Source organism: Salinarimonas soli (assembly GCF_008386575.1).
In the GTDB taxonomy this organism is placed as follows: domain Bacteria; phylum Pseudomonadota; class Alphaproteobacteria; order Rhizobiales; family Beijerinckiaceae; genus Salinarimonas_A; species Salinarimonas_A soli.
On sequence record NZ_VUOA01000047.1, the window covers coordinates 1 to 53,725 of the forward strand.

Below are 53,725 nucleotides of genomic sequence, written 5' to 3' on the forward strand. Positions count from 1 at the left end.
CGCGGTCCGCGATCCGAGTCTCCCCAGGCAGGAAAGCTTGCTCGAGCCGGTCGGGCCAAACCGAGCTTGAATGCATCGTCCTGCCCCTCTGCTCCGTCCGAGGCTCATACGGGCGGCGGGTTGCGATCCAGGAAGCTTCGTCGCTGATGCCAGTACGGGTAGATCGGCGTCACGGCGCTCGCCGCGTCCAAGCGCGCAACCTGCTCTGACGTGAGGATGACATCCGTCGCGGCAAGGTTGTCGCGGAGCTGATCGGCGTTGCGCGCCCCGATCACTACGCTCGACACCGTCGGACGGGTCAAAAGCCATGCGAGAGCGAGGCGAGGGACGGAGAAGCCGGTCTCCTCTGAAATCTTCTCCAGCACGTCGGTGACGGCAAAAAGCCTATCCTCGGGCACGTCCCAGGTCGCATCCGTGGCCGCGCGGCTGTCCATGGGTGCGGGCTTGCGGCGCCCGATCTTGCCGCTGAGCTTTGCCCCGGACAGCGGGCTCCACACCAGCGTGCCCACGTTCTGGTCGATGCCGAGCGGCATGAGCTCCCATTCGAACTCACGTGCGACGAGCGAATAGTAGACCTGGTGCGTCACTGGCCGGGGAAGTCCGTGGCGGTCAGCCAGGGCCAGCATTTTCATGAGGTGCCAGCCCGAGTAGTTCGACACGCCGAAGTACCGGATCTTTCCGGCCCGAATGAGAGCATCCAGCGCATGGAGCATTTCGTCGACGGGGGTAAGCGCGTCGAAGGCATGCAGCTGGTAGAGGTCGACGTAGTCCGTACCGAGCCGCTTGAGGCTCGCCTCGCAAGACCGGATGATCTTCTCCCGCGACGTACCTCTGTCGTTCGGGCCCGGGCCCATCGGCATACCCGTCTTGGTGGCGATCAGAACCTGCTCGCGGCGCCCCTTGATGGCTTGTCCCAGGATCTCTTCCGACATGCCCGCGGAGTAGCCATCGGCCGTGTCGAACATCGTGCAGCCCGCCTCAAGGCAGATCGAGACCAGCGCCTGGGCTTCACCAACGTCGCTGGCGCCCCACTTGCGGAGGAACTCGCTGCCTCCGCCGAATGTGGCGGTCCCGAACGTGAGCACCGGCACCTTTAGGCCAGATCCGCCGAGCGTGCGGTATTCCATCGTCGCCTCCAAACCCTCAAAGCGCCCTGCGCCGCCCCGTTCGCCGGGCAAAGCGCGTTCTGGGTGACACGGACGGCCTCCAACGGCGCAGCATCCCGTCCGACCCGGCCGATGTCCGAGGACTTGTGCGTCAACTGCCCGCGACGCTCAAGCCCTCGACCCCATGGTGCCGGATCAAGTCGGCGATGAACCCCGATCCCCGCGCCGCTGCAACGTATTGCTCGAGGTAGGGTAATATCTCGGCCTTGGCTCGCGGCACTCCGATCGCCTGCTGCACCGCCATGAAGCGCCCTTCCAGTATGCGTGTATTGGGATGAGCATCCTGGTCGGACACAAGGCGGGATCGAAGGCCCGCGAGCGCATCGGCTCGCCCCTCCACAAGGGCTGACAGGGCGTCGTCGAAACTTGCGGTGCCCACGAGCGACGCCGAGCGGATGTTACGCTCAAGCCAGAGCCCGTAGGCCGTCCGATCGGTCACGGCGATCCGAACGCCTGGTGCGTCCACATCCTCGATCGCGTGCAAGCCCGAGCCCTTCGGGACGAGGTACGTCGCCTCGATTTCCGCATAGGCGGGGGTGAAGGCGATCGTCTCGGCACGCTGCGGTTCGGCCCCAACCAGGGCCACGTCCCACTCGTCGTGAGCCGCTGCGTCGGCCAAGGGACCCGGAGATGGGTACGTCACGTAGCGCAGCTCCAGCCCCAAGGTATCAGCGAGCGCACGCGCCAGATCGGGCGACACACCCGCGGGACTGCCGTCCGGATTGCGGCTCGACACGAGGAGGAAGTTTGAAAGATTGATGCCGGCCCTGAGAACCCCTGAGGGAGATAGTCGCCGAACGATCTCCTGCGGAACCGGTCCGATCTCTGGTCTGGCCCTCATCGTCGTGTCCCTTCAGAAATGGACGAGGCAGCGGGGCACCTCAGAGCCTGACGCGCAAGGGCTTGCTCATGTCCCCCTCATGCTGAGGTGCCCTGCGCAGCCCGGCCTCGAAGCACGCACCACGATGCTACAACTCTCCGGAGATCCCTGGAGCGCCCTTCGAGGCCCCCCTCCGGCGGGCACCTAAGGCTGGAGGGTAGGCCGTACCTATGAGCCAGCCTTTCAGATAGGCCGGTCGTCGGTGCCGGCGTCTAAGGGGACACTGTCTGCGAGGAGGCGGCGATCTGACGGATGATCTCTGCCCAGACCGGCGGAGACCGCTTCCTCTGCCGCAGGCTCAACCCGCAGACATGGTGAGAGGCGGCGTTGCGTCGACAGGAAGCGGGGAGACATAGGGTGTTCCGGCAGTTTGTCGCTCCAGGTCCGCCCGTGCAGCCTCGCGCAGGCCCATGTCCACGGCTGCCCGCGCGCCGAGCGCGGCCATGGCTTTGGCGACATGGACGAGCGTCTTGTGAGCCGCCGGCGCCTTGCCTTGGGCCACCACTTGCCAGGTGTGGAGCTGCGTCCCGACAGCCATGGTCGGCGCGTGCACCTGAACCGTGGGCACCACCCAGCTCACGTCGCCGAGGTCCGTCGAGCCGAGCGACGGCCGCCGCGCCGCATCCAGCGGGACGACGAAGTCAGCCAACGCGAGATCGCGCGGCGGCTGTCCGATCGCGCGGAAAACCGCCGCATTGTCGGCGGGCGATAAGGTCTTCTGGATCTCTCGCGCGAAAGCACGATCTGCATCGTCGAAGGGAGGCGGACCGAGCTCCTCCAGGACGCTCTGCAGCGTCTCCTCGAGGGGCCGATTGCCGAGAAGGTTGGAGACCGCGCTGATCGTGCGCATCTCGACCTGCGTCTCGGTCATGAGGGCAGCGCCTTGGGCGACCTTGCGAACTCGCTCCACGAGTTCGAGCATGCCCATGAGGTCACGATCCCTGATCAGGTAGCGCACGCGGGCATGGGCCTGGACGACGTTGGGAGCGATCCCGCCCGCATCCAGCAGGGCGTAGTGCACCCGCGCATCGCTGGGCATGTGCTCGCGCATGTAGTTCACGCCCACGTTCATGAGCTCGACCGCGTCCAGCGCGCTGCGACCAAGGTGCGGGGCGGCAGCCGCGTGGGCCGCGCGCCCCGTGAAGGTGAAGTCGATGCGCATGTTGGCAAGAGAGATCGGGGGCACGACCTCCCAGAATCCCGACGGATGCCAGGAGATCGCCACGTCGACGCCTCTGAAGGCGCCCTCGCGCACCATGAAGGCCTTCGCGGCCCCGCCCTCCTCGGCGGGACAGCCGTAATAGCGCACGCGACCGGGCAGGCCTTGCTGCGAGAGCCAGTTCTTGAGGGCGGTCGCGGCGAGAAGGGAAGCGGAGCCGAGAAGGTTGTGGCCGCAGCCATGACCGTGTCCCCCAACCGCGACCGGACTGGGCTGCGCCACGCCGGCCTCCTGGCTCAAGCCCGGCAGCGCGTCGTACTCGCCCAGGAAGGCGATCACGGGCCCGTCTTCGCCTGCCTCCCCCATCACCGCCGTGGGGATGCCCGCGAAGCCTTCGGTCACCCTGAAACCTTGATGGCGCAACTCCGCTGCATGCTCCGCAGCCGACCGCGTCTCTGCGTAGCAGAGTTCCGGCATCGCCCAGATGCGATCGCTGAGGTCCACCAAGCGCCCGCTCGCGAGGTCGACCTCGCGCCAGATCGCGTTGCGATTGTCCATGGGGTGACCCTCCGGCGAGCCGTCCTGCCCGCGAGCTCTACATACAGCCCGCGTCCCCTGGCACAAACGCCCTCGCTGCGGTGGGACCCAGTCGATGAACGCAGGTCAGGTATCGCGGGACGCCTCGCGCTCGACGTCGGCGGCTGAAAGCCCCAGGTCTCCCAACGTCCTCTCGTCGAGACGGAGCAGGGCCCGGCGCTGCCTCCGTCGCCCGCTTCGCTCCTCGAACGCGATGAGCGCCTCGAGAGCCCTGCGACGAAAGCGAGAGAGCGCAAACACCAGATTTTCTGATGCGACGGCGGGTCGTGTGGTCAGCTGCATGGGTCCGCTCCGTAGGGCTCAGCGCCATCTGCACGGGAGCACCTTGCGCCTCATCAAGCTTCGGCTCAAACCAGAACTCCTTGGGGTCAGACGTAGAAAAATTATGGCACAGTCACGTCGCCGTCTGCCTCCGCTCAACGCCGTTCGCGCCTTCGAGGCGGCCGCGCGCCATCTCAGCTTCCAGAAGGCCGCCGACGAGCTCGCGGTTACGCCGAGCGCGGTGGCCCAACAGGTGAAGGGGCTTGAGGAGCACCTCGGGCAAGCCATGTTCCGGCGCCTGCCGAGCAAGGGTGTGGTCCTGACGGACGCCGGCCAGCTTTACGCGGCGGCCCTGCGTCCGCTTTTCGACGAACTGGCAATCGCGACGGCCGAGGCTGCCAGGCCGGCCTCGTCATCAACGCTTACCGTCAGTACTGTCCCGTCCTTCGCGTCGCGGTGGCTGATCCCGCGCCTGGCTGGATTCCGGCGCCGGCGCCCGGACCTCGAGGTACGTGTTCTCGCCTCGATGGGCCTGACCGACTTCGCGCGGGAGGGGGTCGACGTCGCGGTCAGGTTGGGACGTGGCGGCTATCCGGGAATGCGAACGGACCTGCTCATGGCGGAGAGTTTCTTCCCCGTCTGCAGCCCGTCGCTCCTGTCTGACGCCGGGGCGCCGCTGAGGAGCCCTGTTGACCTTCGCTTCTGTACGCTTCTTCATGAGGAACGCGATCCGGGCATCCCGGAATATGTGGACTGGCGGCGGTGGCTGACGGAGGTCGGCGCGGATAACGTCGTCGATGCGACGCGCGGCCCACGGTTCTCACATATGTTCCTCGCGCTGCAGGCGGCCATCTCGGGTCAAGGCGTCGCGCTCGCCACGAGCGCTCTCATCGGGGATGATTTAGTTGCCGGCCGCCTGATCAGGCCCTTCCGGCAGGAGGTGGAGGGTATCTATCGTTATTGGGTCGTATCGCCGGAGAGCGGCTCAAGCACCCGGAACGTCGCTGGCTTCCGCGAATGGCTCCTCGAAGAGGCTGTGGCTTGAGCGCTTTGAGGGTAAATCCCGTCGATATCGGGATGCCTCGGACGCGCCCTGACATCGGCGTCCTTTTGAAAGACGTACACGCCCGTCGGACCATCCGCTTCGCGCCCCATCTCGGACGTCCGAGACGTGTCAGCGGATCCTCAAAAGCGGACGCTGAGCACTCGTCACGAAGAAAGCCGGCGATCCACTCTCATTTCGAGCAGGCCGACCGCGGCGGCGACCGCGTCAGAGAGGCCGCAATGCGCCCATCGAGCGTTGCAGCGGATACGCCCGGTGTGGTGTCGACGCAGGTCACGCGCCGGGCGTCCCAGGCGCTTGTCTGAATGCAGACCTACCAGACCAACGGCGCAGGCCCATGCCGAAGAGCGTGAACACTCGCCCGGGACCGGCGGCGCTAGGGGTCCTTGCTGGGATCGACCCTGAGCCCAGCCATGATCGACCAATCCTTGTGACCCAAGCCAGCCTCGACCGCCTCGGCCATGCAGCGGCGGACGGCATCGAGCATCGGGAGGTCTCGGCCAATCCCCTCGGCCGCCTCCGAGGCTAGGCGCAGGTCCTTCAGGCCGAGCACGGCCTTGAAGCCTGCCTCGTAGTCGCGCGCTGCGATCTTGCCGGAATAGACCTGGTACGAGCGGCTGCCGAACAGGGTCCCGAGGATCAGATCGAAGAAGGGCTCGCGCCCAAGGCCATAGCCCTCGGCGAGGACGACGGCCTCCGCCATCGCCTCGATGGCCATGGTGATCATCATATTGCAGGCGATCTTTGCGGCGTTCGCCGTGGGCGGCTCGGCACCCAGATCCCAGACGCGGCTCCCGACCACCTCAAGGAGCGGCCGGACTGCGCTCACGTTCGGCGGATCACCGGCGGCGAGGACGTTAAGCTCGCCCCTGGCCGCAACGTCGGGCCGCCCGAGCACCGGAGCAGACACGTAGCCGAGCCCCGCTTCCGCATGCGCCCGCACGAGCTCGCGGGCGAACGCGACGGAAATGGTCGAGGACACGATGTGGACGAGCCCAGGTCTCGCCTGCCGCAGGGTACCGGGGTCAAGCAGCACGGAGCGGATCGCCGCGTCATCCGACAGCATCGTAAAGGCTGCATCGCCCTGAAGGGCGTCCGACAGCGTCACAGCTTGCTTCACGCCGTCGATGGGCGTGGCTGAGCGGTTCCAGGCGACCACCCGATGGCCGGCCGCCGCGAGGTTCTGGGCCATTGCACGTCCCATCGCGCCAAGGCCGATGATGCCAACATCCATCGTCGTTCTCCTCAGGTCATAATGACGTCGCGGACGCGAGCGCGGTGCGGAGCCGTGTCAGGCCATCGGCCCGTCGCTCGAAGACCGGGCCGCAAGGTTGGCGAGCCAGTCCAGAACTGGCGCGAGCGCCTCATCCGAGTTCCTCTCGTAGATGAGCCCGTGCCCATTGCCTCGGACGCCGTGCTCTTCGAGCCGCAGCAGCTCGTCTGAAGCACCGGCGGCGTTGAGGAAGGCGACCGTGGGCGGGCTTGCGGCCGCGAAGGCAGACGCCTCCGCCGTCACAACCAGGATCGGCACACCCACAAGCCCCGGGAGCCGCAGCGCTCCCGGGGCAGCGTGGCGGACCTCGTCGGGATCATTCACCGGCGGATCGAAACCCATTCGGGCGGCCGTCGCTCCCCAGCGCATGGGGCCGATGTTGGGGATGTCGGCGAAGGGCGCTCCCATCGGCTCGACCGCTATGATTCCTTTGACGAGGTGCGGACGCCGATCCGCCACCAGCCAGCCGTCCGGGCCTGATGCCGAATGGGTGACGAGCACCGCCGGGCCGATCCGGTCCAGCAGGGTCGCGGTCCGGTCCGCATCCATGGTCTGCGACGCTTCGAGGTCGGCTGGCAGCGGGCCATAACCGGCGATGAACTCGTCCATGGCATCGTCGAGGTCCGGATCAAACGGCCACTGCGTGTGCCGCGGATCGGTGCCGGGCACGTAGATCGCGCGACCGCCCTCGTAGGAGAACGGCGGTCCCATGCGGCCGACTACGTCGGTGTGGAAGGGTGAGCGTCCGTGACCCGGACGGTCGACCACCAGGACAGCGTAGCCGGCCTCGACGAGGCGCTGCGCCCAGCCCGGGCGTCCGTCCGGCGTGTCGAACCATTCCGTTCCCTGGAAGCCGCCGCCATGCATCAGCACGACCGGCCACGGCTGGGTAATCTCCTCGGGAGCCTCCCATTCCACAAACATTGGCCCGCGTTGGTAGGTTTCCCCGTTCAGCGACACGCGATCGCCGGGAATCCAGAAGTGACCTCGCCGGACCGTGCGGGCAGGAACCGTCGTCCAGGGTGCTGGGGACTTGCTCATGCTCTCACCCCGGGAAAGGAGGTCGTGACGGTCCGGGAGGGGGTGACCGCGGGGAAGAAGGCGGCGAGGCTCTCCAGCACATAGCGATGCCAGGCACTCATCACGAGTGGCGGATGGTGGCCGACGTAGTAGTGTCGGTCGAACCTGGTCTGAGACGTTCCCTGATAGGTCACGAGGACGCTCGTGGACGAGCGAGGGGTGGTCATGACGGTCTCCCGACGTGCCGTGCAGGCCGGCAAGCGGCCGTGGATCCAAAGTGCTGCAGGCCTGAGAGCGCACCGGCCGCTTGCCCGCGACCATTTTGTTAGTGATCACTATATAAAGGTTGGTGCTGTAAGCGCAAGGAGTTTTCGATGACCGGCGGATCATCGACCGGCCCCGGCCGGCCCCGCAAGTTCGACCCAGAGACCGCCCTGGCCCTTGGCCAGCGGCTGTTCCATGCTCGCGGGTACGAGGCGGTCGGCCTGGCAGCTTTGACGGACGCGCTAGGGATCAAGCCGCCGAGCTTCTACAAGGCATTCGGGAGCAAGGCTCAGTTCTTCGCGCAGATCCTGGACCGCTACTCGGCATCGGTCCTCGCCCTCGATGAGATCCTGCTGCCCAGCCGAGCGCCGGGCGAGGCGCTCTTGGAACTGATCGTGGGCGCGGCTCGAGCCTATTCCCACGACCCCGAGCGGCGGGGCTGCCTTGTCCTGGAAGCAGTCCGCGGTTGCGACGACGAGGAGAGCGTGACCCTGGCGCGTCGCTCGGCAGAGAGCCGGCGGGATCAGGTCCGCGCCTACGTAGCGCGCTCGCACCCGGAAGTCGCCGATATCGTAACGGACTATGTCGCGAGTACGATGTCGGGCCTGTCGGCGTGCGCGCGCGAGGGCATGAGCGAGGACCGTCTGACCGCGGTCGCCCGAGCCGCCGGTCCCGGCCTGCAGCAGCTTCTCGGCAAGCTCGGGGCATGAGGGAGGGTGGCGCGTAACCCAATCTCATTCCGCCTGCTCCGATCGCTCGGGATCCGGCCCCATAGAGGTGACCGCGCCCGAGCTGCCGGAGGCGTTGTTCCGGACCAAGAAGCCGGGCACGCTCGTCATAATCCAGGCCACGCTCCCAAGACTTCGCGAGCGCCGCGCCGGCGTCATCGTCACCGTCACCGTCACCGTCACATCATCCGTCACGCTGAAGCCGCTGCCTCTGGTCGGCGTCTACCGGGCCAGCAAAGCGGCGGTGAACGCCCTCACCGAGTCCCTCGCCGTCGAGGCCGAGCCGTTCGGCGTGCGGGCGCATCTCGTCCCGCCGGGGCGCTCGCCCGAGACGCGCTTCGGCGACACCGTGCGCTCGCACCTGCGCGGCCTCAACGTTCCCGATTACGCGCCGCTGATCCAAGGCTTCGCCGCAGCCGCCCGGAACGACGCCGGTCCGGTGACCCACGCCCACGACGTGGCCGAGGCCGTCTGGCGGGCGGTTACGGACCCGTCCGCACCGTTCCGCATCCCCGCCGGCGCAGACGCCGACGCCGACGCCTGGATGGCGTAGGCGCGTTGAGACTGCTCGATTACGGGGCCCGGTCCAAGCCAGGCCCCCTCGGACGGCCAGAGGCGTTTTCCCGTCACGTCAGAGCGAAACTGGACAACGCATCCGTCACAGCAGCCGCATCATAGACCCGGCGCCGTCCGCTCCTGCACTTCTTGGCACCAAAGCGGCCATTCCGCTTCCGGCCAGAACCGGACGTGAGCCAAAGTACGCCTTGCGCCTATCGCCGGGTCCTCACTGCGTCGGCTCATCCACCGACTTGATGTTGAGGAGATCGCTGCCGGCATAGACCCCTTCGACGAGCTGGCGCTCGAAGCGCTCCGCGTCGCGTCGACGAAACTCGGCGATCAAGTCTCCGGCGGCGCGCTCTGTCGTGCCGAGCGCCGCGAGCGCCCGCTCGCCGAGCTTCACCGCCGACTCGAACGTTTCGCGGATGTGGTAGTCGACGTCCCGCCCCGCTAGGGCGAGGCTGTGATTGCGGTCGAGCGAACGCACCATCAGCTTGGCCATCGGGAACTGCTCGCGGCAGAAATCGACGATCTTCAGGGTCGCTTCCGCGTCGTCGACGCAGACACAAACCAACTCCGCCTTTCCCGCGCCGGCGGCCCTCAGGATGTCGAGCCTCGTGCCGTCGCCGTAGTGGATCTTGAAGCCGTAGCGTTCCGCCAGATCGATCGCCTCGACCCGGTGATCGATCATGGTGATCTCGACGCCACGGGCGAGCAGGATCTGCGAGATGACCTGCCCGAACCGACCGAAGCCGATGATGAGGGCATTGCCGTTGACCGTCGAGAAATCCGCATCCGGGGTCTCGCCGGCACCGCGGGCCGCGAGACGCTGGCCGAGCCCGAAGACGAGGGGCGTGAGCGCCAACGAGAACGTGACGCTCGCGGTCAAGATCGCCGCTGTGTCCGCCGGTAGGATGCGGCCTGAGACGGCGGCCGCGAAAAGCACGAAGGCGAACTCGCCGCCTTGCGACAGAACAGTGCCGATCCTGAGGGCGTCCTGCCAGTCAGATCCCGTCGCTCGCGCCAGTCCGGCGATGAGCGCGGTTTTCACGGTCATCAGCGCCACGACCGCGCCCCCGATGACGGCTGCGTTCGATGCGACCAGGCCCAGATCGATGTCCATGCCGACGGCGATGAAGAAGAGCCCCAAGAGAAGGCCGCGGAAGGGCTCGATGTTGGCCTCGAGCTCATGCCGGAACCGGGACTCCGCGAGCAGGACGCCGGCGAGGAACGCGCCCATCGCCATCGACAGCCCGGCAAGCTGCATGAGGGCGGCCGCGCCGAGGACCACCAGCAACGCAGCGGCGGTCATGATCTCGCCCGCGCCCGATCGCGCCAGCAGCTTGAACATAGGGTTCAGGGCATATCGGCCCACCAGGACCACGCACGCTGTCGCGGCCACCATGGCGAGACCCGCGCGCCACCCGGACGTGCCGCCCGTCTCGGCCGCGACCGGCGAGAGCACCGTGACGAGGGCGAGCAGCGGGACGATCGCCAGGTCCTGCAGGAGCAGGATGGAAAACGCGCGCTGCCCGTAGGGCGATGCCAGCTCGTTGCGGTCTTCCATCAATGGCGCCGCGAAGGCGGTCGAGGACAGGGCCAGGCCGGCACCCGCGATCAAAGCCGCCTGCCAGGTCAGGCCCGCGAGCACCGCGAGCCCGGCAAGGACGCCCCCGCACAGGAGCACCTGGCTCAGCCCAAGGCCAACGATGTCGCGCCGCATGGCCCAGAGCCGGCTCGGCTTGAGCTCCAGGCCGATGATGAACAGGAGCAGGACGACGCCCAGCTCGGCGAGCGTCAGGACGGCACCTGGATCGCCGATCAGGCCGAGTCCGGATGGCCCGACGGCGACACCGGCCGCCAGGTACCCGATCACGGCGCCCAACTTGAACAGGCGGAAGAGCGGGACGGCGAGAACGGCCGAACCCAGGAAGACCAGCGGCGTCGCCAAGCTGAGGCCGTGATGCGCGGCTTCCGGTTCCGTCATGGGCTCTCTCCTGCGTCCGCCGTCACCACGCTCCGCTCCGTCACGGAACATCTGTGGGCCTCGGCGGCGACGCTGCCGCCGAGGCCCTCCCCCAAGGCATGTGACGGCGCCTAGGCGGCGGCTGCCGCCTTCTCCGGGTTGAACCCGTCGAAGCTCTCGAAGACATTCATGAAGCCGGGAACGGTCGCCTTGCGCGCCCAATCGCGCTGCAGCTCGCAGTACAGCTGGACGCGGCTGGTCATCTGGCCGCCGGCCTGCTCGACCCGTCGCAGACCCGCCTCGTGCGCCGCGACCGACGTGCCGCCGACGGCATCCAGGGGAACATAGACCTCGTAACCCTCCCGAAGCGCGTCGAGCGCCGGGAAGGTGAGGCACACCTCCGTCCACAGCGCGGTCATGATGAGCTTGCGTCGCCCGAGCGCCTTGACCGCCTCCTTGAATTCGACGTCCTCCCAGGCGTTCACGGTCGTCCGGTCGTAGGTCGGGAGGTGGCCGATGACGTCCTGCAGCTGCTGGATCGGCGGCTTGTTGAGGCCGGTCGAGACGTTCACCGTCGAATGGATGATCGGGACCCCATAGTTGGCCGCGGCCTTCGCGACGCCCGTGATGTTGAAGACGAGCTCGTCAGGGCGCATCGACCGGATCGAGGAGACCTGAACCGGCTGGTAGTCGATGATGATGAGGGCCGAATTCTCGGGCGTGATGAGATGGTCGGTCTGGGGATTGCGGATCGGCTCGCTTGCCATCGGTAGGTATCCTTCTTGGTTGAAAGGTGCATCAGCTCAGGCTGAGCAACGTCAGGCGGAGGCGGTCCTGCTGGGCCTCGGAGATCGTGCGCTGCGCACGTGCCTGGTGAGGCCTCCGATCGCCGGGCGGGTCGCCCGATCTCCCCCACGTCTAGTCGGGGCAAGTGGACTTTAGGGCGCGCTCTGGGGTGTCGCGTCGCCGAGACTGCCGCGTTGGTACCGGTCTTGCTGTGTTTGCGATCGGGGTCGTCCAGGCGGGGACAGGTTCCGAGCTGCGGCTCTGGAGGCGCTGCCGTCGCCGTCGCGCACGGGCGCGGAACATACGATATATCGCCGCGGCGGTTGTCGCGAGGAGACGTCGGCGCGCTGGGCGGATCGGTCCTGCGAGACCGAAGCTGTGGCGAGCTTCAAGGGTCTCTAAGTCTTCTGAAGCCGTGCCGGAGGCTGGCCGAGGTGGATTACAGGCGCGCCTCGGTGCCCGCATCGAACAGGCTCGCCTTGCCCATCGCGGGCGCCAGCGTCACGCGGCTGCCGCGTGGATGGGACGTCTCGACCGGAACGCGGACGGACACCTTGCGTCCCTCCACGTCCGTCCAGAGGAGCTTGTCGGCCCCCATCGGTTCGCAGAGTTCGACGACGGCGGAGAGGCCCTCCACGCCCGCGGGCGCGACGGCGATGTGCTCGGGCCGAAGGCCGAGGATCGCCGCGCCGAGCGTGCCGGGCGCCCGGCCCTCGTAGCCGTCGAGCGCAAGCGACTGGCCCCCGACATGGAACCGTCCGCCCGCGATACGGCCGTCCAGCATCGACATGGACGGCGAGCCGACGAAGCCCGCGACGAACAGGTTGGCGGGCCGGTCGTACAGCTCCAGGGGGGTGGCGAGCTGCTGGATCACACCGTCGCGCATCACCGCGATCCGGTCGGCCAGCGTCATCGCCTCGATCTGGTCGTGCGTGACATAGATCATCGTGTTCCCGAGCCCCGCGTGCAGGCGCTTCAGCTCCACCCGCAGCTCGGCGCGCAGCTTGGCGTCGAGATTGGACAGAGGCTCGTCGAAGAGGAACACGTCAGCGTCGCGTACGAGCGCACGGCCGATCGCAACGCGCTGCCGCTGCCCGCCTGACAGCGCGCCGGGCTTGCGGTCGAGCAGCGGCTCGATCTGCAGGATCCGCGCGACGCGGACGACGCGCGCGGCGATCTGGTCCTCCGGCATCCGCTGGTTCTTGAGCCCGAAGGAGAGATTCCCGTGCACCGTCATGTGCGGATAGAGTGCGTAAGACTGGAAGACCATGCCGATGCCGCGGTCCTTCGGCTCCTCCCAGGTGACGTTGCGGCCCCCGATCCAGATCTGGCCGTCCGTGATCTCGATGAGGCCCGCGATGCAGTTGAGCAACGTGGACTTGCCGCAGCCCGAGGGCCCGAGCAGCACCAGGAATTCTCCATTGCGCACCTCGATGTCGAGGCCCTTGAGGACCTCCACGGTGCCGAAGCTGTGCGTCAGGTCCCGCACCGAAACGAAGGCTGCGTCGAGATGCGCCGCGCCACTGTCGAGGGCCATCGTGTTCTCCCTCAAACCTTCACCGCACCGGCAGTGATGCCGCGCATGAAAAGCTTGCCGGACGCGAAGTAGACCGCAAGCGGCAACAACCCCGTCAGCAGCGTCGCTGCCATGTTGACGTTGTACTCCTTCACGCCCTGGACCGAGTTGACGATGTTGTTGAGCTGAACGGTCATGGGGTAGGTCTCGGGCCGCGCGAACACGACACCGAAGAAGAAGTCGTTCCAGATGCCCGTGACCTGGATGATCGCCGCCACCGCGAAGATCGGCAGGGACACCGGCAGGATGATCTTCAGGTAGATGCCCCAGAAGCCCGCTCCGTCGACGCGCGCCGCCTTGAACAGGTCCTCGGGGAGCGACGCGAAATAGTTGCGGAACAAGAGCGTCAGGATCGGCATCCCGAAGATCGTGTGGACCAGGACCAGCCCCCAGATCGAGCCGTAGAGCCCCAAGCTCCGCAACAGGATCACCACCGGGTAGAGCAACACCTGGTAGGGGATGAAGGCGCCGACGATCAGGATGACGAAGAACGTCTCGGAGCCCCTGAACCTCCAGCTCGACAGCGCGTATCCGTTCACGCTGGCGACCGCGATGGAGAGGACCAGCGACGGGATCAGGATCCGCACGGAATTCCAGAAGCCTCGGCTCAACCCGTCGCAATTGATGCCGGTGCAGGCCTCGGCCCAGGCCTTCACCCAGGGCTGGAACGTCACCTCGACCGGAGGGGCGAAGATGTTGCCCATGCGGATCTCGGGCAGGCCCTTGAGCGAGGTCATCACCATCACCCAGAGGGGCAGCAGGTAATAGACCGACACCAGCATCAGCGTGCCGTAGACGAACACGTTGCCACGCGAGAGGACCCGCCTGGGGCGCGGCCCGCGCGGGCCGGACATCGGCGCCGTGCCGGCCGATGTGCTCTCGGTTACGGGCCTAGCCACGCTTGCGTCGTCCGAACGCGAGATAAGTCCAGGGGACGACGATGACGACCACCGGCACCAGCATCATCGTCGCGGCGGCGAAGCCCTGGCCCAGGTTCTGCCCCCCGAACATCGCATCCATCACGTACTTCGCGGGCACCTCGGAACTGATGCCGGGACCGCCCGACGTCATCGCGACGACGAGGTCGTAGAGCTTGACGATGCCGCTGGTGATGAGCACGAGCGCGGTGGCGAAGACCGGGCGCATCATCGGGACGATGATCGAGAGGTAGGTCTTCACCACGCCGACCCCGTCCACGCGCGCGGCGTTCCAGATGTTGTCGTCGATGCCGCGCAGCCCGGCGAGCATGATGCACATGATCAATCCCGTGCCCTGCCACAGGCCGGCGACACCTAAGCCGTACATCACGAGGCTCGGATCGTTGAGCGGGTCGAAGGCACCCCAGCCGAGGCCGCGCATGACGCCTGGGATCCCCAGCTCGGGGTTCAGCAGCCACTGCCAGATCAGGCCCGTCACGATGAAGCTGAGCGCGACGGGATACAGGAGGATGGTGCGGAACGTGTTCTCGAACCGGATCTTGCGGTCAAGCAGCGCCGCCAGGACGAAGCCAAGGACGAGCGTGCCGACCAGCGAGCAGATGCCGTACAGGGCGAGGTTCTCGATCGACACCAGCCATTTGCGCGATGCCCAGAGCCGTTCGTACTGGTCCAGCCCGACCCATCGCAATCGCGGCAGAAGGCGGGAATCGGTAAAGGAATGGAGCAATGTCCAGATCGGGCCGCCCAGGAACAGGACGAGCGCGACGGCGATCATCGGCGCCATCGCGAGCTTCGCCTGCAGGTTCCGAAGCAGGCGGACAGGGCGCGGCACGGCCCTCCGGGACCCGTGCCTGCCCGCGCGGGCGACGTCTTCGGCGATGGCCACAGGTCTGCTCCCCTCCGGGCGGCGCCCGCTCGGCGTGCAATCTTTCGGATCAGCGAGCGTCGGCGATGATCCGGGCGTAGCGCTCCTGCACGTCCCCCGCGGTCATCGAGGGCGTGTTCCAGAACTCGGTCAGCAGATCGTTGAGCTGCGTATTCGTGTCCGCCGAGATGAGCTGCACCGTGCTGGGAAGCGTCCGGCCCTTGGCCAGCAGGTCGAGACCCTGTCGCGTGCACTCGTTGACCGTGGTCAGATCGACATCGCCACGGACGGGCAGGGATCGCTTGGCGGAGTTGAACGACACCTGGACCTCGGGGCTGAGCATCAGCGCCGCCATCTCCTTTTGAGCGGCCTCGACGGCGGGGTTGCCCTGTTTGGGAAAGAAGAACGCGTCGCCGCCGGTCTGCAGGTAGGGGCGAAGGCCAAGGCCCGGAAGGCATCCGTAATCCACGCCGGCCGTCTTGCCCGCCAGCGCGAACTCGGCTTGTGCCCAATCACCCATGAACTGGGCGGCGGCTCTGCCCGTCATGACCGCTCTCGTCGCCTGATTCCAGTCCTGAACGCCGGTCCCGTCCGACAGGGTGCGCGCTTCGGCATAGGCCTGGAACGCCCGGCCGTAATCCTCGCCGCGGACCACGTCGGCGTTCCTGTCGCGCATCACCGACAGCCACGCCTCCGGCCCGGCGATCGCGATGGCGATGCCACTATTGAACAGGCCTGCTTGCTGCCAGGCTTGGCCGCCCATCGCGAGCGGGGTGATGCCAGCCTTCCGCAGGGCGGGAACGCTGTTCAGGAAACCGGTCCAGTCGGCCGGCATCGCCAGGCCCGCGGCCTCGTAGGCGGGACCTGAGAGCCACATCCAGTTCCAGGAATGGATGTTGACCGGCGCGCAATAGACGCGGCCGTCGACGGTGCAGGCCTCCAGAAGCGACGGGGGATTGACGATCTCGGCCCAACGCTGCGCCTTGGCGACGTCGGTAAGATCGAGAAGCAGGCCCGCCTCGATCAGCTCCAGCGCCTGGCGGCCGGGGTTGAACTGGAAAGCCGTGGGCGGACTGCCGCCGATGATCCGGCTGATGATGACCGGACGGGCAATGTCGACGCCGCCGGCGATCGCGCTGTCGACCCAGCTATGCGCGGTCCGCCCGTTGATCCCGTCGGCCAGCTTCCTGACGGCGGCGGCCTCGCCGCCGGAGGTCCACCAATGCATGACCTCGAGCTTCACACCGTCCTGAGCATGGGCCGCGCCCATCGTCATCGCGCCGCACAGCAGCGCCCTCAAGATGGTTTTCATCCGCCTGTCCTCCTCGACCGTCGACCCTGCCATGAACCGCGATCGCCGGCGGCGCGCTCTAAGTGTCGGCGCACGGATCGGCGGGCCTCGGATCGCGAACGGTCCGTCAATAGTCGGAGGGGGCTGATCTGCCAACACGTGAGCGGTAAGAGGCGAGCGCCGGGTTCCGTGAACTTCCGAACGCCAAGGCGATCCCGTCGGCAAAGGTCCGGCCGCCCCGTGATCAAGCCGCGGAAGGAAGCCCGGTCGCCGTCCGCTGCCGATGGCCGATGAGTCGGCGCAAGAACGGCATCGCCGCCGCATGGTCTGCGACGCAGTTCTGTCGAAGCTCCCTGGAGTCGTCGGTGAGCTTCGAACGGCGTGCGATCACTCGATCAGCTTCGTTCTCGTCCCCACGCCGACGTGAAGCGCTCGACGTCTCCCATCGCGGCGGCGCGGGGAGACATCGCGCAACTTTCGAGGACACATGTGAGGACCGTTCGATGCCGTGGCCAACCGATCAGGGTCCGCACCTTACGACGACGGCTGGTGCGCCCGTTTCCGATAACCAGAACAGCCTGACCGCAGGTGAACGAGGCCCGATCCTCCTGCAGGACTGGCAGCTGATCGAGAAGCTCGCCCACCTCAACCGGGAGCGGATTCCCGAACGCGTGGTCCATGCGAAGGGCTGGGGTGCCTATGGCACTCTCCGGATCACGCGCGACATCACGCATCTCACCTGCGCCAGGGTGCTGCGCGCCGGAGCCCAGACACTTGGCCGCACGATTCGACCACCGGACCGGCAGCGACGATTATCGAACGGCAGATCGACCCTTCCGAGCAGGTCCATCCGGATTATGGCGCCGGCGTGTGCGCGGAGCTGGATGCCCTGGATCCCCTTCTCTGATCGAGGTTCGGGGGGGAGAGCGAAACCGATGAGCGATCGATCCGGATTGTTCCGACGAGATCGGTTTGGAGGCAACCAAAACCCTCGTCGTGCCTCGCTCAAGCGGCCCCGATCCAATTGCGACAATTCATCTTCCGCCCCGCCGGCGAAGCCAGGGTTTGCCCCGCAGAGACGGTCGCCAGCGCTTTCAGGTGTCGTCGCCAGGCAAACGAGCGAACGGGTCACGCCTTGCCCGGCGATAGTCGGAGGGGCTCATGCGGAGCTGCTTGAGAAACACCCTGGCGAGCACCTGGTTGGACGAATATCCCACCTCGAAGGCGATATCCGTCACCGGAAGATCGGTCTTTTCGAGAAGCTCGCACGCCTTCTCGATTCGGAGTTGCGTCAGATAGACCCGAGGGGGCACGCCAACGCTTTGCTTGAACATACGGGCAAAATGAAACGGCGAGAGCCGTGCCTCGGCCGCCAACTCGTCGAGACTGATGTCGTCAGCGAGCCGCGCATGCATGAGGTCGATCGTACGCTGCTTTGCCCAAGGAGCGAGACCGCCCTTCGAGGGCGCGAAAGGGGTGCCGCCCAATCGGCACCATTCGGCGAGGATCTCGCAGCCGGCAGCCCGGGCCAGCAGACGCGACGGCGCGCCTTCGTCGGCGCTGAGAGACCACAGATGCCTGAGTGCCGATCGGATCGTCGACGACCCCAGCATGCGGCCGTAGATCCCCGAATTGCCGAACGAGAAGCCGCCCTCACCGGCTTCATCGAGCATGCTCCGCCACTGCCCTATGGGAAAGACCAAGCTGCGAACGCGATGGTTGATATTGATGATGGTCGTCGTCGCGAAGTCCGGCGCGGCAAGCACAACCTCGCCCTTCTTGGTTATCCGGTCCACGCGGCCTCCTCCGAGGTCGCCCCGTATGTGACAGCCGCCGACCATTTCCTGGTACAGCACGATATCCGGCGAGGCAGGTCGGGACACGTCTCCGGCCACTCCGTCGATCTCGAGGAGGTCGAGGATTCCGCCAGCCGATTTTACCGTGCGGATCTGGGGCGCCTGCGGGCCTTCGATATACCACCGAGCGGAAGCGGAATTGACAGCCAGCGTCATCGTCTCGGTTCCTTTGACTCAGCTATCGTGACCGGACGTCGTGTGGCAGCCTGAAGGGCGGCCGTTCTTCGCCATCCACTCACCTGGCGCTGTGATGGATGCCATAAACCTTGGTCGACCACCGGTCGGGACCAGAACTGAAGAACGTCGGCGCGACGGTGCCGTCGTCGTCGGAGCCGAGGACGATCTCACGATCCTCGATGGTCCAGCGCATGGCCGCAGCTCCTGTTCGGCAGGGCGACATCAACCACTTCACCCGGCGCCGTCCCGCACATCTTCATCTTTGTAGCCTGAACGACGCGGCGGATTCGTAGAAGCGGTTCAGCGCGTCGGAAGCGTAAGGGAAGGCCGTGTCTTACAAGAATTCTGGCGCCGATGACCAACCGTCCCGTGACCGTCCGGTCGATCGCAATACTTCTTATCCATTCTAACGTCTTAACCTTAACCATTTCATCATCGGCGCTCGCTGTCAAGCGACAGCTGGAGTGGGTCCGCCCCAATAAAACGCAGCATAAATGATGCAAAACCGAATGGAATATTTCGTCCCTTCTTCCCCCAATACCGTGGGTTGATTGTCCGACCAGCCCCCCATCTCACTCATCCGCTGATGCCGAGGAAGCGGTGGGCGGGCCTCGTGTCGGCACGCCCCCGGCAGGCGAGCGCCGACGAGCTCATCGAGCCGCTGACCGAAACGAGCGGCAGAAAAGATGCATCCAGGGGGCTCATGCTCCTGCGGACTTTCGCTTTGGTCGGTTCCGCACCTCGCCTGAAGGCGCTTCGGTGCCGGGCAACGCCCCACCCTCCCCTCTCGACGGCCAACCAGCCTGACCTGATGTGGGCGATGAGGTGGGTCACCCGCTGCGTGCCCCGGGACGCGGCAAACAGCAGGATCAATCATGTCGCGGCAGGAGCGGCCACGCGCGCATGCCGGTTGCCCCGTAGGGTTCGGACGAGTTGGCGCCCGCACCGAAGCGCCGTGCCGCCCTGTCAGCCGCCGACCCGCAGACGAGCAGGCGGACCACTTCGAAGTCTCGAGTTCGATCCGGGTTCGAGCGCATCTCTAGCCGACGAGAGGAGAAACCATGCTTGAACTCACGGCGACGCTCGCCATCGTGGGCACGCTTCTGTCCGGCGCTGCCATGGCGCAGCCTGCGAAGCACACGATCGTCCTCGTTCAAGGCGCCTTCGCCGACGCGTCGAGCTGGAACGGCGTCCTCGCCCGGCTTCAGGCGGCCGGTTACGCGACGGTCGCCGTCGCCAACCCGCTGCGGGGCGTGTCGACCGACGCGCGCTACGTCTCGGATGTTGTCGCGAGCATCGCGGGCCCGGTGGTCCTGGTGGGCCATTCCTATGGCGGGCAGGTCATCTCCAACGCCGCGAAGGGGCACGACAACGTCAAGTCGCTGGTCTATGTGGCGGCCTTCGCCCCCGACGCCGGCGAGTCGGCGGCGGATCTGGCCGGCAGGTTTCCCGGCGGGACCCTCGGCGAGGCGCTCTCGCCCCCGGTCAGGCTCTCGGGCGGCGCCGACCTCTCCATCGACCAGGCGAAGTTCCGGAACCAGTTCGCCCATGACGTCCCAGCCGAGATGGGCGCGCTGATGGCGGCCGGCCAGCGCCCCATCGCCGAAGCCGCCCTGACCGAGAAATCCGGCGATCCGGCCTGGAAGCTGCTGCCGTCCTACTTCGTCTACGGCGACGGCGACAAGAACATCCCGGCGAAGGCGCTGGCCTTCATGGCGGAGCGCGCCGGTTCCAGGCGAACGACGGTGGTTGCGGGAGCGTCGCACGTCGTGATGGTCTCGCAGCCCAAGGCTGTCGCGGACGTCATCGTCGAAGCTGCAACCCGCCATCCCTGACCTATCCGCGGTCAAAGCGCGCCTGCCCTCGTCCGGCAGCCTGTCGCGCGCCCAACCCCTACCGGCACACACCGACGCCAAGGAGACTCCCATGCCGACGCTCTACTATGCCGTAGGCGCCTGTTCGCTCGCGCCCCACATCGTCCTCGAATGGATCGGGGCGCCCTATGAGGCCGTGAAGGTTCAGTATGGCTCCGACGAGCTGCGGGCCGTGAACCCGGCGGGCGCCGTGCCCACGTTCCGCGAGGACGACGGCTGGCTCCTCACGCAGGCCGGCGCGATCCTCGACTATCTCGCGCACAAGCACCCGGAGGCCGGCCTCGCCGGCGGCGACGGTGCGCGGGCAGAAGCCGAGACGCATCGGTGGTCGGCATTCTTCACCTCGGACGTTCACGCCGCCTTCTGGCCGATCTTCATGCCGGATCGCTACACGACCGACCGAAGCGAGGCGGCGCGACGCGCCGTCGTCGAGGCGGGGCATGGGCTCGTCGCCAAGCAGTTCGGCATCCTGGATCGCCACCTCGCGGGCCGGGAGCATATTCTCGACGGCGGGCGCTCCGTCATTGATGCCTACGCCTTTCCGATGATCCGATGGGCCGCCAAGCTCCTGCCCGGCGGCCTGGTCGGCTACCCGAACGTGCAGGCGCTGCATGATCGGCTCACCGCCGATCCGGGCGTCCGGACGGTGCTTGCCCGCGAGGAGGGCGTTTGAGCGTCGAGAGGGCAGCACGAGCATGACGAGCGGCATCCACCACGTCACCGGCATCACCGCCCACGTTCAGGCGAACGTGGATTTCTATGCTGGCTTCCTCGGCCTCAGGCTCGTGAAGCAAACGGGGGGCTATGCGGACGCGGAGCAGCTGCATCTCATCTACGGAGACGGGCTGGGCAGCCCGGGTTCGTTGCTGACCTTCCTGGTTTGGGAGGCTGCCAGCCGCGGCCGCACCGGGCTCGGGCAGGTCTCGGAAGTGGCGCTGGCGGTTCCGCCCGGATCGATCGGCGACTGGCTCACCCGGGCGCTGAGGGCCGGCATCCCGCCCGGGGGGCCGTCTCGCGAGTTCGGCGAGCCGGTCCTCCGGTTGAGCGACCCGGACGGGCTGATCGTGAAGCTGGTCGGTGTCGAGATGACGACGCCCGCCCCGCTGGACGGGGCTCCGACCCGCCTGCGCGGCGTCACGCTTCTCACCGACAGGGCTGGGGAGACGGCAGGCTTCCTGGCGCGCTTCGGGTACGCGACGGGCCCGCACGCGGGCATGAGCCGGCGCATGATCTCGGATACCGACATCGTCGACATCCGCGAGGTCTCGGGCTTCGTGCCGTCCGTACCTGGTGCCGGAGTGCCCGATCACGTGGCGTTCCGCGCAACCGACGCCGACGCCGTCCGGTCCATGCGGCTTTCGCTGAGGGAGCATGGGCCGACCGAGGTTCACGACCGGAAGTACTTCCTGTCGCTCTACGTCCGCGACCCGGCCGGCATCCTGATGGAATACGCGACCGACGGGCCGGGCATGACCGTGGACGAAGCACCCGGCGAGCTCGGCCGAACCCTCTTCCTGCCGCCGCATGAAGCCGAGCGCGCAGAAGACCTGAGGGCCATGCTCCCGCAATTCGCCCTGGCCGGCGAGGAGAGGGCTCCCATCCGCGATCTCCCGTTCGTTCACCGCTTCAACCGGCCGACGGAGCCCGACGGCACGACCCTCGTCCTGCTGCACGGCAGCGGCGGGAGCGAGGCCGATCTGATGCCGATCGCCCGCCGCATCGCCCCGCGCTCGACGCTGCTCGGCGTGCGCGGCCGGGCGACCGAGGAGGGCCCCCCTCGCTGGTTCCGCCGCCTCGATGCCACGACGTTCGACCAGGCTGATATCCGGGGCGAGGCGGAAGCGTTCGCCGCCTTCGTCGAGGGCGCCGTGGCGGGTTACGGGCTCGACCCGGAGAGGCTCGTCTTCCTCGGCTATTCCAACGGCGCGAACTTCCTGGCGGCGGTCATCCAGCTTCACCCCGGTCTCGTGCGCCGGGCCGTGTTGCTGCGCGGGCTTCAGGCCCTGGAGGACCCGCCGGCTGCGGACCTGTCGGGAACAGGCCTGCTGCTGCTCGGCGGGCGCGACGATCCCTATGCTCGCGAGGGAACGGTGCTGGCGAATGCTCTTGAGGCCGCCGGCGCCCGTGTGGACCTCAGGGAGATCCCAGCGGGGCATGAGCTATCCGGCGCGGATGCCGTCGAGGCGTCCGAGTGGATCCAGCGAACTCTCGCATCGGACGAAGGCCCGGATCCATGACCGGCAGCCGACATCGCGGGCCAACGCAGCCGAAGCCGGCAAGACCCGAAATCCTGCATGGTTCGCGGACCAGTGCGTGAGCAGGGCTGTGTGGACCGGCTGTAGCCCTGGAAGCCGTGTCCCTCACGGATCGGAAGCAGGCGGCCCGGCGTGGTAGCGCAGCCCGTCGACGAGCAGGCCCAGCATACGCTCGACATGGACCAGGCTGTCCTCTCCAGTCGCGACGGACAGATTTCCGACGGCACGCAGCAGATCGTAGGCTGTGCAGCCGCCCCAGGTCCGAGCGCGCGACCTCCTCGCGCCGGTGACGAGATAAAGCCCGCTTCGACGATGCTAAGGCTGCAGCGGCGGCGGCGCGGGCCGCGGTGAGGGGTTATGACAGCCTCTGACCTGTCGGGCCGCAGCGATGCCACGGGGGCGTTGGTACGAAGTCCCTGGCCAGCCATTCGACGAAGGCTCGCGTCTTGGCCGGAATGAGCCGCCCTGGCGGCAGGACCACCTGCACGGCGCTCTCGACATCGAAGCGCCACTGCGGCAGCACACGGACGAGCCGTCCGTCGGCCAGTTCCTGCCCGATCTCCCAGTCGGAGGCGGGCAGGATGCCGGCGCCCGCGATGCAGGCCGCGAAGAGGCCCTCGCCTTCGTCCGAGACGATGGAGCCCGACACGCGTTGGGTGACGTGCTCGGCGCCGCTCCGCAGCTTCCAGCCCTGGCGGAATCCCTCCATCGGAAACCGGAGGCATTCGTGGCTTTCCAGGTCGGCTGGCTTCACCGGCGCGCCCTTGCGCGCGACGTAATCCGGCGAGGCGCAAAGGATGGTCTCGACCGGGGCAAAGCGCCTCACGACGAGGCCGCTGTCCGACAGTTCGCCGATGCGGACCGCCGCGTCGTATCCCTCCGCCACCAGGTCGACGAAACGGTCAGTGTGGCGGAGCTCCAGCTGAACCTCGGGGTACGCGGCGACGAACTCCGGCAGTCGCGGCGCGATCCACCGCCTGGCGTAAGTCGCCGGCAGGCTGAGCCTCAGGAGCCCGCGCGCCACGGACGCGCCCTCAGCGGCCTCGGATTCCGCCGCCGCCAGCTCGCTGAGGACCGTCCTGACGCGGGTGAGATAGGTGCCGCCGGCCTCCGTCAGGGTGATCCGCCGCGTCGTCCGGGACAACAAACGCACCCCGAGCCGAGCCTCCAGGGCGTCCAGCCGCCGCGAGATGACGGACGGATCACGATCGAGCGCCCGCGCCGCCGCCGAGATGCCGCCATGCTCGACGACCGCGACGAAAGCGTCGATCTGCTCGAATTGGGGCCCTCCTCGTTCTTGCATCTGACGCACGAGTGATTTGTCCAACGCCGGAATTATCGTCCCTCTCTGCAGGGATTATCTCGGGTCGGTCAAGGGGATCACCTCCGCATCGTCGCGAGGCCCCTTCCATGCCTCCGACCCCCGTCCCGAACCGCAACCGCATGCCGCTGCAAGGAGACCAGCAATGAAGGTACGAGTCCTATCCCTCACCGACGCGTCGTTCGAGCGCTCACCCGGCCAGGACGCCGACGTGTTCGCGGCCAACTTGATCGACGAGCGTCATGAGGGACCGATCACGATCGGCTATGGACGTTATGGGCCGGGCCAGGGCCTGCACGAGACGATGGCCGTCGACGACGTGATGATCGTCCTGCAGGGCCAGGTCACGATCATCGCGGACGGCGACGTCAGGACCGCCGTGGCTGGCGACATCGTCTACATGCCGAAGGGAGAGGCGGTGGAGATCCGCGCTCACGAGCAGGGTGCCCTCACCGCTTACGTGACGTGGCCCCATTGGAAGCCGGCCTACACCCAGGATGGCGCCTGACCTCTCGACTTCCGCCAAGCTGACGCCGAGAGGTCAGGCGCCATCGGCCAGGAACACTCGTTCTGCAGCGCACTCCTGTCGTTCATGGAGACCGGTTGCCCCATCCCTGCTCGCGCGCATCCGGCTATGGTCGCAGGGTCCGGTTGCGTCTCAAACGGACGGGCTGGGCCCGGCGACTCGCAAGCTCGTCACGTGCCTTGGCTGCGGATCGGCTTGCAATTCCCAAGCTGATGCATCGCTTGCTCCGGTCACGACAGCGACGATCACGCAAGCCTTGCTCCCTCACTCGCGAGGAAATTTTTGAAAGTTGCAGGACGAGTCGGCCGAGCGCGTCACCATCGCCCCGGTCGGGTTTAGATGCCCGTGGCGCCGCGCCGGTCGACGACGGGTACGCGTGCCCCGGTGCCATCGAGAGGCGCCATGCCGAACCCGACCCCGCGCACCTGAGCAAAGCTCGGCGACCGCCTCCCGACGGTGGCAAGAGCCCGATCCAACTCGGCGGCGACACACTCAACCGCAAAATCGATGATCTCGCAGCAGGACCGGGTACGCGCTCGCGCCGGACGCCCTCTAGGGTCCAGCCATCGACCGGTGCTGGCCCACCGATGACACCCGGAGGTCAGGACACACCCTGTGAACGAGGCTTGCCTCGTACCGAACGTAGCCGACTGGAGGACAGGCGACGCTTTGCACTCCCGATCATCCCGCGCTGCTCCTGTCGTCAAGCCGCCGCCTGCCGAGATGACTTCCAAACCGGCGTCGCGTCCCGCGCAAGCTCGCGGCGTCCACGGCCCACGGTCCCGAACTCCCGCCATCGACGGCTTGGAACCACATCGAAGGGGTCTGCCATGTACCTTTCTGCCCACGCCCTCAACGATCACGCGCGAAGCGCGAGCCGCATGGCGTCCCGCCTTGCCGCCCGCCACCCCGACGGCATTGACGAGACCTGGATCGCGCCGACCTGCCCGAACTATGTGGGAGCCCGGTCGGTGACGCTCGATCACGACGCCTGGAGCGACGCCGCGGTGACTCTCGCTCACGTCCGCGCCTCCGGTGAAGTTCACGCCTCGCTCACGGCCGACTGCACACGGATCCTCGTCGCCGTGGAAGAGGTCGGCGGGCCTTTCGTCCTGCGCGGCGAGGCCGCTCTGGGCCGTCCGCTGGCGCTCGCGCCGAACGGCGTCAGCGTGGTGCCGGCCGGCGCCGAGGTGTCGGGCTCGGCGCGTCGGTTGAGCTATCTCTGCCACCTCGCCGTGCAAGTGGATCGCGATCACCTCGAGGCGGCCTTCGGCGACACTCTCGATATCGGACGCGTCCTTGCACCCCGTCTCATGAGCACCAACCCTCGTGCGGCAGGCCTGGCGCGCATGATCGCGGACGAGTGCAACGGCGTGCAAACCCATGATCGCGTGTTCCGGGACAGTCTTATGCTCGCCTTCCTGTCAGCTCTCGTGAGCGGGGTGGATCAGGCCTCCAAGCCCGCGCGGGGCGGGCTCGCGGCCTGGCAGGTGCGGCGCACGATCGACTACATCGTCCAGAACCTCGGATCGGACATCGATCTCGCGCAGCTCGCCGGGGGCGTCGGGCTCTCGAGATCTCACTTCTGCCGCGCCTTCAGGGAGACGACCGGGCTCCCGCCTCACAAGTGGGTGATCAACGCCCGCATCGAACGGGCGAAGGAGCACCTCCTCGCCGCCAAGCTGTCCTTGAGCCAAATCGCTCTCGACGTCGGCTTCTCGGACCAGTCTCACTTCACCCGCGCCTTCAGCAAGAGCGAGGGCATCAGCCCCGGGGCTTGGCTGCGCTCGCGGCTATGACGTACCGCTTGTGGCCGCAACTTGGCGCCCTCGCAGCCAAGCCCGTTCGCGGCGATGACCTTCGCCCGCTCGAGGTGCCCGTGCCGTCCGGGATTCTCGTGCGCGAGGAGGGGTGCGGCACCGTTCTGGCCGGCCCGGGCCCAGAGTGGCCCTTCATGCGGCTCCACGCCTCCGCGAAAGGCGTCCGACCGCGAAACCGTACGGCAGGACCGCTGCCCGCGGCGAGGCCACGCCCGACGTTTCTCGTTGCAAACGATTGTCGGCGTCAGACATGGTGCGGTCGAGAGCGGCTCGCGGGAAGGGTGACATGACCGGAGCGCGGTCAGGGTCTGGCGGAGGCTGCGCGGTGGAATTCCGCCGCGGATGGCGGGCGCCCAGTGGCTTCCCATCGCTCCCGCGGTTCTCGTCGCCTTCGCGGTCGCCTCGCCGGAGCCGCGCCATCAGGGCTTGCCGGTGCCGATCGCCGGACGGGGTGGTTCAGCTCGACGTGGACGCCCGATCTTACCCGTTCGGCTGCGACAGGGTTCTTCCTCAACAGGGGTGGGGCGCAACGCACCAGCCGCGGGCGACGCAATCAGACCTACCGTCGCCACCCGCCCGTCGCCGAGCCTGGCCTGTGAAAGGAACAGCAGCGGTGAGATGCAGGAACAATCAGCAGATGCGGCAACGCTCGACTTCGAAGCATGTCCGTTGAATCACACTTCCGATGATGCTATCGCTGGACGTGGCTAACTATCATGAATCAGCATGTAAATGTGCTCGAAACGATCATTTCATTTGGCAATTTCCAGCTGATTTCAGATCGGCAGGAGCTGACGGAGAACGGGCGTCCCGTTCGTCTGGGCAGCCGGGCCATCAGCATCCTGACGATCCTCGTCAGACGGGCCGGCGAACTCGTCACGAACGAAGAGATCGTCCGGGAAGTCTGGCCTGAAACCTTCGTCGAGGAGGGCAATCTTCGGGTGCACATGACGGCGCTCCGCCGGGCGCTCGGACATGGCCGCGATGGTACTCGCTACATCGTCAACGTCCCAGGACGAGGCTACCGCTTCGTCAGGCCGGTCACCGTCACGGCATGCATGCCCTCCGTGGGCTCGAGTACCGAGCTCGCGTTGCCGCACGCATCGCTGCCCACGCCGATGACGCGGATGATCGGCCGCGACGATCTCGTCACCGCGCTCAAGGCGCAGATACCGCAAAGGCGCCTGATCACGCTCGTCGGCCCGGGAGGCATCGGCAAGACCACGGTCGCGCGAAGCGTCGCGCAATCCGTGGCTCGCGACTATCGGCATGGCTCCCACTTCGTCGAGCTCGCGACCATCACGGACGGCCATCGCGTTCCTGGTGCGGTCGCGACGGCTCTCGGTTTCGCCGTCAAGTCCGACGACCCGAGCTCCAGCCTGATCTCGCATCTGGGGAGCCTGCGAGCGATGATCGTCCTCGACAATTGCGAGCACCTCGTCGAGGCGGTGGCCACCCTCGCGGAGGACCTGTTGCTCCACGCCCCGGGCGTGCAGCTTCTGGTGACAAGCCGGGAGGCTCTGCGGGTCGACGGGGAACGGGTGGTCAGGGTCGCTCCGCTGAGCGTCCCTCCGCCGTCAGACGGCCTCACGGCTCAAGGAGCCGCCACGTACTCGGCAATCCAGCTGTTCGTCGAGCACGCGAGCTCGAACTTGGACCTGTTCGAGCTGACCGACGTGAATGCGCCGGCGATTGCCGATATCTGCCGTCGACTCGACGGGATCCCGCTCGCCATCGAAATGGCCGCGGGGCGCATCGAGAGTCTCGGGCCGTCCGAGATCGCCGCCATGCTCGACGATCGGTTCCGCTTCCTCAACAAAGGCCGGAGGACCGCCCCTCCGCGCCACCGTACGCTGCGCTCGATCGTAGACTGGAGCTACAACCTGCTTCCCGAGGGTCAGCGTAGGACGTTTCGGTACCTTTCCGTCTTCGCAGGCTGGTTTTCCGCGCCGGCCGCGGCCGCCATTATCGCCGACGAGGCGACGACGCTCGGGGAGATCGTCAACGCCATTTCCGACCTGACGTCCAAGTCGCTTCTCGCCGTCGATGTCAGCGGCAACACGACCCTGTACCGCTTCTTCGAGACGACCCGCGCATACGCCCTGGAACTGCTGTCCGACGCCGGGGAATCGGAAGCTGTGGGCCGTGCCCATGCGGTCTACGTCTGCGAGCGCTTCGAGCGCGCCAAGACCGAATGGGACATCCGCCCGACAGCCGAATGGCTTGCCGAGTACCGCCTCAGCCTCGACGACTTGCGAGCGGCTCTCGACTGGGCCTTCGCGCCCGGCGGTGATTTGAACCTCGCGGTGCGCCTCACCCTGGCGGCGGCCCCGATGTGGCTTGAACTCTCGCTGATCGAGGAGTGCCGGAAGCGTACCGAGCAGGCTCTCGCCGCTGTCGGCCACGAGAGCGACGAGGACGACGAGCGCACGATGCAGCTCTACGCAGCGCTCGCCTGGTCCCAATTGTATCAGGCCGAAGCGGCGCACGCGGCTGCCGCAAGCTGGACGAAGGTGCTGGAGATCGCCGAGGCGCTGGGCGATCTGGAGTTTCAGCTTCGCGCCCATTTCGGGCTTTGGGCCAACAGCATCAACAGAGGCCTTTTCGGACGGTCGCTCGCGCAGGCCGAGCACTTCGCGATGGTCGCCGCTCGGAAGGGGGATCAAGCCGAGATCCTGCTGGGCGAGCGGCTGTTGGGCGCCTCCCTCCATTTGAAGGGAGGCGCGCAGAGCACGGCCCGCTCGCACCTCGAGCACATGCTGAGCGGCTACAATGCCCCGATCCGCCGGTCGCACGCGGTGCGCTTCCAGGTAGACCAGCGGATCACCGCCCGAATGACTCTCGCCCGGACCCTCTGGCTGCAGGGCATGGTCGATCAAGCGATGCAGGGTGTCGAGCGGCTCGTAGAGGACGCCTGGGCGCTCGGCCACATGCGCACGCTCTGCAACGTCCTTGCACAGGTCGCGGCGCCCCTTGCGCTCTGGACGGGCGACGAGACCGCTGCTGAGCGGTACACCCGATTGCTGCTGGACGCGACCTCGCATGAAGCGCTGGAGGTCTGGCGCGCCTATGGATTCGCGTTCCAAGGCCATCTGATGGTGGCGCGTGGCGATGTCTGCGACGGAATCGACCTCCTTCGGGCAAGCATCGAGCAATTGGAACGTCACGAGTTCGTGCAATTGAATCCGATCCTGACCGGCAACCTCGCCGATTTTTGCGCCGAGGGCGGGCGCCTCGTGGAAGCGAGGGACCTGATCGAGAAGGCGATCGCGTTCTGCGAGCGAACGGAGGGGCGGTGGTGCATCGCAGAGCTCTGGCGCGTCCGCGGCAATATCGCGGTTCTCGAGGCCGGTGACGTCTCCGCCCCTGCGGCGGCGAGAGATTTCCGACAATCGCTGGACTTTGCCCGGCAACAGGGGGCATTCACCTGGACGCTCAGGACCAGCATGAGCATCGCACGGTCATACCGAGCTCAGGGACGGTTCCATGACGCTCTGGACATCCTCCAGCCCGTCTACGACAGCTTTTCCGAGGGTTTTCGCTATGTCGATCTCAGGGCGGCCAGACATCTCCTGCGCGACCTGAGCCATGCAGTCGGGCCGTCATCGGCTTCCGGCACCAATCCCCCACCTTAGGCGGACGCCGCCGATCCGAGCCCGGGGGACGGGATCGTTTCACGCCAAGGTATTCCGGTGCCGAATTCCTCAGCGGGGACGAGCGGATGACCTCGTGGCGCGCGAGGAGATCGGACCAGCCGCTCTCGAAGCGAGGAGACGGTTTGCGATCACGCGGTCAGCAGCCATGTCATGCGTCCGGTCCGGGCCCAATCCGACCGAAAATTCCTGCCGACGCCGAGAAATGAGGGCTTGGTTCACCCAACGGGTGAGAATGGCGCGCCCTGCGGGAGTCGAACCCGCCTCTTCAGCGTGAAAGGCTGACGTCCTAACCGATAGACGAAGGGCGCTCGCGGCATCGTGGCCGGACGGCGGGGGATTATAGGAGTTCGGGGCGGGCGGCAAGCCCTCTCGCGGCGGCGGCCGGCGCAGACGGGCGCTCAGCGCCAGGGGCCCCCGCCGGGGAAGCGGATGTCGAAGGGGAGGTACTTGGCGCGGATGCGGTCGTAGGTGCCGTCGGCGATCACCTGGTCGATCGCCGCGTCGAAGCGCTCGCGCAGGGCCACGTCGCCGCGCCGCAAGGCCACCGAGACCCCCATGCCGTGAAAGGCCGGGTGGTAGCGGGCATTGCCGACGAACCGGCAGCACGCCCCCTCGCGGGAATCGAGGAAGCGCTGGAGGGCGAGCTTGTCGCCGAGCACGAGGTCGAGGCGCCCGGAGAGGAGATCGAGGGCCGCCTCCTCCAAGTTGCCGAACAGGCGGATCTCGGAGCCCTGATAGAGCTCCTCCAGATAGGCCGCGTGCTCCGTGAGCCCCGGCACGCCGATCGTCTTCCCCTTCAGCCCCGCCGGGCTCGTGTCCGGCACGGCGGCGTCACGGCGCGCGATGAAGGCGGGCGGGACGAGATAATAGGGCTTGGAGAACGACATGCGGAAGCGCCGCTCGCGGGTGCTCGCCATGGAGGACATGACGGCGTCGTAGCGCCCGGCCCGCAAGCCCTCGCTCATGCCCTCCCAGTCCTGGAGCACGAAGGTGCACTCGGTCTTCATGGCGACGCACAGGGCTCGGCCGAGCTCCACCTCGAAGCCCGCGGGCTCGCCCTTGTCGTCGGCGAGGTTGAAGGGCGGGAATGCCCCTTCCGTGGCGATGCGGATCGGCGGCGACGCCTCGACCGCCATGGCGCCGCCTCCCGCGAAACCGGCGAGCAGGACCAAAGCGGCGACGATCGGCCCGGCCCCGAACCAAAAGCCGCGAGGCCCCATGATCCGCCGGCCCGCCGCCTGCGTAGAGGGCGGCAGAAGCCAGAGTTCAAAAGGGGAGAACCTGGCGGGTGCCGCACCGGGACCGGCACCGGCCGTCATGTAACGAAGAGCCAAGCACGCCATCAAATCCGCGCCACTGCGCAACCTTTGCTCTTGCATAACGGCCCAACTTTTGTCCTTTAACGCCACCTGCCGGAGCTGCGAAAGCGCGGCCGGTCATCCTTGGGAGGATATTACATGAAGCGTCGTCAGTTTCTTCAGGCTGCCGGTATCGGGGCAGCGGCCACGACGGTCGCGGCGCCCGCGATCGCGCAGTCGATGCCCGAAATGCGCTGGCGCCTGACCTCGGGCTTCCCGAAGTCCCTTGACACCATCTATGGCGGCGCCGAGGTGTTTGCCAAGCAGGTCGCCGAGGCGACCGACGGCAAGTTCCAGATTCAGGTCTTCGCCGCGGGCGAGATCGTGGGCATGCCGCAGGCCGTCGATTCGGTGGCGAACGGCACCGTCGAGATGACGCACACCTGTTCCTACTACTACGTGGGCAAGGATCCGACCTACGCCATCGGCACCGCCCTCCCCTTCGGCCTCAACGCCCGCCAGACCAATGCCTGGCTCTATCACGGCGGCGGCAACGACCTCCTCAACGAGTTCTACGCCAAGCAGGGCCTCTACGGCATGCCCGGCGGCAACACCGGCACCCAGATGGGCGGCTGGTTCCGCAAGGAGATCAAGACCCCGGCCGACCTCCAGGGCCTGAAGATGCGCATCGCGGGCATCGCCGGCCAGGTGATGGCGAAGCTCGGCGCCGTGCCGCAGCAGATCCCCGGCGGCGACATCTACCCCGCTCTCGAGCGCGGCACGATCGACGCGGCGGAGTGGGTCGGTCCCTACGACGACGAGAAGCTCGGCTTCAACAAGGTGGCGCCGTTCTACTACTACCCGGGCTTCTGGGAGGGCGGTCCCTCGCTCCACTTCTTCATCAACAAGGCGAAGTGGGAGGAGCTGCCGAAGCACTACAAGTCGATCGTGACCTCGGCGGCCGGCTACGCCAACATCGACATGCTGGCCAAGTACGACGCCCGCAACCCGGCGGCCCTGCGCCGGCTGGTGGGCGGCGGCGCGCAGCTGCGCCCGTTCTCGCAAGAGATCATGGAAGCGGCCTTCAAGGCGGCGAACGAGGTCTATGACGAGATCGGCTCCAAGAATGCCGACTTCAAGAAGGTCTACGAATCCTACCGCGCCTTCCGCGGCGAGGAGTACCTGTGGTTCCAGGTGGCCGAGTACGCCTTCGACAACTTCATGATCCGCGCCCGCGCCCGCGGCTGAGACCAAGGCGCATCACGGCATCGAGGAGGCCCCGGGGCGACCCGGGGCCTTTTTCGTTGCCCTTACCTACCGCAGGCTCACCTGCCGCATGGGCATCCCTAACGTAGTTCAGGGAATTTCAACTTTGGCGAGAGAATGAGCGGCCGGCAGCAGCATGTCGGCTCGCGATTAAAGCATTTATTCTGCAACCATGTGCCCCATGCTCGGCCATGAAGCGGAGCGCATCATGAGCTTGGGATCGATCTTGCGGCGGGCCTGGACGGGCTGCGTCGGCGCCTTCCACCACGACAGGCGCGGCGTCGCCGGCGTTATCTTCTCGCTGGCCCTCGTGCCCATGGTGGCGGCGGTGGGCACCTCGGTCGATTACGCGAGGCGCAGCGACGTGGCCGCGGCCCTCCAGCGGGGCGTCGACGCGGCGGCGCTCGCGGCGGCCCTGGCCGCAAAGGAGAAGCGGGACTCGAATACGGCCGCCCTCGCGGCGTTCCGGTCCACCTTCAAGCGCACGGAAACCATCGGGGCGCCCGACGTGCTCTACCGCCTCGTCGACGGACGCCACCGGGTGACCGCCGACACGCGCCTTGCGACCCGGTTCATGTCCGTGGTCGGGCTCAACGAGATGAGCATCTCCGCGATCGCCGACGCGGTCTACGCGCCGGCGCGGCCGGAGCCCGTGGAGATCGCGCTGGTCATGGACACGACGAACTCCATGTTCTGCGGCTGCCAATGGCCCGACGTCGTGAAGGCCGTGTCGAGCATGCTCCAGGGCCTCAAGGGCGACGGCTCGCAGCCCTATTTCGTCACCCTCATCCCCATGTCCGACCGGGTCAATGTCGGGACGGTGGGCACTTCGTCGACCTCCTGGATGAAGGGCAAGGCGCCGGCCGACTGGAACGGCTGCTTCGAGCCCCGCGAGCGCGCGACCGCGGGCTTCCCCTATGCCCTCGACGACGACCGACCGAACTCGAACAACGACAAGTTCTCGCCCTCGGCGCCGGGCTCCTATCTGCCGAACCATGTGGGCGCGGCCTACGGCACGAACGGCGTGCCCGTCTGCCCGACCCAGGCCATCACCGGCCCGACGAACGACGTGAAGGACATTGAGAGCGCACTGACCTCGTTCTCGGGCGCCGGCACGGGGCGCTACGACGAGGGCATGGCTTGGGGCTGGCGCGTGCTGTCGGAGAAATGGCAGGGCCAGTGGAAGGCCGGCAATAGCTACCCCTCGAAGAACGGCTCCCGGCGTAAGATCGCGATCTTCGTGAGCGACGGCCGGACCACCGCCTAAGATTATGAGGTGGGCGGCACGGCGGGCGGCTCCTTCGGCTGGAACCGCGGCAGCCGCCAGGGCTTTGAGCACTTCGTGCAGGTGTGCGCCGGGATGAAGGCTCAAGGCATCGAGATCCACGTGCTGCAGGCCGACGGCAACACGGATTTCGACGCCTATGCCCGGCAATGCGCCACGAATGCCAAGACCCATCACCGCGTGAACGACGCCGAGTCCGTCAAGACCGCCTTGAAGACCATCACGCCGGCTACCACCGAGACGCTCCGCCTGGTTCGCTAACCTCCCGCTCGCGCGGCGAGTCGCCGTTGCGCGAGGCCGCCTCGATCTCGTCGAGCACCGCCTCGGGAGCGACGTTGCGGGTGATCTCCGGCAGCTCGCCGTCGATCTCGGTCGTCACGCCCATCTGGTCGGCCATGGCCTTCACGAGGGTGACGAGCTTCGTTACCTCGTGCTCGGCGAGCAGGCTGATCTGGAGATCGAGATCGGCGCGCTTATCCGCCGCGGCCTGCATGCGGTTCTGGCTGATGAGCACGAAGGTGGACAGGAAGATCGCCTCCACCGACGCCCACATGGCGAGGATCACGAAGGACTCGTCCCAGCGCGGCACACCTGGCACCCAGCCGAGATTGGCGAGGATCCAGAAGCCGAACAGGGCGAGGTGGAGATAGACGAAGAGCATGCTGCCGGTGAAGCGCGTGATCGCCTCCGCGGCCTTCTCCTGCAGGGTCGCCCGCCGGTCCTCCTGCTCGCGCCGCCGGCTCAGCGCCGCGATGTTGCGCTCGAGCACCGAGCTCATCCCCGGCGGGTGCGGCGGCGGGGTGGTCGGCCCTCGTCGAAGCTCATCCATCGCCGCCCTCCCTGAACGCCAACCCGGGGTCTTCGGGGAACGGCGGCGGGAGAAGAACGGTTCCGGGGTGCGGAGGCCTTCGGGCGCGGACTGGGCCGCATGGTGCCCACTGTGAGGACACCGCCGTCCGGCACTCAATGGATGTGGAGTGCCAAACGTGGGACGTCCTGGCGAGGGCGGCGCGACCTGCTCCCCTCCCCCTTGCGAGGAGGGGCTGGGGGTGGAGGTGACGGCTGTGCAGCGCCAGAAGGAAGCACAACCGATCGGCTGGTGCCCTGTTCTGCTCCACCATCGGCGTCACCCCCACCCCAGCCCTCCCCCGCAAGGGGGAGGGAGCAGGTGGCGCTTCCGGCCGCTGGCCGTTCCGCCCTACAGCGGAATGTTGTCGTGCTTCTTCCAGGGCGTCTCGCTCGTCTTCTCCCGCAGCATGGCGAGCCCGCGGGAGAGGCGGCGGCGGGTGGAGTGAGGCATGATCACCTCGTCGATATAACCCCGCTCGGCCGCCACGAAGGGCGACATGAAGCGGTCCTCGTATTCCTTGGTGCGCGCCGCGATCTTCTCCGGATCGCCGATGTCGGCACGGAAGATGATCTCCACCGCGCCCTTGGCGCCCATCACCGCGATCTGCGCGGTGGGCCACGCATAGTTGAGGTCGCCGCCGATGTGCTTCGACGCCATCACGTCGTAGGCCCCGCCGAAGGCCTTACGGGTGATCACGGTGAGGAGCGGCACCGTGGCCTCGCTATAGGCAAAGAGCAGCTTCGCCCCGTGCTTGATGAGCCCGCCATATTCCTGCGCCGTGCCCGGCAGGAAGCCCGGCACGTCGACGAAGGTGACGATGGGGATCTCGAAGGCGTCGCAGAAGCGCACGAAGCGCGCCGCTTTCCGCGAGGCGTCGGCATCGAGCACGCCGGCCAGCACCATGGGCTGGTTCGCCACCACGCCCACCGTGCGGCCCTCGATCCGCGCGAAGCCCGTGACGATGTTCTTCGCGAAGCTCTCCTGGATCTCGAAGAAGTCGCCCTCGTCCACGACCTTCAGGATGAGCTCCTTCATGTCGTAGGGCTTGTTCGGGTTCTCGGGCACGAGCGTGTCGAGGGAGAGGTCGACCCGGGTGGGGTCGTCGTCGGAGGGGATCTCGGGCGTGCCCTCGCGGTTGTTCGCCGGCAGGAAGTCCATGAGGCGGCGGACCTGAAGCAGGCACTCCACGTCGTTGTCGAAGGCGCCGTCGGCCACCGACGACTTCATGGTGTGGACCTTGGCGCCGCCGAGCTCCTCGGCGGTGACGGTCTCGTTGGTGACGGTCTTCACCACGTCGGGGCCCGTCACGAACATGTAGCTCGTGTCGCGCACCATGAAGATGAAGTCCGTCATGGCCGGCGAGTAGACGTCGCCGCCCGCGCAAGGGCCCATGATGACGGAGATCTGCGGGACGACGCCCGAGGCGACCACGTTGCGGCGGAACACCTCGCCATAGCCGCCGAGCGCCGCCACGCCCTCTTGGATGCGCGCCCCGCCCGCGTCGAACAGGCCGATGATCGGCGCGCGGGCTTTCAGCGCCATGTCCTGGAGCTTCGTGATCTTCTGGGCGTGCGCCTCCGACAGCGAGCCGCCGAACACCGTGAAGTCCTTGGAGAAGACGAAGACCTTGCGGCCGTTGATCGTGCCCCACCCCGTCACGACGCCGTCGCCGGGGACCCGCTGCTCCGCCATGCCGAAATCGGTGCAGCGGTGCTGCACGAACATGTCGAACTCCTCGAAGGAGCCCGAGTCGAGGAGAAGCTCGATGCGCTCCCGGGCCGTGAGCTTGCCGCGCCGGTGCTGCGCGGCGATCCGCGCCTCGCCGCCGCCAAGGCGAGCGCCCGCGCGCCGCTCCTCGAGCCTGTCCAGCATGTCCTTCATGGTCGCGTGCCCGTATCCCTGGTGTGGTCGACCGCGACGCTTAGCACGGGGCTTCGGGTGCGCAAATCATCGCTCGCGCACGCGGATCTTGGGTCGGGCGCCCGGGTCAGGCCTCCGGCCCGGCAAGCTCGTAGGTGCGCGCGGCGGCGAGGAAATCGGCGTAGCGGGCCTCCCGGCGGGCCATGGCCTGCGCGTCCTTGCCCCACACGCTCTCCTGGTAGAGCTCGTCCGCGTGAGCCGCGTCCCAGGCCGCCTGCGGGTCGAGGCGGCCGAGCGCCAGCGCGATCGCGATCAGCACCGAGCCGGTCAGCGTGGTCATCACGTGCAGGCCAGCGAGGCGGAACGCGGACGGCTCGCGCTCGATCCAGGCCCGCACGGCCGCCGTGGCGCTCTCGGGCTGCTCCACGAAGGTGACGCCCTGCGAGAGCACGAACTGCGCCCCGACACCATCACGCAACGCCGCAAGGATCGGGTCCCAGGCGCCCGCCTGTTCCGCGACCAGCCGCTCGGGCTCGCCCGCCCGGTAGCAGACGAGATCGCTGCCGGCATATTTGACGAGATCGTCGATCACCGCCTCGCGCTGGTCGGCCACCCCGTCGATCGCCGAGTTGGCGAGGCGCGTGAGAGGCATGGTGGCGGGGTCGATGCTCGGACCCTGCGCCTGCCATTCCGCCGCGACCGCCTCGCCGAGCGCACGGGTCGGGAAGCTCAAGGGCTTGCGCGCCGGCGTGCGGGCCGGGCGCCCGTCGAGGGTCAGCACGAAGCCCCCCTCCTCCGGGGTCACGGCAGCGGTCTCGTAGAAGCGCTTGGGCAGCGAGGCCCGCGCGCCTTGCCGGGCGGACTTGGTCGGGTCGACGGGCTCGGGCTCGTCGCCGAACCAGCCCGGAGAGGATGTGTCGCTCATAGGGGAAAGGTAGGTGGCGCTGGCCAGCCTGCAAGCGGCTCAAGGGGCGAGAAGGCCCTCTCCGGCAAGCCAGGCGAGCACCTCGTCGAAGGACCCGGCGACCGCCTCCGCGCCGCTCGCCCGCAGGCGCTCGGGGGTGTGATAACCCCAGGCGACACCGAGGGCCCGCGTTCCGGCGGCCCGAGCCATGGCCATGTCGTAGATCGAGTCGCCGATCATCACGGCGGAGGCGGGCGGCACGGAGATCTCGGCGAGGGCGCGCTCGATCATGCCGGGATGCGGCTTCGAGGGCGCGTCGTCGGCGGTCTGGACCGTCGCGAAGAGACCGACCCAGCCGAAGCGCTCCAGGAGCGCCGCCACGCCGCGACGGCTCTTGCCCGTGGCGATCCCGAGCCGGACGCCGGGCGTGCCCGACAGGCGTCGCAAAGCCGCATCGGCGCCGGGGAAAAGGGGCTCGGCCCGCGCCGGATCCGCCCGCAGGCTCTTGAAGGCGTCCCGGTAGGCCTGCTCGAGCGGCGCGACGGGACCATCGGGGCCGACGAGCGCCGTAAACGTTTCCGGCAGGGAGAGGCCGACGAGCTCCAGGAGCCGGCCCCGCTCGGGGCATGGCAGCCCGAGGGACGCGAAGGCGCGCCCGTGCGCGGCCGCGATCATGTCCTGGCTGTCCACCAGGGTGCCGTCGACGTCGAAGAGGATCAGGGGCAAGGGCGGGCTCCGGGCAGGTGCCCGTCCTTACGCGATTCGTTAAGCGTCGCGCCGTGCCTCAGGCGAGCCAGAGCAGCGCGAGCGGGGCGGCCGTGAGGGCGATCCCGAGAGCGCCCATGGCGAGCGGTGCGGCCATGCGGCTTCGCGCCACGATGCCCCGGATGCGCTTGGCTGCGATCTCCGACTGGATCGCGCGGCCGTTCATGCAGGAGCACAGGAGCCGGTGGGCCTGCCCGTCGGAGAGGCCGAAGAACAGGCGGGCCTCGCCGAGCGTGTCGCCCGCGAGCCCCTCCTCCCGCAGGACTGGATCCTGGAAGGCGACCGTCAGGGGCGAGTTGTCGGCGCGCATGAGCGGGCGCTCGTCGCGCGGCACGAACTCCATCTCCTCGAGGGTCTTCAGGCGCCGGCCCGGGTCGCGCTCCAGAACCTCGGCCCAACGCTCCAGCCGCTCGTGGCGGCTCATGGCGACCCGGACAGGGGCATCGCCGATCTCGGCCATACGACGTAGCTCGTCGAGATGCGTGTGCTTCATCGGGCATCCTCCAATGGGCCCGAACCCGGCGGCGGACAGCCGGCAGGCTGCAACCCTTTCTTCAGGCTGCGCCGACTCGGCGGCGGAAAGATGTCGATGAAAAGCGGGGACTCGTCCGACAATTCACGCTTTCGTAAGCAGGCTCCGCGATGGTCGGCTCACCCAACGGAAGGGAAGCGTTATGGACCTCGTGCAACTCGTTTACTATAGCCGCAATCTGCTCGCCGACGACGACAAAGGCCAACTCAAGCTCCTGCGCGAGATCCTGTCCATCGCCCGCCAGAAGAACGTCGAACGCGACGTGACGGGCTACCTCATCTTCGACAAGCACTGGTTCATCCAGATCCTGGAAGGCGACCGGGCCCACGTCCGCGCCACCTACGAGCGGATCGCGCGCGATCCGCGCCACACGCAGGTGACCCTTCTCGACACGAAGCCGGTCCGCCAGCGTACCTTCTCCCAGTGGTCCATGGGCGGCGCCATGCGCAACCTCGACCAGCAGGAGGTCTTCCTCGCCCACGGCATCGCCGGCCAGATCGACCCGACGAAGCTCAATGCCGCCAAGATCGTGGCCGTCGCGAGCGACCTCGCCGCGCTGAGCGGCGGCCGGGCGTCCCAGGCCGCCTGAACCGGCTGCGAAGGGCTCCGAAAACGAAAAGGGCGGCCGCGAGGCCGCCCTTCTTGCATTCAGTGGTCCGTGGCGACTTAAGCCGCCTCGGCCTCTTCGGTGTTCATGGTCGGCCCGGAGTCCTGGCCGCGAGCATCGACGTCACGGTCGACGAACTCGATCACGGCCATGGCGGCGTTGTCGCCGTAGCGGAAGCCCGCCTTGAGGACGCGGCAATAACCGCCCGGGCGGCCGGCGTAGCGCGGGCCCAGCACCTCGAACAGCTTCTTGACCATGCCCTCGTCGCGCAGGCGGCTCATGGCGATGCGGCGGGCGTGCAGGTCGCCGCGCTTGCCGAGCGTGATGAGCTTCTCGACGACCGGACGCAGGTCCTTGGCCTTCGGCAGCGTGGTGACGATCTGCTCGTGCTTGATCAGGGCCGCCGCCATGTTGGCGAACATGGCCTGACGGTGCTCGACCGAGCGGTTGAAACGGCGACCGCGAAATCCGTGACGCATGGCTCTTCTCCGGGTGTGTTATGCGGCCGCCGTGCCACGGTACGGCCGCTTCCTTGATGTGGGCCCCGCGCCCAGGGGCGCGGGATCCGGCTCAGTAGTGCTCCTCAAAGCGCTTGGCGAGGTCCTCGATGTTCTCCGGCGGCCAGCCGGGCACTTCCATGCCCAGATGCAGGCCCATGGAGGCGAGCACTTCCTTGATCTCGTTCAGCGACTTGCGGCCGAAGTTCGGGGTGCGGAGCATCTCGGCTTCGGACTTCTGGATCAGGTCGCCGATATAGACGATGTTGTCGTTCTTCAGGCAGTTCGCCGAGCGGACCGACAGCTCGAGCTCGTCGACCTTCTTGAGCAGCGCCGGGTTGAAGGGCAGCTGCGGCGCGGCCGAGACGGCCTCTTCCTTGCGCGGCTCCTCGAAGTTCACGAACACCGAGAGCTGGTCCTGGATGATGCGGGCCGCGTAGGCGATCGCATCCTCAGGCGTCACGGCGCCGTTGGTCTCCACGGTCATGGTCAGCTTGTCGTAGTCGAGAATCTGGCCCTCGCGGGTGTTCTCGATCCGGTACGACACCTTCTTGACCGGCGAGTAGAGCGCGTCGATCGGGATGAGGCCGATCGGCGCGTCCTCGGGACGGTTGCGCTCGGAGGGCACGTAGCCCTTGCCCGTGTCGACCGTGAACTCCATGCGGATCTCGGCGCCGTCGTCGAGGGTGCACAGCACGAGCTCGGGGTTGAGCACCTGCACGTCGCCGACGGTGTTGATGTCGCCCGCCGTCACGGTGCCGGGGCCGGTCTTGCGCAGGGTCATGCGCTTGGGCCCGTCACCCTGCATCTTCAGGGCGATCGTCTTGATGTTGAGCACCATGTCCGTGACGTCCTCGCGGACGCCCGGGATGGACGAGAACTCATGGAGGACGCCGTCGATCTGCACGGCCGTCACGGCCGCGCCCTGGAGCGACGACAGGAGCACGCGGCGCAGCGCATTGCCGAGCGTGGTGCCGAAGCCGCGCTCCAGCGGCTCGGCCACGACGGTCGCCACCCGCTTCGGGTCGACGCCGGGGGCCACCTCGAGCTTGTTCGGCTTGATGAGCTCTTGCCAGTTCTTTTGGATCACGACCACACCTCTCAGGGTATGCGAATGGGGGCGGGCCCGGTGGCACCGCCCCCCGCCTTATGCGGATAGCGTCAGACGCGGCGGCGCTTGCGCGGGCGCGTGCCGTTGTGCGGGATCGGCGTCACGTCGCGGATCGAGGTCACGGTGAAGCCCGACGCCTGAAGGGCGCGCAGGGCCGACTCGCGGCCCGAGCCGGGGCCGGAGACCTCGACCTCGAGGGTGCGCATGCCGTGCTCGGAGGCCTTGCGGGCTGCGTCCTCGGCCGCGACCTGGGCGGCGTAGGGGGTCGACTTGCGCGAGCCCTTGAAGCCCATGGCGCCCGACGACGACCAGGAGATCGTGTTGCCCTGCGCGTCCGTGATGGTGATCATCGTGTTGTTGAACGAGGCGTTCACGTGAGCGACGCCCGACACGATGTTCTTGCGTTCGCGGCGGCGAACGCGGGTGGCTTCCTTGGCCATTCCTTAGGATCCTTCAAGCGCGCCCGTGATGCCAGGCGCTGGGGATGGATGAGGTGATCGCGGCCGGGTCGCCGGCCGCCGTCTTTCAGATGTCATGGCCGGGCTTGACCCGGACATCCAGGCGCCGAGGCGCTGGGTCCCGGGTCTCGCTGCGCTCGCCCGGGATGACCTTTCGCGGCCTTAAGGCCGCCAAAGGTCACTTCTTCTTGCCGGCGATCGGCTTGGCCTTGCCCTTGCGGGTGCGGGCGTTCGTGTGGGTGCGCTGACCGCGGACCGGGAGGCCGCGACGGTGGCGCAGGCCGCGATAGACGCCCAGGTCCATCAGGCGCTTGATGTTCATCGAGACCTCGCGGCGCAGGTCGCCCTCGACGAGGTAGTCGCGGTCGATCGTCTCGCGGATCTGCAGGACCTCGGCGTCGGTGAGCTCGTTCACGCGGCGCTCGGCCGGGATGCCGACCTTCTCGCAGATCTCGGCGGCCTTCTTGGCGCCGAGACCGTGGATGTACTGGAGCGCGATGATGGTGCGCTTGTTGGTCGGGATATTGACGCCTGCGATACGGGCCATGAGCCGTCTCCATCTGGCTCGACGCGGCGGCGCCGAGCGGGTTTTCGTCCGCACGTCCGGTGGAGGCCGGCCCCTGGGCGGACAACAAGCAAACAACCCCGGACGGTCTCTCGCGAGGCCGACCAGGGATGACCGTGTTGAGCGGAATGGGGGTGCTAGCGGATAAAGCCACCCCCGTCAACCCCGCCCTGCCCTCTCCGGCATGCCGGGTGCCGGATGGTCAGGGGGCCGGCTCCGGCCCGCCCCGGCGAGTCGACCGATGAGCCGCCCAGGCGCATGCGGCTCCCGCGACGAGCGCGCCGGCCGCCAGATGGCTTGCGAGGGTGAACTCCCCCGTCACGTCCGCGATCAGGCCGGCGACGGGGGGCGCGAGGGCCGAGCCGAGCCCGAACAGGGCCGTCATCAAGGCGAGCGCCTGGCGCGCCGCGGCGGGATTGAACGCCCGAGCGCCTGCGATCCCGAGCGCCGTGATCCCGATGAACGTGGCGCCGAGCAGCGCCGCCGCGGCCAGGATTCCCGGCGCCCCGAAGGCCGGTGCGCTTGCTGCCACGCCCGCTGCCTCGACGACGAGGGCGAGCGCCATGGCCCTGAGGGTGCCCAAACGCCGGCCGAGCACGTTCCAGATCGCGACGGAGGGAATGGCGGCGAGCCCCACCGTCAGCCACACGGCGGGCTCGATGGCGCGAAGCGACGGCTCGCCGCGCACCAGCGTCATCAGGAAGGTGGCGGTGACGATGTAGCCCAGGCCGAACAGGAAGTAGGCCGCGAGGAGGAAGCCGAAGGGCCTCCCGATCGTGAGGCGTCCCCTGCCCTCCCGGACGGCTCCGACCCCCGGAGCCTCGGGCGGGACGAGGAGCGCCACCGCGGGCAGGACGACGAGCGAGAGCAGGCCGGCGGCCACCCAGAGCCCGCGCCAGTCGAAGCCGGCGTCCGAGGCGGCGCTGACGGTGACGGACGAGACCGCGATCCCGACGCCGACGCCCGCGAAATGCACGGCCGAGAGCCCGGAGCGCCCCGCCTGCGCCAGCCGGTCGAGCACGAGGGCCGAGGCGAAGACGAGCGCGAAGGCGCTCGCCACGCCCGCCACAAAGCGCAGGGCCAGGAAGGTGCCGAGCGTGTCGCTCCCCGCCATGAGCAGCGTCGTCCCCGCGCTTCCCGCCAGCGCGCCAAGCAGCCACGCACGGCGCGAGCCCGGCAGGCGGGGCGCGGAGGCGGCGAGGGCTCCCGCCAGATAGCCCAGAACATTCGCGGCGGCGATCAAGCCGCCCTGCGCGCCCGACAGGTCGAGCGCGGCCGCCATCGCGGGCAGGATCGGGGTATAGACGAAGCGCCCGATGCCCATGGCCGCCGCAAGCGCCAGCGCGCCGCCCAGGGCCAGCCCGACGGATCTCGCCGCATGGGCTCTGGGCGTATCGAGGGCGCCCAGGAGCGGGCCCTCGACGGCCGGAATGCCGTTCGCCATCGTCACACCCGGAACAGGTCGTTGACCCGAGCCTTCTCCCGGGTCCTCGCGTCGACGCGCTTGATGATCACGGCGCAATGGAGGAAGGGCCCGGGAGACCCGTCGGGCATGGGGCCGGACGGGAGGGAGCCCGGCACGACGACGGAGTACGGGGGCACCTCGCCCTGGTGGATCTCGCCCGTGGTGCGGTCGACGATCTTCGTCGAGCCCGACAGCGCCGTACCGGCCGCCAGGACCGAACCCTCGCCGACGATCACGCCCTCGACCACGCTGCACCGGGCGCCGATGAAGCACTCATCCTCGATGATCACGGGACGAACCTGGGCCGGCTCGATGACGCCGCCGATCGTCGCTCCGGCGGAGACGTGGACGTTGCGGCCGATCTGGGCGCACGAGCCCACGGTGGCCCAGGAGTCGATCATAGTTCCTTCGTCCACACGGGCCCCCCAGCTCACGAAGCAGGGCATCAGCACCACGTTGCGGCCGATGAAGGCGCTATGGCGCACCACCGCGTGAGGCAGCGCGCGAAAGCCCGCGGCCCGGAACTCGGCCTCGCCCCAATTGCGGAATTTCGGCGGCTCCTTGTCCCACCAATATGATCCGCCCGGCCCGCCCTCGACGAGCTCGTACTCGCCGATGTGAGCTGCGACCATCAGGGCGTTGATGAGCCAGCGGTTGACCTGCCATTCGCCGTCGATTTTCTCGGCGGCCCGGAGCGTTCCGGCGTCGAGCCCGGCGAGGGCCTCGTGCACGGCCTCGGCAAGCGGCCCCTGATGGCCAGCCTGCAAGGCGCCGAGATCCCCAAAAGCGTCCTCGATGATCTGAGCAATATGCGAGATGCGCACTGGCGCGCGTGAAACGTGCATGTTCATTGAAATGCCCCCTTTCTCATTAAGGGAGCCTTAGCAATGACCGGCGCGATTGTCAGTAGTGACGCAACGACAACTACACCAAAAAAGATGCACTAGTGTTAACGGTGCGGAAGGGTGCCACGAGCCCCTCTCCTGTGTCTGAATACGAAAACGCGGGCCCGATCGGGACCCGCGTTTTCAATGCAAAGTGTCAAATCAGGGACCGTACCCGGGCACGTCGCCGGGAACGACGTCAGGCGCCTGCGCGGGCCTGCTCCAGCAAGTCCATCAGATCGCGGGTCACGTCGTCGATCGGGCGCATGCCGTCGAGCTTACGAAGCATGCCCTTGCCGGCATAATGGGCGGAGAGCGGCGTCGTCTGGCTCCGATAGGCTTCGAGCCGGGTCTTGAAGATGTCCGGATTGTCGTCCTTGCGAACCGGCTCTCCCCGAGCCGCGGTCTCCTGGGCGCGCTTCATGATGCGCTCCACAAGGGCCGACTCGTCGACCGTGAACTCGATCACGCCGTCGAGCTTGATGCCCTTCGAGGACAGCATGGCCTCCAGCGCCTCGGCCTGCGCGACCGTACGCGGGAAGCCGTCGAGGATGAAGCCGTTGCGGGCATCCTCCTCCTCGATGCGGTCTGCGACGATCCCGACGACCACGTCGTCGGAGACGAGATCGCCGCGATCCATGATCGCCTTGGCTTGCAGGCCGATCGGCGTGCCGGCCGCGACGGCGGCCCGCAGCATGTCACCCGTCGACAGCTGCGGGATGCCGAAGCGCTCGACGATGCGAGTCGACTGCGTCCCCTTGCCGGCTCCCGGCGGTCCGAGCAGGATGATCCTCATGGCGTTCGCTCCCCCAACGAATGTCGGCCGGCTTCTATAGCGGCGTCAACGCCGACGTGCGCCCCTCAGCTTCGCCTTCTTCACTAGACCTTCGTACTGGTGGGCGAGCAAGTGCCCATGGACCTGCGCCACCGTATCCATGGTCACCGTCACGACGATGAGCAGGGACGTACCGCCAAAGTAGAACGGCAGGGCCGCGTAGGACACCAGGAACTCGGGGATGAGGCAGATCACCGTGAGGTAGGCCGCGCCGATCACCGTGATGCGGGTGAGCACCGCATCGATGTACTCGGCCGTCCGCTCCCCCGGCCGGATGCCGGGGATGAAGCCGCCATGCTTCTTCAGGTTGTCCGCCGTCTCCTGAGGATTGAAGACGATCGCGGTGTAGAAGAACGCGAAGAAGATGATCAGGCCCGCATAGAGCAACATGTAGAGCGGGCGTCCGTGGGCGAGATACGCCGACAGGGTCGCCAGGATGCCCGTGCCGCCCGTGCTCGCCGAGAAGCTCGCCACTGTGGTCGGCAGCAGCAGGAGCGAGGAGGCGAAGATCGGCGGGATCACGCCCGAGGTGTTGAGCTTGAGCGGCAGGAACGAGGTCTGGCCCTCGTACATCCGATTGCCCACCTGGCGCTTGGGGTAGTTGATCAGGAGCCGGCGCTGGGCGCGCTCCATGAAGACGATGAAGTAGATCACCACGGCGCACATCACGAGCACGCCGAGGATCAACCCCGTCGAGATCGCGCCCTGGCGGCCGAGCTCGAGGGTCCCCACGAGCGCCTGCGGCAGGCTCGCCACGATACCCGCGAAGATGATGAGCGAGGCGCCGTTGCCGATGCCGCGCGACGTGATCTGCTCGCCGAGCCACATCAGGAACAGGGTGCCGCCCGTGAGCGTGATCACCGTCGAGATCACGAAGAACAGGCCGGGGCTCTGCACGATGGTGCCGGCGTTCGACAGGCCGACGGCGATACCCCAGGACTGGAACACGGCAAGCACCACGGTGAGGTACCGGGTGTACTGGTTGAGGATCTTGCGGCCCGACTCGCCCTCCTTCTTGAGGCCCTCGAGTGAGGGCACCACGGAGGTGAGGAGCTGAACGATGATCGAGGCCGAGATATAGGGCATGATGTTGAGCGCGAAGATCGCCATGCGCTCCACCGCCCCGCCCGAGAACATGTTGAACAGGCCGAGCACGCCGCCCTGCGCCTGCTGGAAGGACTGGCGCAGCGCCTCCGGATCGATGCCCGGCAGCGGGATATAAGTCCCCAGGCGATAGACGATCAGCGCCCCCAGGGTGAACCAGATCCGCTTCTTCAATTCCTCGGCACGGGCGATCGCACCGAAATTGAGATTGGCCGCAAGTTGCTCGGCTGCCGAAGCCATTGGTCCCTCCGAGGGGAAATCTAATCAGTGGGGTCGGAATGCAAACGGCGGCCTCGCACGATGCGCGCGGGCCGCCGTTCGCCTCACGGGTCAGATAAGCGAGGCGTCACGCCTGCGCAACGGCCCCGAGGACCGTCACGGTGCCGCCCGCCCGCTCGATCGCCTCGAGCGCGGACTTTGACGCTCCGGCGACGTGCAGATCGAGCTTCGCGGTGAGCTCGCCGACGCCGAGGATCTTCACGCCGTCACGCACCCGGGACACCACGCCCGCGGCGACGAGCGCCTCGACCGTGACGGGAGCCGAAACGTCGAGCCGACCGGCATCGACCGCCTGCTGCAGGCGCCCGACATTGACCTCGTTGAGGTCGCGGGCGCCCGGATTGTTGAAGCCCCGCTTGGGCAGGCGACGGTGGACCGGCATCTGGCCGCCCTCGAAGCCGTTGTTGCGGTAGCCGGAACGGGCCGTCTGGCCCTTACCGCCGCGCCCGCCGGTCTTGCCCTTGCCCGAGCCGATGCCCCGGCCGATGCGCATGCGCGGCTTGGTGGCGCCCTCGTTGTCGCGGATCTCAGTGAGCTTCATGGTGATCTCCTCACTGACCGTCGACGACGCGGACGAGGTGCGCGACCTTGGCGATCATGCCGCGCACCGACGGGGTGTCCTCCAGGGTCGAGACCCGGTGGAGCTTGTTCAGGCGGAGGCCGATCAGCGTCTGCCGCTGGGAGGCCTCGCGGCGGATCGGCGAGCCGATCTGCTGCACGGTGATGGTTTTGTCAGCCATGCTGTCCTCCTCACGCCTCGGCGCCGGCCTCGCCGCCGCCGTCGCGACGACGCGACTGCAGGGACGACACCTTGATGCCACGGCGAGCCGCGACGGAGCGGGGGCTGTCCTCGTTCTTCAGCGCGTCGAACGTCGCGCGAACGAGGTTGTAGGGGTTGGACGAGCCGAGCGACTTCGCCACCACGTCCTGGACGCCGAGCGTCTCGAACACGGCGCGCATGGGGCCGCCGGCGATGATGCCCGTGCCCTGGGGAGCCGCTCGGACCACGACCTTGCCGGCGCCATGGCGGCCGTTCACGTCGTGGTGGAGGGTCCGGCCCTCGCGCAGCGGCACGCGGACGAGCGAGCGCTTGGCCGCCTCGGTGGCCTTGCGGATCGCCTCAGGCACCTCGCGGGCCTTGCCATGGCCGAAGCCGACGCGGCCCTTCTGGTCGCCGACGACGACGAGCGCGGCAAAGCCGAAGCGACGCCCGCCCTTCACCACCTTGGCGACGCGGTTGATGTGCACGAGGCGGTCGACGAACTCGCTGTCGGCCTTCTCGCGGTCACCGGACCGCTCTCTGGGTTCTCTTGCCATGTTCTCACATCTCACTGGCGCGGGCGGCGGGCCCGCTCGCTGGAAGTTGGACCTTCATCCCGCCGTTCAGAAGTCCAGGCCGCCCTCGCGCGCCGCGTCGGCGAGCGCCTTGATGCGGCCGTGATAGAGGTAGCCCGACCGGTCGAAGATCACCTGAGTGACCCCGGCCGCCTTGGCGCGCTCGGCGACCAGGCGGCCGATCTCGGCCGCGGCGGCCTTGTCGGCGCCGGTCTTGAGCTTGCCCTTGACGTCCTTCTCGATCGTCGAGGCGGAGGCGACCGTGTGGCCGTTCGCGTCGTCGATGATCTGGGCGTAGATCTGCTTCGACGAACGGAACACCGACAGCCGCGGACGGCCATTGGAGGCCGTCCGGAGTGCCTTGCGCACGCGAGCCTTGCGGCGCGAGAGCGCGTCGAACTTGTTTGCCATCGCTCTCGCTCCTTACTTCTTCTTGCCTTCCTTGCGGAAGATGAACTCGCCGGCGTACTTGACGCCCTTGCCCTTATAGGGCTCGGGGCCACGATAGCCACGGATCTCCGCAGCGGTCTGGCCGACGACCTGCTTGTCAATCCCGGCGACGATTACCTCGGTGGGGCGCGGCGTCGTGATCGTGATCCCGGCGGGGATCTCGTAGTCGATGTCGTGGCTGTAGCCGAGCGACAGCTTCAGGATCTTGCCCTGAACCGCCGCCTTGTAACCCACGCCGTTGATCTCGAGCTTCTTCTCGAAGCCCTTGCTCACGCCGTCGGCGAGGCTCTGCACCATGGCGCGGGAGAGGCCCCACTTGGCGCGGGCCGACTTCGACTCGTCGCGGGGGTTCACCTTCACGGTGCCGTCCTCGAACGCCACCATCACCTCTTCGGGGACGCGGAAGGACAGCTCGCCCTTCGTGCCCTTCATCTTCACCAGCTGACCGTCGACGGTCGCCGTCACGCCGGACGGCACCGCCACCGGCTTCTTGCCTACACGAGACATCTGTTCGCTCCGTGGGTTCGTGACAATGCCCGCCCGGTCAGAAGACCGTGCAGAGCACTTCGCCGCCGACGTTGCGCTCGCGCGCCTCGTGGTCGGCCATCACGCCCTGGGGCGTGGAGAGGATCGTGATGCCGAGGCCGTCCGCTACGCGCGGCATGGCGCCGACCGAGGCATAGACCCGGCGGCCGGGCTTCGACACGCGCTGGATCGAGCGGATGACGGGCTGGCCGTCATAGTACTTGAGCTCGATCTGGAACTCGGACCGGCCGTTGCCGAACTCGGTCGAGGAATAGTCCCGGATGTAGCCCTCGGACTTGAGGACCTCGAGCACGCGGGCGCGCAGCTTGGAGCCGGGCGTCGCCACCGTCTGCCGCTTGCGCATCTGCGCGTTGCGGATGCGGGTGAGCATATCGCCCAGGGGATCGTTGATCGACATGGTGTCCCCTCCTTACCAGCTGGACTTCACGAGGCCCGGGATCAGGCCCTGCGAGCCGAGCTCGCGCAGCGCGATGCGCGACATGCCGAGCTTGCGGTAATACGCCCGGGGACGCCCGGTCACGCCGCAGCGGTTGACGATGCGCGTCTTGGAGGAGTTGCGCGGCAGCTCCGCCAGCTTGAGGCGCGCCTCGAAGCGCTCCTCCATCGAGCGGGACTCGTCGTTCGCGGTGGCGAGGAGCGCGGCGCGCTTCTCGGCATATTTCGCGACGAGCTCGCGCCGATGCTTGTTCTTCTCGATCGAGCTTTTCTTAGCCATTGGTTCTCTCCGGTGTCCGCGTCTGAGGGGCCTTGAGGGCCGACCTCACTGCCGGAACGGGAAGTTGAAGTGCTTGAGCAGCGCCCGGGCCTCGTCGTCCGTCTTCGCGGAGGTCGCGATGATGACGTCCATGCCCCAGATCTGCTCGGCCTTGTCGTAGTTGATCTCGGGGAACACGAGGTGCTCCTTGATCCCGAGGGCGTAGTTGCCACGCCCGTCGAACGACTTCGGGTTCAGGCCACGGAAGTCGCGGACGCGCGGCAGCGCGATCGTGACCAGGCGGTCCATGAACTCGTACATGCGCTGGCGCCGAAGGGTGACCTTGCAGCCGATCGGCATGTTCTCGCGCACCTTGAACTGCGCGATCGCCTTGCGGGCCCGGGTGACCACCGGCTTCTGGCCGGCGATGAGGGCGAGATCGCCCGCCGCCACCGTCGCCTTCTTGGAGTCGCCCGTCGACTCGCCGACGCCCATGTTCAGAACGATCTTCTCGATCGTCGGAACTTCCATGACGTTCTTGTAGCCGAATTCCTTGATCAGCGCCGGGCGAACGACCTCGTCGTAGTGCTTCCGGAGCCGCGGCGTGTAGCCGTTATTCGCCTCAGCCATCGATCAGATCTCCCGAGCGCTTCGCGAAGCGAACCTTGCGCCCATCGTCCAGGGTCTTGAAGCCGACCCGCGTCGCCTTGCCGTCCTTGGGGTCCGCATAGGCGAGGTTCGACAGGTGGATCGGCGCCTCCTTGGAGATGATGCCGCCCTCCTGGTTCATGGACTGGCGCGTGTGGCGCTTGACCATGTTGACGCCGCGGACGAGCGCACGCTCCTCCTTCGGCATCACCTGGATGACCTCGCCGGTCTTGCCCTTGTCACGACCGGTGGTGACGACGACGTTGTCGCCCTTCTTGATTTTCGCAGCCATCAGAGCACCTCGGGCGCCAGCGAAATGATCTTCATGTGGTTCTTGGCGCGCAGCTCGCGCGGAACCGGTCCGAAGATGCGGGTGCCGACCGGATCCTTCTGGTTGTTGATGAGCACGGCGGCGTTCCGGTCGAACCGGATCACCGAGCCGTCGGCCCGCCGGATGTCCTTCGCCGTGCGCACGACGACCGCCTTCATGACGTCGCCCTTCTTCACGCGGCCGCGCGGGATCGCCTCCTTGACCGACACCACGATGATGTCGCCCACGGACGCGTACTTCCGCTTCGAGCCGCCCAGAACCTTGATGCACATGACGCGACGGGCGCCAGAATTGTCGGCTACGTCGAGATTGGTCTGCATCTGGATCATGGCTTTGATCCTTTCCTTGTTTCAGACAGGTTTCCGGGTCTCGTCCCGGACTACGCCTGATGGGGATCTGACGTCCCCTGCCCTTGACCGCGAAAGGCCGCCCTATACACGGGCAGCCCCCCACACACAAGCCCCGGATAAGTCCCGACGGATCGGGATTATGCCTGCTCGATCAAGCGCCAGGTTTTGAGCTTCGACATCGGCGCCGATTCTTCGATCGTGACGATGTCGCCCACCTTGGCCACGTTGGCCTCGTCGTGGGCATGGTATTTCTTGGTGCGCCGGACCGTCTTCTTCAGGACCGGATGGGTGAAGCGCCGCTCGACCTTCACCACCACCGTCTTGTCCTGCTTGTCGCTGACGACGACACCCTGCAACGTGCGCTTGGGCATGGTATACTTCCTTTAGGCCTTCTGGGCCTTCTGGCGCTGCATGGTCTTCACGCGGGCGATGTCCTTGCGGACCTCCGTCACGCGCGAGGTGTTCTCGAGCTGGCCCGTCGCCCGCTGGAAGCGCAGGTTGAACTGCTCCTTCTTGAGGCTGAGCAGCTCCTCCTGGAGCTGATCGGGGCTCATCGTCTTGAGGTCGGAGACCCGCTGGGTAGACTTCATCGGTGCCTCCTCACTCGGCGATGCGCTGGATGAAGCGCGTGCGGATCGGCAGCTTGGCCGCGCCCAGGCGCAGGGCCTCGCGGGCGATGTCCTCGGCGACGCCGTCGATCTCGAACATGATGCGCCCGGGAGCGACGCGGGCCGCCCAGAACTCCGGCGCGCCCTTGCCCTTGCCCATACGGACTTCGGTGGGCTTCTGTGAAACCGGAAGATCCGGGAAGATCCGAATCCAGACCCGGCCCTGGCGCTTCATCTGGCGGGTGATCGCCCGGCGGGCGGCCTCGATCTGGCGCGCGGTGATGCGCTCCGGCTCGAGAGCCTTGAGGCCGAACTGACCGAAGTTCAGCTCGGTGCCGCCCTTCGCGGTGCCGCTGATGCGGCCCTTGAAGGCTTTGCGGAACTTGGTCTTCTTAGGTTGGAGCATGACGTGCCTCTATGCTCTGCTCGCTCAGGCCGCCTGCTCGCGGCGGCCACCCGAGCGGGCGCCCTCCTCGTTCATGCGCCGGTCCTGGGCCATGGGATCATGCTCGAGGATCTCGCCCTTGAAGATCCAGACCTTGATGCCGCACGTGCCGTAGGTGGTGAACGCCGTCGCGGTGCCGTAATCGACGTCGGCGCGCAGCGTATGCAGCGGCACGCGACCCTCACGGTACCATTCGAGGCGGGCGATCTCGGCGCCGCCGAGGCGGCCCGAGCAGTTGATGCGGATGCCCTCGGCGCCAAGACGCATCGCCGACTGGACGGCGCGCTTCATGGCGCGGCGGAAGGCCACGCGGCGCTCGAGCTGCTGCGCGATGGAGTCGGCGACGAGGGTCGCGTCCACCTCGGGCTTGCGCACCTCGACGATGTTGATGGCGACCTCGCCGGAGGTGAGGCGGCTCACGAGCTTGCGCAGCTTGTCGATGTCCGCGCCCTTCTTGCCGATCACCACGCCCGGACGGGCCGAGTGGATGGTGACGCGGCACTTGCGGTGCGGGCGCTCGATGACGATGCGCGAGACGGCGGCCTGCTTGAGCTGCTTCATGAGGGACTCCCGGATCAGGATGTCCTCATGCAGGAGCTTCGCGTACTCGCCCTTGCTGGCGAACCAGCGCGAATCCCAGGTCCGGTTGATGCCGAGCCGCAGGCCGATCGGGTTGACTTTCTGACCCATGGTTCTCTCCTCAGGCCTGCGCCGCAGCCTGCTCGCGCACCACGATGGTGAGGTGCGAGAACGGCTTCAGGATCCGCGCGCCGCGACCGCGGGCACGGGCGTGGAAGCGCTTCATGACGAGCGCCTTGCCGACGAAGGCCTCCTTGACGACGAGATCGTCGACATCGAGGTCGTGGTTGTTCTCGGCATTGGCGATCGCGCTCTCGAGGCACTTCTTCACGTCGCGCGCGATGCGCTTGCGCGAGAACTCGAGGTCGGCGAGCGCCGTCGCAACCTTCTTGCCCCGGATGAGCTGGGCCACGAGGTTGAGCTTCTGCGGAGAGACGCGGATGTTGCGAAGGACGGCCTTCGCTTCCTGGTCGCTCAGCGCGCGGGGAGTAGCCGGCTTGCTCATGTTACTTCCTCCGCGCCTTCTTGTCCGCCGCGTGCCCATGGAAGGTGCGGGTCGGCGAGAACTCGCCGAACTTGTGCCCCACCATCTCCTCGGTCACGTAGACGGGGATGTGCTTCTGCCCGTTGTAGACCCCGAAGGTGAGGCCCACGAACTGCGGAAGGATCGTGGAGCGGCGGCTCCAGATCTTGATGACTTCGCTGCGGGACGAGCCGCGAGCGGCGTCGGCCTTCTTGAGAAGGTAGCCGTCGACGAACGGGCCCTTCCAGATCGAACGTGCCATGGCGCGCCTCTTACTTCTTACGAGCGTGACGGCTCGACACGATGAACTTGTCGGTCCGCTTGTTCGACCGGGTCTTCTTACCCTTGGTCGGGATACCCCACGGCGTCACCGGGTGACGGCCGCCGGAGGTGCGGCCCTCGCCACCGCCGTGCGGGTGGTCGATCGGGTTCATCGCGACGCCGCGGTTGTGAGGCCGCTTGCCGAGCCAGCGGTTGCGGCCGGCCTTGCCCATCGAGATGTTCATGTGGTCGGGGTTGGACACCGCGCCCACGGTCGCGAAGCAATGGCCGTGCACGAGACGCTGCTCGCCCGAGTTCAGGCGAACCGTCACGTAGCCCTGGTCACGCGCCACGATCTGGGCGTAGGTGCCGGCCGAGCGGGCGATCGCGCCGCCCTTGCCCACCTTGAGCTCCACGTTGTGGATAATGGTGCCCACGGGCATGTTGCCGAGCGGCATCGCGTTGCCGGGCTTGATGTCGACCTGCTCGCCGGCGGACACCTGGTCACCGGCGG

Annotated in this window: 59 protein-coding genes, 1 tRNA gene and 2 pseudogenes (1 of these 62 cut by a window edge); 14 read left to right on the forward strand and 48 right to left on the reverse strand. The window is 67.5% G+C overall.

Going from position 1 to position 53,725, the window contains the following annotated elements:
- Positions 1-104: 104 nt before the first annotated feature.
- From F0L46_RS23510 to F0L46_RS23525, 4 genes are all read right to left on the reverse strand, one after another.
- Positions 105-1,127: an aldo/keto reductase gene (locus F0L46_RS23510; protein WP_149822059.1), complete on the reverse strand. Its 1,023-nt coding sequence runs from the start codon at positions 1,125-1,127 to the stop codon at positions 105-107.
- A gap of 130 nt (positions 1,128-1,257) precedes the next feature.
- Complete coding sequence (locus F0L46_RS23515) at positions 1,258-2,007, reverse strand: transporter substrate-binding domain-containing protein (protein ID WP_149822060.1); 750 nt, start codon at positions 2,005-2,007, stop codon at positions 1,258-1,260.
- Positions 2,008-2,344: 337 nt separating this feature from the next.
- Complete coding sequence (locus F0L46_RS23520) at positions 2,345-3,763, reverse strand: amidohydrolase (RefSeq protein WP_149822061.1); 1,419 nt, start codon at positions 3,761-3,763, stop codon at positions 2,345-2,347.
- Between the two features lie 105 nt (positions 3,764-3,868).
- Entirely contained in the window at positions 3,869-4,084 is a 216-nt protein-coding gene (locus F0L46_RS23525; RefSeq protein WP_149822062.1) for a YjiS-like domain-containing protein, read from the reverse strand.
- Between the two features lie 43 nt (positions 4,085-4,127).
- On the opposite strand from F0L46_RS23525, the gene gcvA reads away from it, so the two are divergent.
- Positions 4,128-5,108, forward strand: coding sequence for a transcriptional regulator GcvA (gcvA, locus tag F0L46_RS23530; protein WP_240540130.1), 981 nt, complete (start codon positions 4,128-4,130; stop codon positions 5,106-5,108).
- 394 nt (positions 5,109-5,502) lie between these two features.
- Here gcvA and F0L46_RS23535 read toward each other — a convergent pair whose 3' ends face one another.
- The 3 genes from F0L46_RS23535 to F0L46_RS23545 are packed head-to-tail and all read right to left on the reverse strand — an operon-like array spanning position 5,503 to position 7,646.
- Positions 5,503-6,360 (reverse strand): NAD(P)-dependent oxidoreductase, encoded by an 858-nt coding sequence (locus F0L46_RS23535; RefSeq protein WP_149822063.1) that lies wholly within the window; start codon positions 6,358-6,360, stop codon positions 5,503-5,505.
- A 57-nt stretch (positions 6,361-6,417) separates the two neighbouring features.
- A complete protein-coding gene (locus F0L46_RS23540; RefSeq protein WP_149822064.1) occupies positions 6,418-7,440 on the reverse strand; it encodes an alpha/beta hydrolase in 1,023 nt (340 codons plus the stop codon).
- Positions 7,437-7,646 carry a hypothetical protein gene (locus F0L46_RS23545; protein WP_149822065.1) on the reverse strand — a complete coding sequence of 70 codons (210 nt, stop codon included), beginning with the start codon at positions 7,644-7,646 and terminating at the stop codon, positions 7,437-7,439. Before F0L46_RS23545 ends, F0L46_RS23540 begins: the two co-directional genes overlap by 4 nt.
- 147 nt (positions 7,647-7,793) lie before the next feature.
- On the opposite strand from F0L46_RS23545, the gene F0L46_RS23550 reads away from it, so the two are divergent.
- Together F0L46_RS23550 and F0L46_RS23555 are read left to right on the forward strand one after the other, a co-directional pair.
- Positions 7,794-8,393, forward strand: a complete 600-nt coding sequence (locus F0L46_RS23550; protein WP_149822066.1) for a TetR/AcrR family transcriptional regulator — start codon at positions 7,794-7,796, stop codon at positions 8,391-8,393.
- A gap of 58 nt (positions 8,394-8,451) precedes the next feature.
- A pseudogene (locus tag F0L46_RS23555) lies at positions 8,452-8,964 on the forward strand (SDR family NAD(P)-dependent oxidoreductase); the annotation flags it as partial.
- A gap of 231 nt (positions 8,965-9,195) precedes the next feature.
- On the opposite strand, the gene F0L46_RS23560 reads toward F0L46_RS23555, so the two are convergent.
- From F0L46_RS23560 to F0L46_RS23585, 6 genes are all read right to left on the reverse strand, one after another.
- Positions 9,196-11,157, reverse strand: a complete 1,962-nt coding sequence (locus F0L46_RS23560; protein WP_240540131.1) for a monovalent cation:proton antiporter-2 (CPA2) family protein — start codon at positions 11,155-11,157, stop codon at positions 9,196-9,198.
- On the reverse strand, positions 11,067-11,702 hold the full coding sequence (locus F0L46_RS23565) for a hydrolase (protein WP_149822069.1): 636 nt from the start codon (positions 11,700-11,702) through the stop codon (positions 11,067-11,069). The genes F0L46_RS23560 and F0L46_RS23565 overlap by 91 nt, the downstream gene beginning before the upstream one ends.
- 458 nt (positions 11,703-12,160) lie before the next feature.
- On the reverse strand, positions 12,161-13,258 hold the full coding sequence (locus tag F0L46_RS23570; protein WP_149822070.1) for an ABC transporter ATP-binding protein: 1,098 nt from the start codon (positions 13,256-13,258) through the stop codon (positions 12,161-12,163).
- 11 nt (positions 13,259-13,269) lie between these two features.
- Complete coding sequence (locus F0L46_RS23575) at positions 13,270-14,151, reverse strand: carbohydrate ABC transporter permease (RefSeq protein ID WP_149822118.1); 882 nt, start codon at positions 14,149-14,151, stop codon at positions 13,270-13,272.
- 37 nt (positions 14,152-14,188) lie between these two features.
- The gene (locus tag F0L46_RS23580; protein WP_149822119.1) at positions 14,189-15,019 is read right to left on the reverse strand and encodes a carbohydrate ABC transporter permease; all 831 of its coding nucleotides are present in this window, start codon (positions 15,017-15,019) and stop codon (positions 14,189-14,191) included.
- 151 nt (positions 15,020-15,170) lie between these two features.
- Positions 15,171-16,412, reverse strand: a complete 1,242-nt coding sequence (locus tag F0L46_RS23585; protein WP_149822071.1) for an ABC transporter substrate-binding protein — start codon at positions 16,410-16,412, stop codon at positions 15,171-15,173.
- A 482-nt stretch (positions 16,413-16,894) separates the two neighbouring features.
- Between F0L46_RS23585 and F0L46_RS23590 the strand changes: the two are divergent.
- A pseudogene (locus F0L46_RS23590) lies at positions 16,895-17,164 on the forward strand (catalase); the annotation flags it as partial.
- 321 nt (positions 17,165-17,485) lie between these two features.
- Here F0L46_RS23590 and F0L46_RS23595 read toward each other — a convergent pair.
- Together F0L46_RS23595 and F0L46_RS27120 are read right to left on the reverse strand one after the other, a co-directional pair.
- A complete protein-coding gene (locus F0L46_RS23595; RefSeq protein WP_149822072.1) occupies positions 17,486-18,403 on the reverse strand; it encodes a helix-turn-helix domain-containing protein in 918 nt (305 codons plus the stop codon).
- Positions 18,404-18,482: 79 nt separating this feature from the next.
- Positions 18,483-18,617 carry a hypothetical protein gene (locus F0L46_RS27120; RefSeq protein WP_276315621.1) on the reverse strand — a complete coding sequence of 45 codons (135 nt, stop codon included), beginning with the start codon at positions 18,615-18,617 and terminating at the stop codon, positions 18,483-18,485.
- An 868-nt stretch (positions 18,618-19,485) separates the two neighbouring features.
- On the opposite strand from F0L46_RS27120, the gene F0L46_RS23600 reads away from it, so the two are divergent.
- From F0L46_RS23600 to F0L46_RS23610, 3 genes are all read left to right on the forward strand, one after another.
- Positions 19,486-20,259, forward strand: a complete 774-nt coding sequence (locus tag F0L46_RS23600) for an alpha/beta fold hydrolase (protein ID WP_149822073.1) — start codon at positions 19,486-19,488, stop codon at positions 20,257-20,259.
- 91 nt (positions 20,260-20,350) lie between these two features.
- On the forward strand, positions 20,351-20,971 hold the full coding sequence (locus tag F0L46_RS23605) for a glutathione S-transferase family protein (protein WP_149822074.1): 621 nt from the start codon (positions 20,351-20,353) through the stop codon (positions 20,969-20,971).
- 22 nt (positions 20,972-20,993) lie between these two features.
- Complete coding sequence (locus tag F0L46_RS23610; RefSeq protein ID WP_149822075.1) at positions 20,994-22,535, forward strand: VOC family protein; 1,542 nt, start codon at positions 20,994-20,996, stop codon at positions 22,533-22,535.
- A 373-nt stretch (positions 22,536-22,908) separates the two neighbouring features.
- On the opposite strand, the gene F0L46_RS23620 is transcribed toward F0L46_RS23610, so the two are convergent.
- The gene (locus F0L46_RS23620) at positions 22,909-23,856 is read right to left on the reverse strand and encodes a LysR family transcriptional regulator (protein ID WP_149822120.1); all 948 of its coding nucleotides are present in this window, start codon (positions 23,854-23,856) and stop codon (positions 22,909-22,911) included.
- A gap of 163 nt (positions 23,857-24,019) precedes the next feature.
- Between F0L46_RS23620 and F0L46_RS23625 the strand changes: the two genes are divergently transcribed.
- From F0L46_RS23625 to F0L46_RS23635, 3 genes are all read left to right on the forward strand, one after another.
- Positions 24,020-24,382 carry a EutQ-related cupin domain-containing protein gene (locus tag F0L46_RS23625; protein ID WP_149822076.1) on the forward strand — a complete coding sequence of 121 codons (363 nt, stop codon included), beginning with the start codon at positions 24,020-24,022 and terminating at the stop codon, positions 24,380-24,382.
- Positions 24,383-25,230: 848 nt separating this feature from the next.
- A complete protein-coding gene (locus F0L46_RS26350) occupies positions 25,231-26,199 on the forward strand; it encodes a helix-turn-helix domain-containing protein (protein WP_188312112.1) in 969 nt (322 codons plus the stop codon).
- Between the two features lie 755 nt (positions 26,200-26,954).
- A complete protein-coding gene (locus F0L46_RS23635) occupies positions 26,955-29,855 on the forward strand; it encodes an ATP-binding protein (protein ID WP_188312113.1) in 2,901 nt (966 codons plus the stop codon).
- Positions 29,856-30,109: 254 nt separating this feature from the next.
- On the opposite strand, the gene F0L46_RS23640 is transcribed toward F0L46_RS23635, so the two are convergent.
- Together F0L46_RS23640 and F0L46_RS23645 are read right to left on the reverse strand one after the other, a co-directional pair.
- Positions 30,110-30,184, reverse strand: a tRNA-Glu gene (locus F0L46_RS23640).
- 90 nt (positions 30,185-30,274) lie between these two features.
- The gene (locus F0L46_RS23645; protein WP_188312114.1) at positions 30,275-31,012 is read right to left on the reverse strand and encodes a transporter substrate-binding domain-containing protein; all 738 of its coding nucleotides are present in this window, start codon (positions 31,010-31,012) and stop codon (positions 30,275-30,277) included.
- A gap of 321 nt (positions 31,013-31,333) precedes the next feature.
- Between F0L46_RS23645 and F0L46_RS23650 the strand changes: the two genes are divergently transcribed.
- The 3 genes from F0L46_RS23650 (at position 31,334) to F0L46_RS23660 (ending at position 33,986) form a co-directional block, all read left to right on the forward strand.
- Complete coding sequence (locus F0L46_RS23650; protein ID WP_149822080.1) at positions 31,334-32,422, forward strand: TRAP transporter substrate-binding protein; 1,089 nt, start codon at positions 31,334-31,336, stop codon at positions 32,420-32,422.
- 226 nt (positions 32,423-32,648) lie between these two features.
- Positions 32,649-33,707 carry a TadE/TadG family type IV pilus assembly protein gene (locus F0L46_RS23655; protein WP_188312115.1) on the forward strand — a complete coding sequence of 353 codons (1,059 nt, stop codon included), beginning with the start codon at positions 32,649-32,651 and terminating at the stop codon, positions 33,705-33,707.
- Between the two features lie 9 nt (positions 33,708-33,716).
- Entirely contained in the window at positions 33,717-33,986 is a 270-nt protein-coding gene (locus tag F0L46_RS23660) for a hypothetical protein (RefSeq protein WP_149822082.1), read from the forward strand.
- Here F0L46_RS23660 and F0L46_RS23665 read toward each other — a convergent pair.
- The 5 genes from F0L46_RS23665 to F0L46_RS23685 all read right to left on the reverse strand — a co-directional run bounded on the left by F0L46_RS23665 (position 33,955) and on the right by F0L46_RS23685 (position 38,597).
- Positions 33,955-34,554 (reverse strand): DUF1003 domain-containing protein, encoded by a 600-nt coding sequence (locus tag F0L46_RS23665; protein WP_149822083.1) that lies wholly within the window; start codon positions 34,552-34,554, stop codon positions 33,955-33,957. The two genes, F0L46_RS23660 and F0L46_RS23665, sit on opposite strands and share 32 nt — an antisense overlap.
- A 369-nt stretch (positions 34,555-34,923) precedes the next feature.
- Positions 34,924-36,456 carry an acyl-CoA carboxylase subunit beta gene (locus F0L46_RS23670; protein ID WP_149822084.1) on the reverse strand — a complete coding sequence of 511 codons (1,533 nt, stop codon included), beginning with the start codon at positions 36,454-36,456 and terminating at the stop codon, positions 34,924-34,926.
- Between the two features lie 106 nt (positions 36,457-36,562).
- Entirely contained in the window at positions 36,563-37,360 is a 798-nt protein-coding gene (locus F0L46_RS23675; protein ID WP_149822085.1) for an ATP12 family chaperone protein, read from the reverse strand.
- A 39-nt stretch (positions 37,361-37,399) separates the two neighbouring features.
- On the reverse strand, positions 37,400-38,065 hold the full coding sequence (locus F0L46_RS23680; protein ID WP_149822086.1) for an HAD-IA family hydrolase: 666 nt from the start codon (positions 38,063-38,065) through the stop codon (positions 37,400-37,402).
- Between the two features lie 58 nt (positions 38,066-38,123).
- Positions 38,124-38,597 carry a hypothetical protein gene (locus F0L46_RS23685; protein WP_149822087.1) on the reverse strand — a complete coding sequence of 158 codons (474 nt, stop codon included), beginning with the start codon at positions 38,595-38,597 and terminating at the stop codon, positions 38,124-38,126.
- 181 nt (positions 38,598-38,778) lie between these two features.
- On the opposite strand from F0L46_RS23685, the gene F0L46_RS23690 reads away from it, so the two are divergent.
- Entirely contained in the window at positions 38,779-39,225 is a 447-nt protein-coding gene (locus F0L46_RS23690) for a BLUF domain-containing protein (protein ID WP_149822088.1), read from the forward strand.
- A 77-nt stretch (positions 39,226-39,302) separates the two neighbouring features.
- Here F0L46_RS23690 and rplQ read toward each other — a convergent pair whose 3' ends face one another.
- From rplQ to rplB, 25 genes are all read right to left on the reverse strand, one after another.
- Positions 39,303-39,722 (reverse strand): 50S ribosomal protein L17, encoded by a 420-nt coding sequence (gene rplQ, locus F0L46_RS23695; RefSeq protein WP_149822089.1) that lies wholly within the window; start codon positions 39,720-39,722, stop codon positions 39,303-39,305.
- 91 nt (positions 39,723-39,813) lie between these two features.
- A complete protein-coding gene (locus tag F0L46_RS23700) occupies positions 39,814-40,845 on the reverse strand; it encodes a DNA-directed RNA polymerase subunit alpha (RefSeq protein ID WP_188312116.1) in 1,032 nt (343 codons plus the stop codon).
- A 56-nt stretch (positions 40,846-40,901) separates the two neighbouring features.
- On the reverse strand, positions 40,902-41,291 hold the full coding sequence (gene rpsK, locus F0L46_RS23705; RefSeq protein WP_149822091.1) for a 30S ribosomal protein S11: 390 nt from the start codon (positions 41,289-41,291) through the stop codon (positions 40,902-40,904).
- 196 nt (positions 41,292-41,487) lie between these two features.
- The gene (gene rpsM / locus F0L46_RS23710) at positions 41,488-41,856 is read right to left on the reverse strand and encodes a 30S ribosomal protein S13 (protein ID WP_149822092.1); all 369 of its coding nucleotides are present in this window, start codon (positions 41,854-41,856) and stop codon (positions 41,488-41,490) included.
- Between the two features lie 220 nt (positions 41,857-42,076).
- Positions 42,077-43,318 (reverse strand): YbfB/YjiJ family MFS transporter, encoded by a 1,242-nt coding sequence (locus F0L46_RS23715; protein ID WP_210247681.1) that lies wholly within the window; start codon positions 43,316-43,318, stop codon positions 42,077-42,079.
- A 2-nt stretch (positions 43,319-43,320) separates the two neighbouring features.
- The gene (locus F0L46_RS23720; RefSeq protein ID WP_149822093.1) at positions 43,321-44,184 is read right to left on the reverse strand and encodes a 2,3,4,5-tetrahydropyridine-2,6-dicarboxylate N-succinyltransferase; all 864 of its coding nucleotides are present in this window, start codon (positions 44,182-44,184) and stop codon (positions 43,321-43,323) included.
- A 238-nt stretch (positions 44,185-44,422) separates the two neighbouring features.
- A complete protein-coding gene (locus tag F0L46_RS23725; RefSeq protein ID WP_149822094.1) occupies positions 44,423-45,019 on the reverse strand; it encodes an adenylate kinase in 597 nt (198 codons plus the stop codon).
- Between the two features lie 45 nt (positions 45,020-45,064).
- A complete protein-coding gene (gene secY, locus F0L46_RS23730) occupies positions 45,065-46,402 on the reverse strand; it encodes a preprotein translocase subunit SecY (protein ID WP_149822095.1) in 1,338 nt (445 codons plus the stop codon).
- A 106-nt stretch (positions 46,403-46,508) separates the two neighbouring features.
- Positions 46,509-46,982 carry a 50S ribosomal protein L15 gene (gene rplO, locus F0L46_RS23735; protein ID WP_149822096.1) on the reverse strand — a complete coding sequence of 158 codons (474 nt, stop codon included), beginning with the start codon at positions 46,980-46,982 and terminating at the stop codon, positions 46,509-46,511.
- Between the two features lie 10 nt (positions 46,983-46,992).
- Positions 46,993-47,181 (reverse strand): 50S ribosomal protein L30, encoded by a 189-nt coding sequence (gene rpmD / locus F0L46_RS23740; protein WP_149822097.1) that lies wholly within the window; start codon positions 47,179-47,181, stop codon positions 46,993-46,995.
- A 10-nt stretch (positions 47,182-47,191) separates the two neighbouring features.
- The gene (gene rpsE, locus F0L46_RS23745) at positions 47,192-47,758 is read right to left on the reverse strand and encodes a 30S ribosomal protein S5 (RefSeq protein ID WP_149822098.1); all 567 of its coding nucleotides are present in this window, start codon (positions 47,756-47,758) and stop codon (positions 47,192-47,194) included.
- A 66-nt stretch (positions 47,759-47,824) separates the two neighbouring features.
- A complete protein-coding gene (gene rplR / locus F0L46_RS23750) occupies positions 47,825-48,187 on the reverse strand; it encodes a 50S ribosomal protein L18 (protein ID WP_149822099.1) in 363 nt (120 codons plus the stop codon).
- Between the two features lie 12 nt (positions 48,188-48,199).
- The gene (rplF, locus tag F0L46_RS23755) at positions 48,200-48,733 is read right to left on the reverse strand and encodes a 50S ribosomal protein L6 (RefSeq protein WP_149822100.1); all 534 of its coding nucleotides are present in this window, start codon (positions 48,731-48,733) and stop codon (positions 48,200-48,202) included.
- 37 nt (positions 48,734-48,770) lie between these two features.
- Entirely contained in the window at positions 48,771-49,169 is a 399-nt protein-coding gene (gene rpsH, locus F0L46_RS23760) for a 30S ribosomal protein S8 (RefSeq protein WP_149822101.1), read from the reverse strand.
- Between the two features lie 12 nt (positions 49,170-49,181).
- Positions 49,182-49,487, reverse strand: a complete 306-nt coding sequence (gene rpsN, locus F0L46_RS23765) for a 30S ribosomal protein S14 (RefSeq protein WP_149822102.1) — start codon at positions 49,485-49,487, stop codon at positions 49,182-49,184.
- A gap of 45 nt (positions 49,488-49,532) precedes the next feature.
- Positions 49,533-50,096, reverse strand: coding sequence for a 50S ribosomal protein L5 (gene rplE / locus F0L46_RS23770; RefSeq protein ID WP_149822103.1), 564 nt, complete (start codon positions 50,094-50,096; stop codon positions 49,533-49,535).
- Positions 50,089-50,406, reverse strand: a complete 318-nt coding sequence (rplX, locus tag F0L46_RS23775) for a 50S ribosomal protein L24 (RefSeq protein ID WP_149822104.1) — start codon at positions 50,404-50,406, stop codon at positions 50,089-50,091. The genes rplE and rplX overlap by 8 nt, the downstream gene beginning before the upstream one ends.
- Positions 50,406-50,774, reverse strand: a complete 369-nt coding sequence (rplN, locus tag F0L46_RS23780) for a 50S ribosomal protein L14 (RefSeq protein ID WP_149822105.1) — start codon at positions 50,772-50,774, stop codon at positions 50,406-50,408. Before rplN ends, rplX begins: the two co-directional genes overlap by 1 nt.
- A gap of 158 nt (positions 50,775-50,932) precedes the next feature.
- Positions 50,933-51,166, reverse strand: a complete 234-nt coding sequence (gene rpsQ / locus F0L46_RS23785) for a 30S ribosomal protein S17 (RefSeq protein ID WP_149822106.1) — start codon at positions 51,164-51,166, stop codon at positions 50,933-50,935.
- A 12-nt stretch (positions 51,167-51,178) separates the two neighbouring features.
- Positions 51,179-51,385: a 50S ribosomal protein L29 gene (rpmC, locus tag F0L46_RS23790; protein ID WP_149822107.1), complete on the reverse strand. Its 207-nt coding sequence runs from the start codon at positions 51,383-51,385 to the stop codon at positions 51,179-51,181.
- A 10-nt stretch (positions 51,386-51,395) separates the two neighbouring features.
- A complete protein-coding gene (gene rplP / locus F0L46_RS23795) occupies positions 51,396-51,809 on the reverse strand; it encodes a 50S ribosomal protein L16 (protein ID WP_149822108.1) in 414 nt (137 codons plus the stop codon).
- A 24-nt stretch (positions 51,810-51,833) separates the two neighbouring features.
- Positions 51,834-52,538 carry a 30S ribosomal protein S3 gene (gene rpsC, locus F0L46_RS23800; protein ID WP_149822109.1) on the reverse strand — a complete coding sequence of 235 codons (705 nt, stop codon included), beginning with the start codon at positions 52,536-52,538 and terminating at the stop codon, positions 51,834-51,836.
- Between the two features lie 10 nt (positions 52,539-52,548).
- Positions 52,549-52,932 carry a 50S ribosomal protein L22 gene (rplV, locus tag F0L46_RS23805; protein WP_149822110.1) on the reverse strand — a complete coding sequence of 128 codons (384 nt, stop codon included), beginning with the start codon at positions 52,930-52,932 and terminating at the stop codon, positions 52,549-52,551.
- A gap of 1 nt (position 52,933) precedes the next feature.
- Positions 52,934-53,212 (reverse strand): 30S ribosomal protein S19, encoded by a 279-nt coding sequence (gene rpsS / locus F0L46_RS23810; protein WP_149822111.1) that lies wholly within the window; start codon positions 53,210-53,212, stop codon positions 52,934-52,936.
- Positions 53,213-53,222: 10 nt separating this feature from the next.
- Positions 53,223-53,725, reverse strand: the 3' portion of a protein-coding gene (rplB, locus tag F0L46_RS23815) for a 50S ribosomal protein L2 (protein WP_149822112.1). 334 nt of this gene lie beyond the right edge of the window; only the last 503 of its 837 coding nucleotides appear in the window; its start codon lies off the right edge, out of view — the gene reads right to left on this strand; it ends in the stop codon at positions 53,223-53,225.

Coding starts and splice junctions, on each gene's coding strand:
- F0L46_RS23510 (WP_149822059.1), bottom strand. CDS start 1,127: ATGGAATACCGCACGCTCGGCGGATCTGGCCTAAAGGTGCCGGTGCTC.
- F0L46_RS23515 (WP_149822060.1), bottom strand. CDS start 2,007: ATGAGGGCCAGACCAGAGATCGGACCGGTTCCGCAGGAGATCGTTCGG.
- F0L46_RS23520 (WP_149822061.1), bottom strand. CDS start 3,763: ATGGACAATCGCAACGCGATCTGGCGCGAGGTCGACCTCGCGAGCGGG.
- F0L46_RS23525 (WP_149822062.1), bottom strand. CDS start 4,084: ATGCAGCTGACCACACGACCCGCCGTCGCATCAGAAAATCTGGTGTTT.
- F0L46_RS23535 (WP_149822063.1), bottom strand. CDS start 6,360: ATGGATGTTGGCATCATCGGCCTTGGCGCGATGGGACGTGCAATGGCC.
- F0L46_RS23540 (WP_149822064.1), bottom strand. CDS start 7,440: ATGAGCAAGTCCCCAGCACCCTGGACGACGGTTCCTGCCCGCACGGTC.
- F0L46_RS23545 (WP_149822065.1), bottom strand. CDS start 7,646: ATGACCACCCCTCGCTCGTCCACGAGCGTCCTCGTGACCTATCAGGGA.
- F0L46_RS23550 (WP_149822066.1), top strand. CDS start 7,794: ATGACCGGCGGATCATCGACCGGCCCCGGCCGGCCCCGCAAGTTCGAC.
- F0L46_RS23565 (WP_149822069.1), bottom strand. CDS start 11,702: ATGGCAAGCGAGCCGATCCGCAATCCCCAGACCGACCATCTCATCACG.
- F0L46_RS23570 (WP_149822070.1), bottom strand. CDS start 13,258: ATGGCCCTCGACAGTGGCGCGGCGCATCTCGACGCAGCCTTCGTTTCG.
- F0L46_RS23575 (WP_149822118.1), bottom strand. CDS start 14,151: ATGTCCGGCCCGCGCGGGCCGCGCCCCAGGCGGGTCCTCTCGCGTGGC.
- F0L46_RS23580 (WP_149822119.1), bottom strand. CDS start 15,019: ATGGCGCCGATGATCGCCGTCGCGCTCGTCCTGTTCCTGGGCGGCCCG.
- F0L46_RS23585 (WP_149822071.1), bottom strand. CDS start 16,412: ATGAAAACCATCTTGAGGGCGCTGCTGTGCGGCGCGATGACGATGGGC.
- F0L46_RS23595 (WP_149822072.1), bottom strand. CDS start 18,403: ATGACGCTGGCTGTCAATTCCGCTTCCGCTCGGTGGTATATCGAAGGC.
- F0L46_RS27120 (WP_276315621.1), bottom strand. CDS start 18,617: ATGCGCTGGACCATCGAGGATCGTGAGATCGTCCTCGGCTCCGACGAC.
- F0L46_RS23600 (WP_149822073.1), top strand. CDS start 19,486: ATGCTTGAACTCACGGCGACGCTCGCCATCGTGGGCACGCTTCTGTCC.
- F0L46_RS23605 (WP_149822074.1), top strand. CDS start 20,351: ATGCCGACGCTCTACTATGCCGTAGGCGCCTGTTCGCTCGCGCCCCAC.
- F0L46_RS23610 (WP_149822075.1), top strand. CDS start 20,994: ATGACGAGCGGCATCCACCACGTCACCGGCATCACCGCCCACGTTCAG.
- F0L46_RS23620 (WP_149822120.1), bottom strand. CDS start 23,856: ATGCAAGAACGAGGAGGGCCCCAATTCGAGCAGATCGACGCTTTCGTC.
- F0L46_RS23625 (WP_149822076.1), top strand. CDS start 24,020: ATGAAGGTACGAGTCCTATCCCTCACCGACGCGTCGTTCGAGCGCTCA.
- F0L46_RS26350 (WP_188312112.1), top strand. CDS start 25,231: ATGTACCTTTCTGCCCACGCCCTCAACGATCACGCGCGAAGCGCGAGC.
- F0L46_RS23645 (WP_188312114.1), bottom strand. CDS start 31,012: ATGGCGGTCGAGGCGTCGCCGCCGATCCGCATCGCCACGGAAGGGGCA.
- F0L46_RS23650 (WP_149822080.1), top strand. CDS start 31,334: ATGAAGCGTCGTCAGTTTCTTCAGGCTGCCGGTATCGGGGCAGCGGCC.
- F0L46_RS23655 (WP_188312115.1), top strand. CDS start 32,649: ATGAGCTTGGGATCGATCTTGCGGCGGGCCTGGACGGGCTGCGTCGGC.
- F0L46_RS23665 (WP_149822083.1), bottom strand. CDS start 34,554: ATGGATGAGCTTCGACGAGGGCCGACCACCCCGCCGCCGCACCCGCCG.
- F0L46_RS23670 (WP_149822084.1), bottom strand. CDS start 36,456: ATGAAGGACATGCTGGACAGGCTCGAGGAGCGGCGCGCGGGCGCTCGC.
- F0L46_RS23675 (WP_149822085.1), bottom strand. CDS start 37,360: ATGAGCGACACATCCTCTCCGGGCTGGTTCGGCGACGAGCCCGAGCCC.
- F0L46_RS23685 (WP_149822087.1), bottom strand. CDS start 38,597: ATGAAGCACACGCATCTCGACGAGCTACGTCGTATGGCCGAGATCGGC.
- F0L46_RS23690 (WP_149822088.1), top strand. CDS start 38,779: ATGGACCTCGTGCAACTCGTTTACTATAGCCGCAATCTGCTCGCCGAC.
- rplQ (WP_149822089.1), bottom strand. CDS start 39,722: ATGCGTCACGGATTTCGCGGTCGCCGTTTCAACCGCTCGGTCGAGCAC.
- rpsK (WP_149822091.1), bottom strand. CDS start 41,291: ATGGCCAAGGAAGCCACCCGCGTTCGCCGCCGCGAACGCAAGAACATC.
- rpsM (WP_149822092.1), bottom strand. CDS start 41,856: ATGGCCCGTATCGCAGGCGTCAATATCCCGACCAACAAGCGCACCATC.
- F0L46_RS23715 (WP_210247681.1), bottom strand. CDS start 43,318: ATGGCGAACGGCATTCCGGCCGTCGAGGGCCCGCTCCTGGGCGCCCTC.
- F0L46_RS23720 (WP_149822093.1), bottom strand. CDS start 44,184: ATGCACGTTTCACGCGCGCCAGTGCGCATCTCGCATATTGCTCAGATC.
- F0L46_RS23725 (WP_149822094.1), bottom strand. CDS start 45,019: ATGAGGATCATCCTGCTCGGACCGCCGGGAGCCGGCAAGGGGACGCAG.
- secY (WP_149822095.1), bottom strand. CDS start 46,402: ATGGCTTCGGCAGCCGAGCAACTTGCGGCCAATCTCAATTTCGGTGCG.
- rplO (WP_149822096.1), bottom strand. CDS start 46,982: ATGAAGCTCACTGAGATCCGCGACAACGAGGGCGCCACCAAGCCGCGC.
- rpmD (WP_149822097.1), bottom strand. CDS start 47,181: ATGGCTGACAAAACCATCACCGTGCAGCAGATCGGCTCGCCGATCCGC.
- rpsE (WP_149822098.1), bottom strand. CDS start 47,758: ATGGCAAGAGAACCCAGAGAGCGGTCCGGTGACCGCGAGAAGGCCGAC.
- rplR (WP_149822099.1), bottom strand. CDS start 48,187: ATGGCAAACAAGTTCGACGCGCTCTCGCGCCGCAAGGCTCGCGTGCGC.
- rplF (WP_149822100.1), bottom strand. CDS start 48,733: ATGTCTCGTGTAGGCAAGAAGCCGGTGGCGGTGCCGTCCGGCGTGACG.
- rpsH (WP_149822101.1), bottom strand. CDS start 49,169: ATGTCGATCAACGATCCCCTGGGCGATATGCTCACCCGCATCCGCAAC.
- rpsN (WP_149822102.1), bottom strand. CDS start 49,487: ATGGCTAAGAAAAGCTCGATCGAGAAGAACAAGCATCGGCGCGAGCTC.
- rplE (WP_149822103.1), bottom strand. CDS start 50,096: ATGGCTGAGGCGAATAACGGCTACACGCCGCGGCTCCGGAAGCACTAC.
- rplX (WP_149822104.1), bottom strand. CDS start 50,406: ATGGCTGCGAAAATCAAGAAGGGCGACAACGTCGTCGTCACCACCGGT.
- rplN (WP_149822105.1), bottom strand. CDS start 50,774: ATGATCCAGATGCAGACCAATCTCGACGTAGCCGACAATTCTGGCGCC.
- rpsQ (WP_149822106.1), bottom strand. CDS start 51,166: ATGCCCAAGCGCACGTTGCAGGGTGTCGTCGTCAGCGACAAGCAGGAC.
- rpmC (WP_149822107.1), bottom strand. CDS start 51,385: ATGAAGTCTACCCAGCGGGTCTCCGACCTCAAGACGATGAGCCCCGAT.
- rplP (WP_149822108.1), bottom strand. CDS start 51,809: ATGCTCCAACCTAAGAAGACCAAGTTCCGCAAAGCCTTCAAGGGCCGC.
- rpsC (WP_149822109.1), bottom strand. CDS start 52,538: ATGGGTCAGAAAGTCAACCCGATCGGCCTGCGGCTCGGCATCAACCGG.
- rplV (WP_149822110.1), bottom strand. CDS start 52,932: ATGAGCAAGCCGGCTACTCCCCGCGCGCTGAGCGACCAGGAAGCGAAG.
- rpsS (WP_149822111.1), bottom strand. CDS start 53,212: ATGGCACGTTCGATCTGGAAGGGCCCGTTCGTCGACGGCTACCTTCTC.